This is a genomic window from Amycolatopsis sp. 195334CR (assembly GCF_017309385.1).
Classification (GTDB): domain Bacteria; phylum Actinomycetota; class Actinomycetes; order Mycobacteriales; family Pseudonocardiaceae; genus Amycolatopsis.
Window position 1 is genome coordinate 840955 of the sequence record NZ_JAFJMJ010000001.1, and the last position, 57671, is coordinate 898625.

The 57671-nt window shown below is 68.8% G+C and carries 56 protein-coding genes and 1 pseudogene (2 of these 57 only partly in view); 22 read left to right on the plus strand and 35 right to left on the minus strand.

Features of this window, described 5'->3' with window-relative positions; all coding sequences use genetic code 11:
• Together JYK18_RS04240 and JYK18_RS04245 are read left to right on the plus strand one after the other, a co-directional pair.
• Positions 1–2416: the 3' portion of a hypothetical protein gene (locus tag JYK18_RS04240; RefSeq protein WP_206800856.1), read on the plus strand. It extends 1541 nt beyond the left edge of the window; only the last 2416 of its 3957 coding nucleotides appear in the window; the start codon falls outside the window, past its left edge; the stop codon is at positions 2414–2416.
• Positions 2397–2816, plus strand: a complete 420-nt coding sequence (locus tag JYK18_RS04245; protein WP_206800857.1) for a hypothetical protein — start codon at positions 2397–2399, stop codon at positions 2814–2816. Before JYK18_RS04240 ends, JYK18_RS04245 begins: the two co-directional genes overlap by 20 nt.
• A 13-nt stretch (positions 2817–2829) precedes the next feature.
• On the opposite strand, the gene JYK18_RS04250 is transcribed toward JYK18_RS04245, so the two are convergent.
• Positions 2830–4410, minus strand: a complete 1581-nt coding sequence (locus JYK18_RS04250; protein WP_307795774.1) for a DUF2079 domain-containing protein — start codon at positions 4408–4410, stop codon at positions 2830–2832.
• A 275-nt stretch (positions 4411–4685) separates the two neighbouring features.
• On the opposite strand from JYK18_RS04250, the gene JYK18_RS04255 reads away from it, so the two are divergent.
• The gene (locus JYK18_RS04255; protein WP_206800859.1) at positions 4686–6293 is read left to right on the plus strand and encodes a DUF5722 domain-containing protein; all 1608 of its coding nucleotides are present in this window, start codon (positions 4686–4688) and stop codon (positions 6291–6293) included.
• Positions 6294–6390: 97 nt separating this feature from the next.
• Positions 6391–6501 (plus strand): annotated as a pseudogene (locus JYK18_RS48270) (DegT/DnrJ/EryC1/StrS family aminotransferase); the annotation flags it as partial.
• Between the two features lie 285 nt (positions 6502–6786).
• Here JYK18_RS48270 and JYK18_RS04265 read toward each other — a convergent pair.
• Entirely contained in the window at positions 6787–7065 is a 279-nt protein-coding gene (locus JYK18_RS04265; protein ID WP_206800860.1) for a hypothetical protein, read from the minus strand.
• A 107-nt stretch (positions 7066–7172) separates the two neighbouring features.
• Here JYK18_RS04265 and JYK18_RS04270 point away from each other — a divergent pair, with 107 nt between their 5' ends.
• On the plus strand, positions 7173–7502 hold the full coding sequence (locus tag JYK18_RS04270; RefSeq protein WP_206800861.1) for a hypothetical protein: 330 nt from the start codon (positions 7173–7175) through the stop codon (positions 7500–7502).
• A gap of 724 nt (positions 7503–8226) precedes the next feature.
• Here JYK18_RS04270 and JYK18_RS04275 read toward each other — a convergent pair.
• From JYK18_RS04275 to JYK18_RS04325, 11 genes are all read right to left on the minus strand, one after another.
• Positions 8227–9075 (minus strand): SAM-dependent methyltransferase, encoded by an 849-nt coding sequence (locus tag JYK18_RS04275; protein ID WP_206800862.1) that lies wholly within the window; start codon positions 9073–9075, stop codon positions 8227–8229.
• A 222-nt stretch (positions 9076–9297) separates the two neighbouring features.
• Positions 9298–9702, minus strand: coding sequence for an Lsr2 family protein (locus JYK18_RS04280; RefSeq protein WP_206800863.1), 405 nt, complete (start codon positions 9700–9702; stop codon positions 9298–9300).
• A 205-nt stretch (positions 9703–9907) separates the two neighbouring features.
• A complete protein-coding gene (locus JYK18_RS04285; protein ID WP_206800864.1) occupies positions 9908–11107 on the minus strand; it encodes a site-specific integrase in 1200 nt (399 codons plus the stop codon).
• A gap of 452 nt (positions 11108–11559) precedes the next feature.
• Positions 11560–12396, minus strand: a complete 837-nt coding sequence (locus JYK18_RS04290) for a hypothetical protein (protein WP_206800865.1) — start codon at positions 12394–12396, stop codon at positions 11560–11562.
• Positions 12397–12625: 229 nt separating this feature from the next.
• Positions 12626–13165: a recombinase family protein gene (locus JYK18_RS04295; protein WP_206800866.1), complete on the minus strand. Its 540-nt coding sequence runs from the start codon at positions 13163–13165 to the stop codon at positions 12626–12628.
• Positions 13166–13386: 221 nt separating this feature from the next.
• Positions 13387–13911: a hypothetical protein gene (locus JYK18_RS04300; RefSeq protein ID WP_206800867.1), complete on the minus strand. Its 525-nt coding sequence runs from the start codon at positions 13909–13911 to the stop codon at positions 13387–13389.
• 645 nt (positions 13912–14556) lie between these two features.
• Positions 14557–15165: a DNA cytosine methyltransferase gene (locus JYK18_RS04305; RefSeq protein WP_242578941.1), complete on the minus strand. Its 609-nt coding sequence runs from the start codon at positions 15163–15165 to the stop codon at positions 14557–14559.
• Positions 15162–16058 (minus strand): hypothetical protein, encoded by an 897-nt coding sequence (locus JYK18_RS04310; protein WP_206800868.1) that lies wholly within the window; start codon positions 16056–16058, stop codon positions 15162–15164. Before JYK18_RS04310 ends, JYK18_RS04305 begins: the two co-directional genes overlap by 4 nt.
• Entirely contained in the window at positions 16055–16606 is a 552-nt protein-coding gene (locus JYK18_RS47945; RefSeq protein ID WP_206800869.1) for a VUT family protein, read from the minus strand. Before JYK18_RS47945 ends, JYK18_RS04310 begins: the two co-directional genes overlap by 4 nt.
• Before the next feature lie 181 nt (positions 16607–16787).
• Entirely contained in the window at positions 16788–17870 is a 1083-nt protein-coding gene (locus tag JYK18_RS04320; RefSeq protein WP_206800870.1) for a TRM11 family methyltransferase, read from the minus strand.
• A 68-nt stretch (positions 17871–17938) separates the two neighbouring features.
• Positions 17939–18751, minus strand: a complete 813-nt coding sequence (locus tag JYK18_RS04325) for a hypothetical protein (protein ID WP_307795775.1) — start codon at positions 18749–18751, stop codon at positions 17939–17941.
• Positions 18752–19507: 756 nt separating this feature from the next.
• On the opposite strand from JYK18_RS04325, the gene JYK18_RS04330 reads away from it, so the two are divergent.
• The 12 genes from JYK18_RS04330 (at position 19508) to JYK18_RS04385 (ending at position 36615) form a co-directional block, all read left to right on the plus strand.
• Positions 19508–20533 (plus strand): sigma-70 family RNA polymerase sigma factor, encoded by a 1026-nt coding sequence (locus JYK18_RS04330; RefSeq protein WP_206800871.1) that lies wholly within the window; start codon positions 19508–19510, stop codon positions 20531–20533.
• Between the two features lie 188 nt (positions 20534–20721).
• On the plus strand, positions 20722–21045 hold the full coding sequence (locus JYK18_RS04335; RefSeq protein WP_153036846.1) for a pilin: 324 nt from the start codon (positions 20722–20724) through the stop codon (positions 21043–21045).
• A 150-nt stretch (positions 21046–21195) separates the two neighbouring features.
• The gene (locus tag JYK18_RS04340; protein WP_307795776.1) at positions 21196–23454 is read left to right on the plus strand and encodes a hypothetical protein; all 2259 of its coding nucleotides are present in this window, start codon (positions 21196–21198) and stop codon (positions 23452–23454) included.
• Positions 23455–23467: 13 nt separating this feature from the next.
• Complete coding sequence (locus tag JYK18_RS04345; RefSeq protein ID WP_206800872.1) at positions 23468–24811, plus strand: PrgI family protein; 1344 nt, start codon at positions 23468–23470, stop codon at positions 24809–24811.
• A 4-nt stretch (positions 24812–24815) separates the two neighbouring features.
• Positions 24816–26780: a VirB4 family type IV secretion system protein gene (locus tag JYK18_RS04350; RefSeq protein ID WP_206800873.1), complete on the plus strand. Its 1965-nt coding sequence runs from the start codon at positions 24816–24818 to the stop codon at positions 26778–26780.
• A 67-nt stretch (positions 26781–26847) separates the two neighbouring features.
• Positions 26848–29430, plus strand: a complete 2583-nt coding sequence (locus JYK18_RS04355) for a helicase HerA domain-containing protein (protein ID WP_206800874.1) — start codon at positions 26848–26850, stop codon at positions 29428–29430.
• A 128-nt stretch (positions 29431–29558) separates the two neighbouring features.
• Entirely contained in the window at positions 29559–30647 is a 1089-nt protein-coding gene (locus JYK18_RS04360; RefSeq protein WP_206800875.1) for a replication-relaxation family protein, read from the plus strand.
• 91 nt (positions 30648–30738) lie between these two features.
• Positions 30739–31719, plus strand: a complete 981-nt coding sequence (locus tag JYK18_RS04365) for a C40 family peptidase (RefSeq protein WP_206800876.1) — start codon at positions 30739–30741, stop codon at positions 31717–31719.
• Positions 31720–32014: 295 nt separating this feature from the next.
• Positions 32015–33751, plus strand: coding sequence for a P-loop NTPase fold protein (locus JYK18_RS04370; RefSeq protein ID WP_206800877.1), 1737 nt, complete (start codon positions 32015–32017; stop codon positions 33749–33751).
• A gap of 341 nt (positions 33752–34092) precedes the next feature.
• Positions 34093–34602 (plus strand): hypothetical protein, encoded by a 510-nt coding sequence (locus tag JYK18_RS04375; RefSeq protein WP_206800878.1) that lies wholly within the window; start codon positions 34093–34095, stop codon positions 34600–34602.
• Positions 34599–35867 carry a hypothetical protein gene (locus tag JYK18_RS04380; RefSeq protein WP_206800879.1) on the plus strand — a complete coding sequence of 423 codons (1269 nt, stop codon included), beginning with the start codon at positions 34599–34601 and terminating at the stop codon, positions 35865–35867. The genes JYK18_RS04375 and JYK18_RS04380 overlap by 4 nt, the downstream gene beginning before the upstream one ends.
• The gene (locus tag JYK18_RS04385) at positions 35851–36615 is read left to right on the plus strand and encodes a TatD family hydrolase (protein ID WP_206800880.1); all 765 of its coding nucleotides are present in this window, start codon (positions 35851–35853) and stop codon (positions 36613–36615) included. The genes JYK18_RS04380 and JYK18_RS04385 overlap by 17 nt, the downstream gene beginning before the upstream one ends.
• Positions 36616–36753: 138 nt before the next feature.
• On the opposite strand, the gene JYK18_RS04390 is transcribed toward JYK18_RS04385, so the two are convergent.
• Both JYK18_RS04390 and JYK18_RS04395 read right to left on the minus strand, forming a co-directional pair.
• A complete protein-coding gene (locus JYK18_RS04390) occupies positions 36754–37416 on the minus strand; it encodes a hypothetical protein (RefSeq protein ID WP_206800881.1) in 663 nt (220 codons plus the stop codon).
• Entirely contained in the window at positions 37417–37962 is a 546-nt protein-coding gene (locus JYK18_RS04395) for a hypothetical protein (RefSeq protein WP_206800882.1), read from the minus strand.
• 344 nt (positions 37963–38306) lie between these two features.
• Here JYK18_RS04395 and JYK18_RS04400 point away from each other — a divergent pair, with 344 nt between their 5' ends.
• From JYK18_RS04400 to JYK18_RS04420, 5 genes are all read left to right on the plus strand, one after another.
• Positions 38307–38897 carry a hypothetical protein gene (locus tag JYK18_RS04400; protein WP_206800883.1) on the plus strand — a complete coding sequence of 197 codons (591 nt, stop codon included), beginning with the start codon at positions 38307–38309 and terminating at the stop codon, positions 38895–38897.
• A 6-nt stretch (positions 38898–38903) separates the two neighbouring features.
• Positions 38904–40040: a hypothetical protein gene (locus tag JYK18_RS04405; RefSeq protein ID WP_242578943.1), complete on the plus strand. Its 1137-nt coding sequence runs from the start codon at positions 38904–38906 to the stop codon at positions 40038–40040.
• 185 nt (positions 40041–40225) lie between these two features.
• A complete protein-coding gene (locus tag JYK18_RS04410; RefSeq protein ID WP_206800884.1) occupies positions 40226–40651 on the plus strand; it encodes a hypothetical protein in 426 nt (141 codons plus the stop codon).
• A gap of 270 nt (positions 40652–40921) precedes the next feature.
• The gene (locus JYK18_RS04415) at positions 40922–41887 is read left to right on the plus strand and encodes a hypothetical protein (RefSeq protein ID WP_206800885.1); all 966 of its coding nucleotides are present in this window, start codon (positions 40922–40924) and stop codon (positions 41885–41887) included.
• Positions 41888–42504: 617 nt separating this feature from the next.
• Positions 42505–43074: a hypothetical protein gene (locus JYK18_RS04420; protein ID WP_206800886.1), complete on the plus strand. Its 570-nt coding sequence runs from the start codon at positions 42505–42507 to the stop codon at positions 43072–43074.
• 67 nt (positions 43075–43141) lie between these two features.
• On the opposite strand, the gene JYK18_RS04425 is transcribed toward JYK18_RS04420, so the two are convergent.
• The 20 genes from JYK18_RS04425 to JYK18_RS04520 form a co-directional block, all read right to left on the minus strand.
• Positions 43142–44122, minus strand: coding sequence for a hypothetical protein (locus JYK18_RS04425; RefSeq protein WP_206800887.1), 981 nt, complete (start codon positions 44120–44122; stop codon positions 43142–43144).
• Positions 44122–44667 (minus strand): RNA polymerase sigma factor, encoded by a 546-nt coding sequence (locus JYK18_RS04430; RefSeq protein ID WP_206800888.1) that lies wholly within the window; start codon positions 44665–44667, stop codon positions 44122–44124. Before JYK18_RS04430 ends, JYK18_RS04425 begins: the two co-directional genes overlap by 1 nt.
• 390 nt (positions 44668–45057) lie before the next feature.
• Entirely contained in the window at positions 45058–45822 is a 765-nt protein-coding gene (locus JYK18_RS04435) for a hypothetical protein (RefSeq protein WP_206800889.1), read from the minus strand.
• Entirely contained in the window at positions 45819–46079 is a 261-nt protein-coding gene (locus tag JYK18_RS04440) for a hypothetical protein (protein WP_242578944.1), read from the minus strand. The genes JYK18_RS04435 and JYK18_RS04440 overlap by 4 nt, the downstream gene beginning before the upstream one ends.
• 62 nt (positions 46080–46141) lie before the next feature.
• Entirely contained in the window at positions 46142–46369 is a 228-nt protein-coding gene (locus JYK18_RS46455) for a hypothetical protein (protein WP_242578945.1), read from the minus strand.
• On the minus strand, positions 46366–47337 hold the full coding sequence (locus tag JYK18_RS04450) for a hypothetical protein (RefSeq protein WP_242578946.1): 972 nt from the start codon (positions 47335–47337) through the stop codon (positions 46366–46368). Before JYK18_RS04450 ends, JYK18_RS46455 begins: the two co-directional genes overlap by 4 nt.
• A complete protein-coding gene (locus tag JYK18_RS04455) occupies positions 47334–47825 on the minus strand; it encodes a hypothetical protein (RefSeq protein ID WP_206800892.1) in 492 nt (163 codons plus the stop codon). The genes JYK18_RS04450 and JYK18_RS04455 overlap by 4 nt, the downstream gene beginning before the upstream one ends.
• Positions 47826–47839: 14 nt before the next feature.
• A complete protein-coding gene (locus JYK18_RS04460) occupies positions 47840–48067 on the minus strand; it encodes a hypothetical protein (protein WP_206800893.1) in 228 nt (75 codons plus the stop codon).
• A 254-nt stretch (positions 48068–48321) separates the two neighbouring features.
• Positions 48322–48621, minus strand: coding sequence for a hypothetical protein (locus tag JYK18_RS46460; RefSeq protein ID WP_242578947.1), 300 nt, complete (start codon positions 48619–48621; stop codon positions 48322–48324).
• Entirely contained in the window at positions 48621–49280 is a 660-nt protein-coding gene (locus tag JYK18_RS04470) for a hypothetical protein (protein ID WP_206800894.1), read from the minus strand. The genes JYK18_RS46460 and JYK18_RS04470 overlap by 1 nt, the downstream gene beginning before the upstream one ends.
• Positions 49281–49406: 126 nt before the next feature.
• Positions 49407–50198: a hypothetical protein gene (locus JYK18_RS04475; RefSeq protein WP_206800895.1), complete on the minus strand. Its 792-nt coding sequence runs from the start codon at positions 50196–50198 to the stop codon at positions 49407–49409.
• A gap of 39 nt (positions 50199–50237) precedes the next feature.
• The gene (locus tag JYK18_RS04480) at positions 50238–50717 is read right to left on the minus strand and encodes a hypothetical protein (RefSeq protein ID WP_206800896.1); all 480 of its coding nucleotides are present in this window, start codon (positions 50715–50717) and stop codon (positions 50238–50240) included.
• Positions 50714–51466 carry a hypothetical protein gene (locus JYK18_RS04485; RefSeq protein WP_206800897.1) on the minus strand — a complete coding sequence of 251 codons (753 nt, stop codon included), beginning with the start codon at positions 51464–51466 and terminating at the stop codon, positions 50714–50716. Before JYK18_RS04485 ends, JYK18_RS04480 begins: the two co-directional genes overlap by 4 nt.
• Positions 51467–51509: 43 nt before the next feature.
• Positions 51510–51749, minus strand: coding sequence for a hypothetical protein (locus tag JYK18_RS04490; RefSeq protein ID WP_206800898.1), 240 nt, complete (start codon positions 51747–51749; stop codon positions 51510–51512).
• 123 nt (positions 51750–51872) lie between these two features.
• A complete protein-coding gene (locus tag JYK18_RS04495) occupies positions 51873–52127 on the minus strand; it encodes a hypothetical protein (protein WP_206800899.1) in 255 nt (84 codons plus the stop codon).
• A 75-nt stretch (positions 52128–52202) separates the two neighbouring features.
• The gene (locus tag JYK18_RS04500; protein WP_206800900.1) at positions 52203–53969 is read right to left on the minus strand and encodes a hypothetical protein; all 1767 of its coding nucleotides are present in this window, start codon (positions 53967–53969) and stop codon (positions 52203–52205) included.
• A gap of 49 nt (positions 53970–54018) precedes the next feature.
• Complete coding sequence (locus JYK18_RS04505) at positions 54019–55164, minus strand: AAA family ATPase (protein WP_206800901.1); 1146 nt, start codon at positions 55162–55164, stop codon at positions 54019–54021.
• Positions 55165–55243: 79 nt separating this feature from the next.
• Positions 55244–55567, minus strand: coding sequence for a hypothetical protein (locus JYK18_RS04510; RefSeq protein ID WP_206800902.1), 324 nt, complete (start codon positions 55565–55567; stop codon positions 55244–55246).
• Positions 55568–55600: 33 nt separating this feature from the next.
• Complete coding sequence (locus JYK18_RS04515; protein ID WP_206800903.1) at positions 55601–55765, minus strand: hypothetical protein; 165 nt, start codon at positions 55763–55765, stop codon at positions 55601–55603.
• 947 nt (positions 55766–56712) lie between these two features.
• Positions 56713–57671: the end of a BTAD domain-containing putative transcriptional regulator gene (locus JYK18_RS04520; protein WP_206800904.1), read on the minus strand. It continues 1990 nt past the right edge of the window; the window shows 959 of its 2949 coding nt (coding positions 1991–2949); the start codon falls outside the window, past its right edge — the gene reads right to left on this strand; its stop codon occupies positions 56713–56715.

Here is a 57671-nt window from a genome sequence, read left to right on the forward strand (position 1 = left end):
CATGAACCCGCAACCCACCGACAGCGCGACGGCCAAGGACGAATCGGGCAACATCTTCAAATTCGTCGGCGGCGCGCCGGTCCGGCTCGCCAACTGCAACGTCGGCTGTGGCGCTCCCGTGCTGATCAATGGGTGGAGCGTGGCCAATCTCGAGCACATGAATCCGAAACCTCGCGACGGGGCCACCGCCCACGACGAGACGGGGCACACGTTCAAGTTCGTCGGCGGCGCGCCGATCAAGCTCGCCAACTGCAACGTGGACTGCGGAAGCCCGGTCTCCCTCAACGGCTGGAGCATCGCCAACCTCGAACACATGAATCCGTACCCCACGGACGGTGCGACGGCCAAAGACGAGGCGAACAACATCTTCAAATTCGTCGGCGGAGCACCAGTTCGATTGGCGCGGTGCGACGTCGGGTGCGGAAACCCGGTCCCCATCAACGGATGGAGCATCGCGAACGTCGATCACATGCGACCGTTCCCGATCGATGGCGCAACAGCCAAGGACGAATCGGGCAACATCTTCAAATTCGTCGGCGGCGCGCCCATCCACCTCACGAGTTGCGACGTTGACTGCGGGAATCCCGTGCTCATCACCGGGTGGAGCGTCGCCAACCTGGAACACATGCGCGGCAGGCCCGCGGACGGTGCCACCGCGCGCGACGAGTCCGGCAACGTCTTCAAGTTCGTCGGCGGTGCTCCAATCCGGCTCATGAACTGCCAGGTCGGTTGCGGGATGCCGGTCTTCATCAACGGCGGCAGCGTGGTCAACCTCGACCACATGAACCCCCAGCCCGCCGACGGGTCCACCGCGCGCGACGAGTCCGGCAACATCTTCCGGTTCGCCGGTGGCGCGCCGGTACGCCTCACCACCTGCGCGCCGGTGTGCTCACCATACGTGGACATCAACCGGTGGAGCGTCGACAACCGAGAGCACATGACCGTCGTGCCGCGGGACGGCGCCCTGCTCCGCGCTGTGGAGACCAACGCCGTCTACAAAGTCACCGGCGGGGTCGCCGACAAGTTCGACACCTGCCCCGGCAACTGCCCCGCCGCTGCGGTGATGAACGAGTATTCGCTCTACCACTTCCTCGAAGACGGTTCACGCGTCAAGGACGCGGCGTCGAGTTCCGAGGGTGCCATCGTCGGTGCAGCGCTGGTCCCGTTCCACAGCCAGGCCGAACGCGACGCCGCCGGTTACGGGAACAGACCTCAACTGGTCATCCCCAACCGGCTGTGGACGTCCCTACCCACCACGATCGGCGACGGAACCCGGATCAAGAACGCGGCGGCCACGACCGAGGCCGCCATCGTGGGTGGCGCCCGCATCGACTTCCACTCCCCCGCCGAACGCGACCAGGCCGGCTACGGCACAAAACCGATGGTCGTCATCCCAGAACGGGTGTGGAAGCAGCTACCAACGAAGATCGCGGATGGCACGCGACTGTGGGACGCACTGGGCCTCGGCCAAGCCTCTGTGGTTGGCGGCGCTCGCATCGACTTCGCCAACCAAGCCGAGGTCGACGCCACCGGCTACAACACCAAACCCCTCCAGAAGATCCCCAACCGCGTCTGGAAAGAACTCCCGACCAAGATCGCAGATGGCACTCGTCTGTGGGACGCACTCGACCTAGGCCAGGCAGCTGTGGTCGGCGGTGCCCGGATTGGCTTTGCGAACCAAGCCGAGGTCGATGCCACCGGCTACAACACCAAGCCACTGCAAAAGGTGGCGAACCGGGTTTGGAAGAGCCTACCAACCACCCCGGCTGAAGGAACACGAATCAAGGGCCCCAGCGCGCCCGCGGTGTCCCTGGTCGTCGGCGGGAGGCGGCTGGAGTTCGCTGACGTTGACACCATGATCTTGCTGGAGTGCGGGGGTGCTCCCGTACAGGTCGTGCCCGATCGCACCTACAACGGCCTCCCGCTCGGGATCGATCCGCTGTTCGCCGCAGCGAACCGTGCGGTCGACGTGTCGCGAATCGAACCGGCCCCGTTCTGGCGGAAGAACTGCAAGAAGCTCTACCGAGAAGACGGCCGACCACCGGGAGACATCTTCGCCACCGGTTTCGAACCGCGCGACATCAACGGAACACACAACCTGCATGACTATGTGGGAGCTAACCCGCCCTCTCCGTTCGTGGGCACTAGCTATAGAGACGACATGTGGCAGTACTTCGCAGAGAAGTACCAATATGAGGTGGACGCACCTGGCGGCATCGACATCAACGCCACGCTCGGCCCGCACCCGCTCGATTATGAGAGGGAAGTTGCATTCCCTGGCGGTCTCGATAAACGCTTCATTGTCCGTGGCTGCCCCTACGCAGCTGATGGTAAGATCATTGCTGACAAGTGCGTCAGCAATCCTGGATACGTCCCGTGGCGAGGATCGAGCAGTGGTGCCAGCCCTAGCCCATGAGGTTCTCGCCACGCGCGGAACCGACCGCCGTGTGTGCCGTCTCAGCGTTGACGGTACACACGGCGAGGTCGTTCTGGAGTTCGACGGTCCAACCGGAAACCTCGAGTGCCGCGGATACGACGTCCTAGATGCGCTCGTCAAACTGCGCACGTCGCTCGAAGCACACGGCTGGCTGCTCGCCGTACAGGGGGCCAGGCTCAACGCCCACGCGAGCGGGCTACTGCGGGACTCGACAAATGGCAAGCGCGTCTATCTCATGAGCGAGGAACGTGGCCCGTACCCGGCAGTGGACACGCTCGCGCGCGCGGATCCAGACCAGGTCGCCACGCTCGAGGAGCAAGCCCGCTACATCCGTGCCCTGTTCGCCGCGCCACGGCCTCCAAGAGAAGACGAGCCCTGAAGTCCTCACTATGTCAGCTAGTGGGAAGACTGTAGAACGATCCGTCTCGGCGCACGAGGACCTGCAGGGCCGCAGCTCCAGGTTCAGCAACCGCCCGCCAGCCGACCGGCCCCCCGGCGACACCCGGCGCCTGGACATCGGGGCGCGGCAGGCCGACCACCCCACCGCCGCGCACCGTTCCCGTTGCGTCAACCACCAGCACACACTCAGCCGCCGCGCCCTGGATCGACGCCCAACCCGACAACAATGCCCCACCCGTCACGGGCGTGTCGACGACGCCTTGGCTGGCCTGCGCGGGCACGCCACCCAAATCGATGCTGGATCCGAGTTCGTAGCTCCCACAGCCGAGCGTGAATTCATCGGTGAAGGGATACGCCCCCAACGCCCGTGCGGCTGGCACCACGTCGGGTTGGATCTGCAGCGCCGTCAAGGCTTCGACCGCGTTGACCCGCAGGGCCACGGCAACGACCTCCAGCGGCGCGTAGTTCCGCTCGGCGGCGGCCAGCTTGCCGCCCCCGATAGCATGGGTCGCCAATGCCACCGCAACTGCCCCGACGGCGACATATCGCGCTGGCCAGGCAGGCCGACGCAGCACGAGGATCGCGGCCACAGCGCTCGTGCACAGCGCCGTCACGATTGCGTAACGGCTGATCAGCGCCACGTTCCCTCCAGGAACAGCCGACGTGGTACGTCCGAGTGCCAGCAGCAGGGCCAGCCCCAGCGAGTAGGCCAACAGGCCGATCCATCCAGCGTCGGGCCTGGTCGATTCGGCACTTCCGCCGGCTCGACGGCGGATCGAGGTGCCGATCGCCAGCAGAGCCACAGCCCCCGCAGCACCTCCGGCGATCACGGCGATCTCCGCGACGTCCACGGTCCACAGGCTGCCGAGCGCGGCTCCCACCACCGCCAGCCTGCCGTCGGGATCCAGCGCCGTCGTGGCCAACGATTGCGGCCCCGCAGGTTTGGTCACCCACCAGCTCCCGAGAACAACCACACCAGCGACAAGGAGCCCGACAACGCGCCACGTCCGCTCCCCCGCCAGCCAGCACACCAGCGCGAGCGCCGGCCACACGGGAAACGCCACGCCGAAGCAGGCACAGGCGAGCACCGCGGCAACGCACGCCGACCAGAACCGGCCGCGATGGACGAATAACAGCGCCAGTACGCTCAGTGACAACGCGGGCACCCAGCTCACACCGTTCGTTCCCTGCAACCACAACTCGCCCAGGTGCGAGGACAGGAGCAAGAACGCAAACAACAGCGTCAGACTTGTGCGCTTCACCCTGCCAACGCTCGCGGGCACCATCGCGCGCAACATCAGCACGGTGGCGCAGAGCAGCAGGACTGTAAGGACGGTCAACGCCCGGTTGTCCCCGCCAAGCACCTTCGCATCCAGCCAGAACAACACCGACGGCATCGCGAACGGCTGGTCGAGGTGGTAGCTGAAGAGGGCACCGAACGAGAGCGTCCCATCGTCCGAGGTCGTCTTAGCGAGCACGTGCCAGTAGTCCAGCAAGAAGTGCCCTCGGGAGGCACGGAGGGCTTGCACCGCGGCCAGCGCGATCGGCGCGAGCGCCAGCAGGCCTAATGCCACCGGCACCCAAGACCGGGCGCCCGGGTAAGTACGCCGCCGAGGCACTACCAGCCACGCTGCGCGTCTGGGCGTACGCGCCGCGGCCTGTTCCTGAGAGACCTCCATCGCTGCGGCACCTCACCTGTCCAAGGGGATTCTCCTGCCCGAAGCGTACGCATCCGGAATCCATCGGCTTTCGCGAGGGGCCATCCGAGTGCAAAAGCGACACCAACATTGCTTTCGCCAACTCCGAACCCTAACCTTGTTCGCATACTGGTGGACTTGGGGGAATCGAAATGCCGGTAAAACTTCGCCCGCGTGCCCTGTCTTCATTGACGCGATTTCTGCTGGTGTTCAGCCTCGTAACAGCTGTCTTGACCCAGGTGTGGGTTTCCAGCGCGAGCGGAGAGGCTGCCTCCGCGGCCTATCCGGATAGGTCGGACTACAGAATTAAGTCCATTCAGCCTGATTCCTGGCCCGACAAGGACGAGATTGCGGGCAACAACACTGGCGGAGTGGCACTGAACCTCGTGTGGGCAGAGTGGGAACCCGAACTGCGACTGGCTCCCTGCCCAGCAGGCCAGATCGAGTACGACGGCCACTGCTTCCGAGTGCCGACCGGGCTCGACACCGACATCCGCGAGTGGACCGCGCGCGGCCTCGTCGTCACCGCGGTGATCTTCGGCACACCCCAGTGGGCTCGAGCCGGCAAACCCTGCTCGCCTGTGAGTCCCGGGTACGAATGGTTCTGCACCCCCAACAACCCCGCCGACTTCGGCCGCTTCGCGGGGATGCTCGCAAAGCGGTACAACGGATCATCCGGAAACGGCCGGATCGCCGACATGATCGTCAACAACGAGGTCAACACCAACGCGTGGTTCGACATCGGCTGCGGACAAGGAGTCGCCTGTGACACCCGACGCTGGCTCGACGAGATAGCCGCCAACTACATCGCAGTCTATGACAAGGCCGCAGGCGAACAGCCAACGACGAAAGTTCTCACGTCTTTGGACAATCAGTTCGGCACCGAACTGGAGCGACCGAATGCGCACGACGCCACTCTGTCCGGCATGACAGTTCTTCGCGGCCTGGACGCGAGAATAGGTAGCCGAGAACTCCGTGTCGGATTTCACCCGTATCCACGTGACCTGCGCTCGATTCAGGTCAGCCCGGATGACTACCCCTACGTCACCTACGGCAATCTGGGAGTGCTCGTCGGCTGGCTACGCGTAAATCTTCCCCATCGCGCCACCGCGTGGTCGGATGTGCAGTTGACCGAAAGCGGTTTGAACTCCGCAGCACCATCCACTCCCCAGCAACAAGCCAGCGCGACCTGTTCATCATTCAGGAATGTTCTGGCAACTCCTGGCATCAACAACTACGTCTACCACCGTATGCGCGATCATCCGTCAGAGGTCGGAAGCGGACTTTCTCTCGGGCTCAGGAATACCGACGGCTCAGCCAAACCGAGCTGGGCGACGTGGGCCCTCGCCAACCGCAACGATCTCTCCACTCCACTACTCTCATGCGGCTTTGAGCTACTTCCACACGTGAAACTCGCCTACGGCAACAACCCCACCCGCGGAAGCTGGACCTCAACCAGGGAACTGCCCGCCGGGTTCACCAAGCTGAAGGAATGGAAGCTCCTTCGCCGCCCCTCAGCCGATACGGTTCCCCTCTACGAATGCCGAGTGGGGCAGCACAATCTGGTCAGTCGTGACAGCGGTTGCGAAGACCAATTTCCCCTTGGCCCCCTCGGGCACGCATACCTCAATCCTCGGCCCGGCACCGTCGCACTGTACCGATGCTACGTGCCGACCAACGGCGACCACTTCGTCTCCGACCTCTCCAACTGCGACGGCGCAACCGTGGAAGGGCCGCCTTTGGGCTACGTCGTCAAGTGACCAGGTGCGATCACGGCTTAATCACGACCCAGCAATGCTCTGACTACATGGCCACCGACCGGTACGGACACGGGCCCCCTAGACCGCGGACCTCGAGCACGAACTGGCCGAGTTCCTCAGCGTGCCTGAGGTGGTCCCGGTCGCGACCGGGACCACCTCGTTGCACCTGGCACTGCTGGCCGCCGGTACCGGACCCGGGACGAGGTGAGCGTGCCGTCGCTGATCTTCTGCGCTAGCGTGCAAGCCATCCTCGCCACCGGCGCCCACCAGCGGTTCGTCGAGGTCGCACACAGGGTGCGTCACCATCGACCACATCGCTCCGCCGCGACCCGAGCACCGTGACCGACGCACGCGTCCGTCCACTGTGGATGATTTAGCCCGAAGCCGCCACGGTCAGGGCCAGCGATCCCGCACTACTAAACAACTTCGTCACCGGTCACGTCAACTACTACGTCGCCTACGGCGCGGGCATCATCCTCGCGACCGCGCTCGACTAGATCTGGGTGAGCCGGCCACCGCAGGTGAAATGCTGGTTGCCCCACCACATCCCAGCGGGCGGCGAAGCAACACCCGCGCTACCGCCCGGCTGGTCCAGGATGCACCCGAGAGTGTAAGTGAAGTTGGCACCCGGATCGGCGTAACAACGCCAGTGGTAGGTCGCCGCCTTGAGGTAGATGTCGCGGGACGCGACAATGTAGGTGCCTGCGCCGTCGGGCTGGTGCACGACCTCCCACCGATAGTTCCCGGCCGCGAGATAGATGTCCCTGGTCACCCAGGCCGTAGCGCAATCACATACAGCGCTGGGCTCGGCGACTCTGTCGCAGTGGCGTCGTCACGCAGGAGGCGGCGATACATCAACAGGTCCCTGCCCATGCCCATGTGCGTCCCTATCTGCAGCAGTTCATCCAGCGCGCCTGCGGCTGTGGCTGCGGCGAGTTCTCCGACCGCGACTTCCTGCCCGGACACGACGTCCGCGCCATGCAACAGCGCGTCCGAACCTACTTCGACGGCTCCCCGAAGAAGTTCCTGCGCTGGGTCGACAGCCTGCTTGCCAGTTCGGCAGCCTTCGGCGGCCGCGACAATTGGCCCGGCAACCTCATGCCCGAGCTGTTCAACGAAGACGGCACCACGAAGCAGACACTGCAGCCGCCCCCGCCCGACACGAGCGGCTGGCCCGGCGCCTGGCCCCAATCCGCCACCAGCGACTGACGCTGAGGTGACGCATGAGCACTGACATTCCGATGACGCCTCTCAGACACTGAGCTGCAAGGTTGGTCCTATCGCTGGCACCACGCAGCTAGGCCCGTGGACGCTGGTGCGCCTGCCCTCCAGGGCCGGTGTGGAGGCGAACCTGACGTGGATCACAGGTGACAGGGCAGGCGAAGTCCTGCACGGGCTGCTCGGATACGCCTTGGCGCGCACGTCGGCACGTTCGACCCGATCGTCCAGTACCTCCTTGCGGCCGACGACGCCGCTACCTCGGCCCGGCCCTCGGCCGCGGCGGCGGACCGTCGGCGTACCGCGATCGCGCGGATGCCCGGCCAACTCGCGGCGCTGCTCGCGTCCGAACCGCCGCAGCCGGGTCGCCGAGACCTTAGTGCGTTACTCCGCGGCGATACGGGTAAGCGCTCTGCCGACATGCTCGATGGTCCAGCCGCTCGAGCACATGTCGTCGCGTTGCCACCGCCGCCCAGCACGAGCTCGTTCAAGACCCCGACAACGTGACGACATCGCTAAATGACGCTGACACGCCCTCCGGGCACTGAGACCGAGCGGCGTTCGGCTCCCTCCCACCGGGGTGTTCCTGCGTGATTGCCTTCCGCTCAGGTTGACGAGTTCTCCGTGATGTCGCTGCCATATCGACGCACTTGTGCACTTTTACCTGCTCAGAACGAGAGCGGGCGACCATCGTCAGCGTCAACGTGAGCGCAGGTCAGGGTTTGTAGCCGACGGCGCAGCCGATGAGTTCTTGCTCCGTCGTGAGGGGGCGCGGCGGGGGGCCGTCCGGCCACCACAGGTCGCACGGGACGACGGTGGCGTCCATGCCGGGTTGCGGGGCGATGATCTCCAGCCCCGGCATCATGGACAGGATCTCCGCGCGAGTGCGGAACCAGCCCGACCCCATCGCGCTGTGCGAGAAGATGTCCTCCATGCGGCGAGCGACCTCGCTGAGTTCGGCCCGCTCGGGGTCGTAGAAATGACTGAGTGCGACCCACGAGCCGCTCGGCAGCGGGTCGATGTACTGTCGCATCAGGTCGGCGTAGTCGTCGCCTGGGTAGTGGTGGATCGTGCTGCTGTGAACCAGACCGATCGGCCGGCTGAAGTCGATGTGATTCTGCACGATCGGGTCGTCGTAGACCTGGCCCGGCTCGTAGATGTCGGCCGAGGCGATGTAGGTCTTGCTCTCGTCGGCGAGGAGCGCCTTAGCGTGCGCGAGTACCACCGGGTCGTTGTCGGTGTAGACGACGACCGCATCCGGGTTGGCTCGCTGCACCACCTGATGAACGTTCTCCGCGGTCGGCAGCCCCGAACCGCAGTCGATGTACTGATCGATCCCCTGACCGACCATGCATCGCACAGCCCTGGTCAACCAGTTGCGGTTGGCCCATGCCATGTACCTGATCTCCGGCGCGACCGCCTTCACCTGCCTGATGACCTCACGGTCAATCTCGTAGTTGTCTTTGCCACCCAAGGCGGCGTCGTACACACGCGCGATACTCGCGCGGTTCGGATCCACCCCGACGGGCACGGAGCTGGGCGCCTTCGCATCGGTCGGTGACATGGGCTACCTCGCTGGCCTGGATGTCGTAACGGACTCTGCTTCAACGTAGCGTAGTCAGCCCAGCACCGGCGAGGGTCACAGCGGACGACGCTAGGAGGTTGAGCCGACAGGCTGTCTCCCTCCCGAGGTCGGGCGCGACTCCACCAGGGGCTCGGCGCACGCGCTGCGCTTCGGGCGGAAGGGCCACTCGGGGACCGACGCAGTGCAGGACAGGATCCTGTGCTACTTCGCCGCGACCTTCTTGCGGGCGGCGCGCTTGCGCGGGGCCTTGGCGGCCGCCGGCTTGCGCTGCGCCTCTTCGAAGGCCTCGGTGATCTCGGCCGAGATCCGGCCGCGCTCGGAGACCTGGTAGCCGTTCTCCCTGGCCCACTCGCGGACCTGGCGGGCCCGCTCGCGGTCGGCCCCGCTGGAGGAGGAAGCCGACTCGCCGGTGGCCAGCCGCACCTTGCGGCCGCCGGTGCGCCGACCGGCCGCGACGTAACGCGCGAGCTCGTCGCGGAGGTTGGCGGCGTTGTCGTCGGACAGGTCGATCTCGTAGGACACACCGTCCAAACCGAACGGCACGGTCTGGGTGGCGATCTCGCCGTCGATGTCGTCGATCATCTCGACCAGAACTTTCTGCGCCATGTCGTTCACTTTCTATACGTGGGTATCGCGTGTGTGGATCCCACTATAATCACGATCCGCGATCTACAGTACGCGGACCCATAGTCTTGATGTCCTCGGGCGACACTTCACGTGCTCAGCAAATCGAAAGCATCCAGCTTGACAACGGATGCTTATTGTTACCCTCGAGATCCAGCTAGCTCCTGATCGCGAGGCTGCTTCTGCCCTATGCGGCCGCCGAGCGCCAGTGGGTATGCTCAAGTTCCGTGCTGCTGCCGGCCACGGCCTTCTCCCAGCGAGTCTGGAGGGCGTCGAGCAGTCGCTGTTCCACTGCGACGGCGACATGCGAGTACGTCTCCTGGACCTTGTCTTCTAGGACGTGGCCGAGTCGTAGCGCCTGGGCGATTTCGGGGACGCCGTCGTCGATCATCCACGTTTTGTGACTGTGGCGCAGGCCGTGGAAGGTGAGTCCGGGTTTGATCGCGACGAGTCGGACTTTCGGCTTTTTGACTTGGGCGTTGCCGTCGGCTGCGGGTCGCAGTGCGCGGCGGGCGAAGTTGCTACGCCGGTGCAGCTGGTTACTGGGTGTCACGAATACGTGGTCATGTTTCAGGGTGGCCAGGTGTTGCCGGAGCAAGATGACAAGGAAGGGGGGCAGGGTGATGGTGCGGGCGGATTCCTCAGTTTTGGGCGGGCCGAGATGAAGAGGTCCCTTGTTCGGCTCGTGCAGTGCGCCGTTGTCGGGGTCGATGACGATGAAGCCGGTGTTGTCGTCGAAGAGGTGCACGTTGTGGCGCTGCAGCCCTACGAGTTCTCCCCAGCGCGCTCCGGTCCAGGCCGCGACGAGGATGAGTAACGCGCCGGCTGGGCTGTAGTAGCGGGCGACCTGGTCTGCGATGGCCAGGACTTCGTGGGGTTCTGCCCAGATTTTGCGGGGTGTCCGTTTGTTTCGGCGTCGGCGACCGCGCCTCTTGGCCTGCAGGGGGTTCGCGGCGATGATCTTTTCGAGCGCGGCGTCGGTCAGCATGAGTGACAGGCATTTGATGATGCTGTCCACGGTCGTCTTGGCTAGCTTACCAGCTCGGAGTTTCTTTTCCCATTTACGTATCCCGAGATTGCTCATGTCACTGAAGGGCTCGCTCCCCCACTGTGGGAGGATGTGGCACTTGAGGAAGCTTTGGTAGTTCTCTTCGGTTCGCTGGTCGACGTCGAGCGAGTCGATCCATTCGGGAGCGAACTCGGCGATGGTGACCTGCCCGGCGACCGGGTCGATCCAGCTCCCTCTGCGCTGATCGGTTCCCATGTCTGCGATGTAGGTTTTCGCCGCTTTCTCATCGGGGAATCCTGGAATGGAGCCGATGCTGTCGTCCTCTCGGCGGTACCTCACGCGCCAGGAGAGGTCACCAGTTTGTTCAGCCCAGGGCATCGCTACCTCATTTGTCGTGGTGTGGGGGTACGTCGGCTACTGGACAGCCATTGATGCTCAGTTGCTATGCGGAGGGCCAGCTTTTGTTGGAGGTTTTTGGATTGCCTCGGATCGTCATGGCCGTCTGCGGCGAGTTGCGGTCCGGTGGGCGGTGTGCCGCGTCGGTGGCGGCCGTCGTGTGACCGGTCGCATATTGGAGGAGACGATCGCGCGCAGGTCGTCCTCGGAGAATCGGAGGTGTTTCCCGAGGAGTGTGCACGGGATGGAGCGTGTGCCAGCTTTGCGTCGCAGCCACGCTTCCTTGACCGTCAGCCGCTGTGCGGCTTGCGCAGGTGTGAAGAGCAGCTGGTCGCCGCAGGATTCAGAGGCACAGCGCGCTTGGGCCCGGGCATTGTCTGTGGTTGGATCGGCCGGCGTCGAGAGTGGATGGCATGGCTGGGCCTGGTCGTCAGTCATCGGAGATTCCTTGCCGGTCGGGGACGCTGTTTTCCTGGAGCGGATGGCTCGCCGGAGCGGCAGGAGAACGGGGAACATCCGTCGGGGTCGTCTTCGTCCGCGCCGGGCCGACCGCGGGTGGCCTCAAGGTCGACCTGGTCCAGCGGGAGTAGTGAGCGGTGGATGAAGAAGCGGCCGCGCAACGGCTTGCCACCGGCGTTCGCGCGTGGGCTGCCGTGGCGGATCGCCTTATCGAACTCGATCAAGTCGGCCCACGCCTGCGGATCGGTGTCGCGGATGTAGCGCAGTCGAGAGTTTCCGGAGTAGGGGCAGCCGATACACGAACTTTTCACCACGTCGCCCAGTCCTCGCTCGCGCAGGTAGGTTAGGCAGTCCGAGCGCGACATCCCGAGATCCAGCAATGGGAAGATGTTTCGGGTGTAGTTGACGTCGGAGTCTTTGGCGCGGTGGAATTCGTCGGTGGAGATGCCGATGGCCTGGTCGACGAACACCCCACGTGGCACTCGCACCGGGTGCGGGTAGCCGAGGATCTCGCGGACCGCTTTCTTCAGGGGCCGGATTTTATAGTCGCCAGTGCATTGGCGGCGTGCCATTCCCCTTGAGCCGTCGGGGTTTTTGACGAAAAACGGCATGGTCACGAAGCGCGCGTTGGGGTTCAGGGTGTCGTGGCGGATGTTGCCGCCTGACACCGTCAGCACCGGGATCCCTGCTTGCGCGCCGAGCCGGCGGGCGGTGTCGAGTTGCGCGTAGACCTGCTTGGGTTCCCAGCCTGTGTCGGCGAACAAGGCCGCGTCGAAACGCGGGATCCGTCCTTCGCAGGCGAGCAGGAGCACGGCCAGGCTTTGCACTCCGGCGCCCAGGCTCAGGTAGCGCCCGCGCGGCTGGCCCGGGTAGCGCTCGGGACGTGGTCGGCTGGCGCGTCGGCCAGCGGAGCGGGGTGGGCGAGTCGAGGGGTGGAGCCGGGAGGCGCTGCGCGTGAGGGCCGACGCACGGGGCGTCCGTGTCTGGCCGGGGCGTGCCGGGCCGGGTCGGGTGGTGGTCATGGTGTGCTCCCAGGAGTGGTCAAGCGGGGAGGTCGTGTGGCTGGGCGAGCAGGCGGTGCCGCAGGGCGCGGCGGGTGTCGGTGGTGGGGTTCTGTGCGGCCCAGAACAGGGCAGTGGTGATCAGGGCGCGGTGGGCTGGCTGGTCGGAGAGCACCCACTGCTCGGCCGGGCGGAGGCGGTTGTTCTCGTCGCGGGTGCGCAGTGCCTGGTAGCCGGTGTATTTGAGGTTGGTCAGGATTCTGGTGACGGCCGCGGCGTGCCAGGTGCCGCTGGTGCCCGGTGGCGGGTAGCGGTCGGGATTCTTGTTGAGCCGCTGGGTGATCTGGTCGATGTCGAGCCCGGTGACCGCGCGCCAGTAGAAGATGTGCTGCACGACCGGTGCGCTCAGTGGGTCGGGGGTGAGCCGGGTCCGGGGCCTGCCGCTGCCCGAGGGGATGCTGGCGACGTCCATGGTGCGGTAGCCGTAGGGCGGGCGGTGCACGTTCCAGCCTTGGCGGACCAGCGCGGCGGTGGCCTCGCTTGCGGTGCCTAGGACGGGACGTTCCGCAGTGATGTCCACCTCGGCCGGAGTTCCTCGAAGTGGGCGCTCGGGCGGTGCGGGTATGTCGCGTGGGGCGCCGCGGCTGTGCCACGTGCGCAGCCAGCGTCGAAGCTGGTGCAGGACTCGGTTCGGCCGGGTTGTGGGCATGGCGGTGCCTGCTTTCGGTGCGAGTGCGGTGGAAGGGGCGAGGCACCCTGGCTTCGGGGTGGCTGGTTGCCGAGGTGTCTCGCCGAGTGGGCTCAGCGAGTCGTCGGGCGCGTGGGTGCTGAGCGGGCGGGGCGTGTCCGGGTCGAGGACCGGGCGGCGGGCCGGGCCTTCGTTGCCGGACGCCGGGGCCGCCCCGTGCTGGTCGTGTGTTCGCGCCGAGCCTGGGTGGCGGTGCGACGCTGCCGGTGGTTCGGCGGGTCGGTCTGGCGGCAACCGAGCGGGGTGTGGGCGAGTGCGGCCAGGTCGTCGAGCAGTAGCGTCACGGCGTAGCGGGCTTGCGCCGGCATGACTCCGTTGCCCAGTGCCCGGAGTTGCGCGGTGCGGGGCAGGTCGAGGTGTGCGGCGGTGACCCAGCCCGGGGGCAGGCCCATCAGCCACTCGACGAAGGGCGGCGCGAGCACGGGGCGCCCGTGCCGCCCGGGCTGGGTGGGGTACGGCGCGGGGCGGCCGGTGATGAGTTCCCAGCGGTGTACGGCGGCGGCGTACTCGCCCCAGTCCACCGGACCGGGTTCAGCGCGTGCGGCGCGGCGGGCGCGAGGTGCGCGTGCGGTTGCCACGGTCACTCACCTCCGTCCGAACGCGGGCCTTCGGCTTCGGTGTGGGCGTGGTGACGGCGATGACGACCGAGGGCAGCATCAGATCGCCCTTCGAGCCGCGCTGCGCCGGGCACCCCTTGGTGCCGTCGGTCGCCCGTGGGGTCGGCAGGAGTCGTGGAGTGTCCATTGGAGACGTGCCTCCTTGTCGTGGGGCAGCGGAGATTCCGGTGGAGGAACCGTCGTGCGCGGTCGGTGTCGGCAGCAGCGCCCCACGCGCCCGGGGAGAGGCAGCTGCGAATCCCCGATTTCGGGATGTGCGTTGCCGCGCACCACGTTTCCGTCGCCGGTGACGGTGGCGTGCTCAGCGCGCGGGCGCGGTCGGGAAGAGACGGTCCGCCGTCGTGGGTGTCGTGGGTGCAGTTCTTCGCGTCCGCGGCCGTCGGTGTCGGCAACAGCCGTACCGAGTCGGTCAGCGTCACGCAGCCGGTCGGGATCGGGCGGCCCGGCTTGGTCACGGTCTGGATCGCCGCCGAGCGTGAGTCCGCCGCTGTCGGGGTCGGCAGTAGTTGCGGCGGCCTGATGACGGAGTCGACCGCGTCGTTGAGGTTGACTTGGTGTCCGCCCGCGCGCCGCCGTGCTGGATCGACGGGGCCGCGTGGTTCGCCGTCACGGGCCTGCGGGGTGGGCATCATCCGCATCCCATCCCGGGGTGGGGATGGCACACAGGAACACGCGTTCGCGGCGGTGGGCGGCGCCGATGTCGGCGGCACGTACGCAACGCCAGACCGCGTCATACCCCGCTTCGGCCAGCCCGCCGAGTACGCGGTCGAGGCCGCCGCCCCGCCATCGGAGGGCGGCGACATTCTCCACGATGACGAGGCGCGGTCGTAGTACGCGAATGGCGTCCAGGATGTTGGTCCACAGTCCACTGCGAGCGCCTTTCTCGATACCCGCGCGCCGACCGGCGGCGGAAATGTCCTGACAGGGAAAGCCCGCCGTGAGCACCTCGACCGGTGCGACCGTGGCGAAGTCGACCGCGCGCAGATCGCCCAGGTTCGGCACGCCGGGCAGGCGCGCGGCGAGAACGCGCGCGGCGTGCGGGTCGACTTCGCTGTACCAGGCGATCCGGCCGCCGAGCACGGCCGCGACGCCGAGGTCGAGGCCGCCCGCCCCGGTACGCAGCGACCCGATCACCGGTCCCTCGGTCGCGACGAACCGCAGATCGTCGCGTGTCCCCGCGCCAGGTGCCCGGACGGCAGAGTCAGCTGCGTTCATCGCCGCACCACCTTGCGCTGCGCAGGACGGTTCCGGTGCGCGGGCACGCGCGTGTCCGTGCGGTGCGGCGAGGGTCGCGACCCGCCCGGCTGGGACCGGCCCGGACCGGGTGAGCAGCGTCGTGGCGTGTCCGGCCGGGTGTGGTCGTGGCGTGGCGCGCTGTTCAGGGTTCGCTGGAGTCGGTGGTGCCAGGCCAGGGCGTAGGTCAGGCAGTTGGCCTCAGTTCGATGGCTCGGCGTGCAGCCGGGCTGGTACCGGCCACTGAAGCTCCACGCGGCGGAGTCGCTGGACTGGATCACCTCGCCGTAGCGGGCCAGCCCGATGGTCTTGACGCCGAAGCAGTGCAGCCGCAGGCCCCGTGCGTGCAGGGATCGCACAATGCGCTCGACCTGGCCGCTGTGCTGGCGCCGGCACACCGAGCCGACACCGACCAGCGGGAGTGCGGCCAGGTCGACTCCGTGGCGTTCGTAGGAGTCCGCGCAGCGCAGATAGTCCGCGACCTGGTCGCCTTGGACGATCGGGATGATCGGCAGCTCCGGTGCCAGTTCGCGCAACTGGAGGTAGTTGCGCACGGTGCGCTGCAGGTGGGTGCGCAGGCTCAGCCCGGTGCGGGCCCGCACGTGGGCCTCGACCATCCAGTCCTGCGGCGCGGCCCACGCCAACCTGCCGATCTCGGCGGCGTAGCGGCCTACCGCGGTGGCGTAGGTGCGGGCATCGGTGCGCCAGCGGCCGTGCAGTGACAGCTCGGTGAAGCCTCCGGAGTCCAAGGCCCATTCCCCCGACGCGCGTGGCAGGGTGCGGCGCCCGGCCAGGCGCCGGTGCGAGACCAGCAGCGGCACACCGAGGTCACGGGCGAGCCAGGCGGGCTGGTGGGTGCCCAGGTAGAACTTCACGACGGCACCTCCCGCCGCCGTGACCACACCGCCACTACCGCGAGTACCAGCGCGGTGGTCAGGGCTTTGCCCGTGAGCTGTCCCGGCAGCAGCGCTAGGGACCCGAAGGCCCAGGGCACGAACACGAGGGTGTCCGCGACCGCTCCGGCGAGGTTCGATCCCGCGAGCGCGGCCAGCGTCCCGTGCGGGCGCCACCGGCGATACAGCCACGAGTCAGCGAGCTCGGCGAGGAGGAACGCCGCAGCGCTCGCTATCGCGATGCGCGGTGCAGCCACCGCCGCCGAGAGCACGGTCCCGGCGGCGATCGCCGTGAGCACACCGCACGCGCCGAACGCCTCGTGCAGGGCATCGCGGAGGGTGAAGACCAGCCCGGCCAGGCAGGCGCCCGCGGGGATGGCCAGTCCGCCGAGCGTGAGCACGTGGTGCGTGCTGGCCCAGTTCGTCCCGGCCACCACCGCCAGGTAGCCCCCGGCCGCGCCCCATCCTGCCGCGAGAGCGGCCCCGCTGGCGCACGACCGGCCTCGCGGGCGCCCCGCCTGGGCAGGCACCGGGCCCGCTGCTTGGGATGACGCGGTCACGGCCGCTCACCGCCCGGCCACTCCGGCGCTGGCGGCTGCGGAGCCGCCGGCTCAGGCGCTGGGCAGCGGTGCAGCGCAGCAGCACGGCGGGCTGCTGCGGGCCACCGGAAGCGGGCTGTCCAGCCGCAGTCGCGGCACCGCGTGCGGGCGCTCATGACCGGCCGCCGGGCACGGGCACGGGCGCGGCAGGGGCGAGGGGGCGGCGCAGCACGATGACGTCTTCGTGCGCGATCAGATGCAGCGGCAGGCCCTGCTCGCGTTGTTTGCGGATGAAGTCGCGCTGGAAGAACGAGCCGCGGGCGACGAGGTCGGTGTCGGCGACGCGGGCCAGCAAAGCGACGCACCGCTCCACCGGCACCAGGCCGGCCGCCTGGCCGCAGGCGATGATCTGCGAGGGGAGATCAATGAGCTCGGAGTGCTCGCGCCAGGGCCGGACGGTGATCGCGATGTGCCCGCCGGGGCGCAGCACGGCCGCGCAGCCGGTCAGGATGCGGGTGAAGCCGGACAGCAGCCGGTGGTGGCCGACGTTGGCGAGGTTGCCGCGGTCCAGAGTGGAGCCGTAGCGGTGGTGGTACTTGTGGACCTTGCCGTCGTCGGAGTCGGTGGTGGCGGTGGCGACCTGTCCGTGGGTGGAGGGCCCATACGGCGGGGAGGTGACGATCAGCGCGGCCTGTCCCCGGTACTTCTCGGGCAGCAGGAACGGCAGCTGCCGGGCGTCGCCGTGGACGATCTCGCCGTCGTGGTCGTGGCCGCGGCGCCGCGCCAGGTCGAGGTTGGCTTGGCTCACCGCGATCCAGTGCCATTCGTACTCCACGCCGACCGCGCGGCGCCCGGCGTCGATCGCCTCCACCAGCGTGGTGCCCGATCCGGCCATCGGGTCGAAGACGAGGTCGCCGGGCCGGGTGTAGTGGCGGATGGCGTGCGCGGCCACGGCCGGGAGCATCTTGGCCGGGTGCGCGGTCGAGGCGGACACGTAACGGCCCTTGCGCTGGGCGGCCGGGGAGGTCTGCGCGGTCGCCCACACCGACAACGGCAACTCGCCGGCATCGGTCACACCGGGCACGGTGGCGGGCCCGGCCGGGTCGTGTCCGTCCCGGGTGCCCGGCGGCGCGGTGCCGGTGTCGAGGGCGTCGATGAGTGCCCGCGAGATCGGCACGGTCGGGTCCTCGGGCCCGTGTGCGGCCGGGCGGGACGCGCTCATGTCGGTCGAGGCTGGGAGGTGCTGTTCGGACATGCGCGTGCTGCCTTTCGCAGGTGCGGAAACGGCCGGGGAAGGCCCGCTCGGGCGGAGCGGGGGCGCCATCACTGGTCACCTCCAGCGCTGGGCGCGTCGCCGTGCCTGGCGGTCACCGGACCGGCCCCGGGCAGCGGCGCGCCGGGGTCGGACGGTTGCGCGAACGCGAGGACATCGCCGTGCGCGCGCAGGTGCGGCGCGGGTAGTCCGCTCACCGTCGCGCGGTGCTGGGCGCGGTCGTATTCAGCGGCCACCGCTGTGTTCGGCGCGGCCCGCAGGCGCCCTTTCTCCACCGGGGTGTGCAGGGTGACGATGTGCTGCAGATAGAGCAGGTCGGCGTGCTGGGCGGCGGCCACTATCGCACCGGTCGGGTCGGCCAGCCGCCCCCGGGTCGAGTCGCTGTGCGTGTACACGGCGAGGATTCCGCCGTGGCGCAGGCGGGCCGCTGCCAGGAGCGCGAGCCGATCCAGCGGCGCCGCCGTGGCGGCGTGGGCGGGCAGGGACACGAGAACCAGATCCGCCCGCGCGCTGCGCTCGGACTCCGGCGCTTCCGCGCGGCCGAGGACACCGGTGCGCGCCGGTGCCGAGGGCGCTGCGGCGAGGACCGCGGATGGGTCGCTCGTGTCGGTGACGAGGTCGGCCCAGAACGGTCGTGACGATGTGGCGGCGCCGTCGGCGCGGGTGTCGACGGTGAGCGTGTCGGCGGTGCGATCGAGCGCGCGCACCGCCGACCGCGCGGCAACCCTCGGCGCCTCGCCGATCCTCGTGGCCCCGTCGGCGCCCCGGGTAGTGACGGTGGTCGGCGCGGGGTCGATGTCGATCAGAACGACGTGCGCACCGGGGTCGGTGAACGCCGCCGTGATGGCCTCCACGATCGGCACCGGCCACGCCGCGTGGGCGTCGATCGGCTCGGGCCCGCACGTCCACACAGTCGCCGGAGTCGGCGCGCTCGGTGAGGTCGTCGAGCGCCGGCGCGACGGTGCTGTCGTGCTGTCGGGGCGCGAGGTCGCTGCGGTGCCGCGGGCACCCGTTGCGGCGGTGCGAGTGCGGGCTCCCGGGTAGGGAGCGCGGTCGCCGCCGCGGCGGGCGCGCGGCGGGCGAGTCGAGTCCGCCCGGCGGCCGGGGCGGCCAGCCGGGGATTGCGGGCGTTGGGACATCGGGACCTCCGAGCACGAGTTGCCGGCACGTGTCCGGCGTGTGGCGCTGTCACCCCCTAACTCCGCGAAAAACGTCACTTTTGGACATGTGGTATCGAAAATTTTCAAACTAGTTTCAGGAGCACGCTCCGATAGTCGCCAGATAAACCAGACGCGCCGGTTCTTTTGATTTCATCTCGATTTACCGCCGCGTCCCTGACGGACCGATCGAGCGTCGAGAGCTTGAGGCGCCTTCGCGCACGCAGTGCGGCAGCCACGTTCGCCGTGCAGCTCACAGCCATATTCCCCGACCACGGGCCGGGCGATCAACCGTCGGCTCTCGCACCGGAGCCACGTCGAGCATCTCGCACTTCTCCGTACGCGCGAGGCGCTTGTGAGGCGGTTTTGAGGCGTCCATGAAGCGGTTTTGATGCGGTTTTGAGGCGCCGACCATGGCTTTCTGCAGACCGCTCTGATTCCGCCTTTTCGGGAGTGGTCGATATGGATTCATCGTTACCGAAGGTCGAGCCCGAACCGGGTTCGTTCTCTGTCCGTCGCGGCCGTGGCCGGGCCGGGTATGGCGGGGTGTTCGATGCCGCCGCCAGCAGCTTCGAGTGGCTGGTGACCGGCCCGCGTCCGGTCTGTGTGGACGGTGCTGAGATCGCGGGCCTGCCCGCCCGGCCGGTGCCGCTGGACGAGCTGGGTGGGTTGCTGCTGGCCGAGGACTGCACGCAAGCCGTGCGGGACGCGGTGTGGGCCTATCTGATCACCCGGGCGCGGGCCGAGCGCGGCACCTGGACGGTGGCGTGTGTCGGGCTGGCGCTGCCGGTGCTGCTGTCGGTCGCGGCGGCGTTGACCCACCGGTTCCGCGGCGACAAGCACGACATCCACGCCGAAGTCCTGACCGGGTTCCTGCAGTGGCTGGGCGAGGTCGATCTCGATGAGCCGGCGATCCTGGCGCGGCTTCGGTGGGCAGCTTTCCGCTGTGGCTATCTCGCGTTGCGAGAAGCTCTCGACGGCCCGCTGCTGACCGAGGAGCTGGACGAGATCGCGGCGAAAACCGCGCGTTTCCGGTCGGCACCGCCGCAGCGGCTGGGCGGGCATCCCGAGGTCCTGCTGATGGCCGCCGCCCGTGACGGGGTCATCACCACCGAGGAAGCCGCACTGATCGTGGACACCCGTTTCGGCGAGGTGCCGATCGACGCCGCCGCGGCGCCCCTCGGCCGCGGGGAGTGGGCGATCCGCAAGGTCCGCAGCCGCGCCGAACACCGCCTCATCGACGACCTGACCGCACACCAGGACACCCCCGCGGTGACGTTGTTCCGCGCCCGCCAGGCACGGCGACTCGCCGCCACCGGGCTCCGTGGTGTCCCGGGCATCCTCGAGGTGCCCGCGACGCGCTCGAGTGCGCGCTCGGGCACCGCCACGCGCGCACCCCACCCGCCTGCGGCCCCTCGTTCCCGCGCCTTCCGCATCGGTTCCGGCGCACTCACAGGGACCAGCCGGGAGGCCGGCTCATGCGGCTGACACCACGCCAACCCCTCCGCCATCGGCCACGCCGCGCCGCCTCCCTCCGCCCGGCAACCCCGGCCACCACCGCGCGCCCCGGCGGGGCGCCTCCACCGGCGCTGCCCGCCCCGCACACGGCAACCCGCTGCGCCGGTGACGCCCCCACGCGGGTCCGGCCCCGGCACCGTGTGCACTGCCGCCGGCTCGTGCTGCTGGTCGGGTGGCTGCTCGCCGCCGGTGTGGTGCTGACGTCCTCGGCCGCGCGCGCGGACACCATCCAGATCGTCGCGCTCGCCCAGACCATCGACGAGGTCCTGTCCAACATCCGCAACTGGATCATGGGCATCCTCGCCGGGGTCGCCGTCGTGTTCCTCACCATCGGCGGGCTGCGCTACCTCATGGCCTCCGGTGACCCCGGCGAGATCGAGAAAGCCAAGGGCGCGTTCAAGGCCGCCGGCATCGGCTTCGGGCTCGCCGCGCTCGCCCCGCTCGTGGTCGAGATCCTCAAGGGCATCGTGGGCGGGGTGTAAGCCATGACCGCACAGCGCTACACACCCTCACCCCGGCCACGACACCCAGTCCGGCGCCGACCGGCGACGCCGATCGTGCGCCCCGCCCGAGCCGGCGGGTCCGTCCTCGCCGCCGACGCAAAGACTGGCTCCGGGTGCGGAGAGCGGGCCGTGACCGGTCCGCCGACCGGCCCCGTTCAGCCCCGTCGCGCACGCGGCGGCTGGGGACGCTGGCTGGCTCCGCTGCGGTGGGCACGAGCGCTCGCGGTGCTGGTGCCGATGCTGGCGGTCCTCGCCGGAATCACACTGACCGCCTCGGCCACGGGCGACCCGGCGCCCGTGGCAGCGGCGGCGCCGCTGGCGCAACCGCCGGTGCTGCCAGTACCGCCGGTCGACGATCCCTCGTGCCCGCCCGGCTCGGTCGTGCCCGGCTGCCTGCCACCCGTCTCAGCGTCGCCCTCACCCCCGCCGTCGCCGTTGCCACCGATCACCGAGGTTCCGGCGCCGGACCCGTCGCAGTGCTTCCCCGGCTCGGTGCTGCCCGGCTGCCCGCCACCCGGCGGACCGCCGCCACCGGCATGCGAGGGGCCGAACTGCATCCCGCAACCCGTGCCTCCTGGCGGGCCGCTGCCCGGTACCCCGCCAGTGCCGGGCAGCGGCGGAGGCGATGAGTCCGAGTGCGGGATTCTCGATCCGATCGCCTGTGTCACCGACGGGATCGAGGCGTTCTTCCGTGGTCTGGTGTCCGAGGCGCTCAACCCGCTGCTGGAGTTGCTCGGCACCACGCTGCTGACCACCCCGGAACCGCAGTCGCTGCCCGCGGTCGGGCAGTTGTGGACCGAGTCGTGGCAGCTGATGGTGGCCGTCTACGCGATCCTGATCGCGATCGCCGGGATCGTGCTCATGGGCTACCAGACCCTGCAGAGCCGCTACAGCGTCAAAGAACTCGCACCCCGGATCGTGGTCGGATTCCTGGCCGGGACGCTGTCGCAGTTCGTCGCGGTCACCGGGATCCGCCTCGCCAACGCCCTCGCCGCCGCGGTGATGGGCGACGGTCTCGATCCCGCCACTGCGGGCAAGGCTATGACCGAGATGTTCACCGGCTCGATCGGCGGCGGCGAGGGCTGGCTGTTCCTCATCGCCGTGGCGCTCGTGGTGATGATCCTGGTCCTGCTCGTCACCTACGTCGTGCGGATCTTCCTGACCATCGCGCTGATCGCCGCCGCGCCGCTCGCGCTGATGTGGCACGCACTCCCGCATACCGAGGGCGTCGCCACCGCGTGGTGGAAAGGGTTCGGCGGCCTCCTGCTGATCCAGGTCGGGCAGTCACTGACCCTGGTCGTCGCGCTGCGCGTGGTCGTCACCCCCGGCGGGATCTCGCTGTTCGGGCCGACCCCATCGGGGCTGGTGTACCTGCTGCTGTGCCTGGCCCTGCTCTGGATCTTGATCAAGATCCCGGTCTGGTGCCTGTCCCCGCTGCGCGGCGGCGGACGCCGGTCGCTGCTGGGCTCGGTGGTACGCGGCATCCTCGCCTACAAGACCATGGGCCTGCTCGGCGGCGCCGGTGCCCTGGCCGGCGGCAAACGCGGCAGCCGGCGCAGTCCCCGCTCGAGTAGCCAAGCCCCTTCGGCGGATCCGCCGTCGACTCGCACGGGCCAGTTCATGATGCCGATGCGGGTTCGTCGCACACGCCCGGGGCCGCGCCGTTCTCCGCGCCTGGGCGAGCTGCCGGGCAGCGGCACCGGGGCAGGACACAAGCCCGGGCCGGGGCAGCTGTCGCTGTTCACTACCAGCGGGTCCGGCGACGAGCAGACAGTCTCGGCGAACCCGCGCGCGCTCCCTCTGGACCCGCTACCGGGTGCGCTGCCGCGTGATCAGCTTGGATTGCCGATCACCACCCGCCGAGATCCCGACCGGGTCGGGCGCCGCTCGCTTGCCGACGACCTCGCCGCACGCGGCGCCGGGATGCCACCGCCCGTGCCACAGTCCGGGTTGTTCACCGCGGACGGGCGGATCAACCGCAACGCGCGCCCGCCCGCGCACCTGCCCCGCGCGCTGATCGCCCCAGGCGCGGGCATGCTGCCGATCCACCTGCGTCCCGCACCACCGCGCACGCCTCGCCGGACGCTGGCCGACGACCTCGCCGGCCCCGCGCCGGCCAGTCCCCGGCAGATCGGGCCTGGGTTGCTCACCCCGTCCGGCCGGATCAACCGCGCGGCCCGCGCCGCCCGCCGCCGGGCGCGGGATGCCTACACCGGCAACCGGGCGCTCGCCTCCGGCCAGTACCCGCTGCCGCTCGGAGTCCGCCGCCAGCCCAAGACCCCACCTGCCAGTGGCGCGAGCGCGTCACCGACGCCGAAGCGGCGCGCCGGAACGCAACTGGCCCTGCCGTTGGACCTGCCCGCCCGCCGGGCCCCGAAGACGAAGTGAGGACCGACTCGCCATGACTTCTCCCGTGCGTGTGCCCGCCGATGTCGACCGCCCCGATCGGGTGCTCGGGCCGTTGACCGCCCGGCAACTCGCGATCCTCGGTGTCGCCGGCGTGCTGCTCTACGGCCTGTACTCGGTGACCCGCGCGTTCGTGCCACTGCCGGTGTTCCTCCTCGTCGCGGTGCCGGTCGGGATCACGGTCACCGTGCTGGCGCTCGGGCAGCGTGACGGGCTGCCCCTGGACCGCCTCGCGCTCGCCGCGATCCGCCAGCACCTCTCGCCGCGGCACCGGGTCGCCGCACCCGAAGGCGTGCGCGCGGCCCCGGCCTGGTTGACCGCCCAGCACGCCGACCACCCGACGCGACATCGCCGCGGACGGCACCCGGCAGCGGGGGCCGAGCCGGTATCACCGGCACCGCTGGAACTGCCCGCCACCGGTGTGGCCGACACCGGCGCGCAGGCCGGGGTCGTCGACCTCGGCGCCGACGGGCTCGCCGTCATCGCCGTCTGTTCGACGGTGAACTTCAGCCTGCGCACGCCCGGGGAGCAGGAGGCGCTCGTCGCGTCCTTCGCGCGCTACCTGCACTCCCTGACCGCGCCGGTGCAGATCCTGGTGCGGGCCGAACGCCTCGACCTCGCACCGCAGATCGCCGAACTGCGGGCGCGCGCCGGCGGGCTGCCCCACCCCGCGTTGGAGGCCGCCGCGCGGGACCACGCGGACTACCTCGTCGAGCTCACCGCGCACGCGGACCTGCTGCGCCGCCAAGTCCTGTTGATCCTGCGCGAACCGTTGCGCACCAGCCCAGCCCCCACTGCTGTGGCTGGCGTGCTGCCGTGGCGACGCCACCGCCGACACAACGAGCCGGTGGTGGATGACGGGGTACGACAGGCGGCCGAACAGCGGCTGGTGCGCCGCCTCGGCGAAGCCATCGAACTGCTCACCCCCGCCGGGATCGTGGCCTCCCCGCTCGACGCCGCCGCCGCGACCGGCGTGCTGGCGGCGGCCTGCAACCCCGACACCTTCTTGCCGCCCTCGGCGGCGCTGGCCGGGGCGGACGAGGTCGTCACCTCCACCGCCACCTTCACCGACCTCTACGGCACCGACGACCCCGCCGAGGCCGACTTCGCAACGGCATCGCGTCCGGACCGCGCAGTGCGCACACCCGGCGCACCGTCATCCGCGCGCCGCGCTCCGGCGACACGCCCGTCCCGCACGTCGGCTCGCGGCCCCGCGCCTGCACGCCCCGAGCCGGCACGCCCTGAGCCGTCGCGCGCCGGCCGCTCGCCAGCGTCGTCGGGGCCGTGGCTGCCCGAGGACGAGGACTGGGACTACGACGACGAGATCGAAAGCAGGTAGACCCATGACACGCACCAAAATTCGCCGTTCGGCGACCCAGTTCGGGTCGGCGGGCGCGTTCACCCCGGATGCGCTGTCGGTGTCGGCCCGGCACCTGGAAGTCGGCAACGAGTTCGTCGCCTCCTTCGGGGTCACCGGCTATCCACAGGAGGTCTACCCCGGGTGGCTCGCGCCGCTGCTGACCTACCCCGCGCGCCTGGACGTCTCGGTCCATGTCCAGCCCGTCGACCCGGCCACCGCGGCCAGTGGCCTGCGCAAGCAACGCGCCAAACTCGAATCGTCCCGGCGGCACAACGCCCGCCACGACCGGCTCGACGACCCCGAGGTCGATGCCGCCGCCGAGGACGCCGCCGACCTCTCGCGGCGCATCGCCCGCGGCGACGGGAAACTCTTCAAGTTCGGGCTGTACCTGACGGTGCACGCCCCGGACGAGACGTCCCTCGCCGAGGAAGTCTCGTCGCTGCGGTCGCTGTGCGCGTCGCTGCTGCTGGACGCGAAACCCGCCACGTATCGGGCGTTGCAGGGCTGGGTGACGACCCTGCCGCTCGGGCTGGACCCGCTCGGCCTGAAGAGGACGTTCGACACCGCCGCGGTCAGCGCGGCGTATCCGTTCACCTCACCGGACCTGCCCCCGACTGACCCGACCACCTCCGCCCCATCCGGCGTGCTCTACGGCTACAACATCGGCAGCTCCGGGCTCGTGCACTGGGACCGGTTCGCCTGCGACAACTACAACTCCGTCGTCCTCGGGCGCTCCGGCGCGGGCAAGTCCTACTTCGTCAAACTCGAGACCCTGCGCAGCCTCTACCGCTCCCTCGGCGACGACGAGAGCGGCTGGGCCGGCGATGGGGTGCAGGCGTTCGTCGTCGATCCCGAGGACGAATACGCCCGGCTGGCCTCCCAGGTCGGCGGCACCTACGTCCACCTCGGCGCGAACGGGGTACGGCTCAACCCGTTCGACCTGCCCGTGCACACCGACGCACGCGGGCGGCGCACCGCGCCACAGGACGCGCTCCGGCGGCGCAGCCTGTTCCTGCACACCGTCCTCGCGGTGCTCTTCGGCGCGGAGATCATCGCCGCCGAGCGCGCGGTGCTCGACACCGCGATCACCGCCACCTACCACCGCGCCGGGATCACCGACGACGCCCGCACCTGGACGCGTCCCGCGCCGCTGCTGCGCGACCTGCGCGACGTACTCGTCACCGCCGGCGACCGCGGCGGCACAGTGGCCGCCGACCTCGCCGCCCGGCTGCACCCCTTCGTCGACGGCAGCTTCGCCGACCTCTTCGACGGGCCCACCACCGCCACCCCGGACGGACACCTCGTCGTGTTCTCCCTCCGGGACCTGCCCGACGAGCTGCGCGCGATCGGCACCCTGCTGGTGCTCGACGCGGTCTGGCGCCGCGTGTCGAACCCGGCCTACCGCCGTCCCCGGCTGGTCGTGGTCGACGAAGCATGGCTGCTGATGCAGCAACCCGAAGGCGCGAAGTTCCTCTTCCGCATGGCCAAAGCAGCCCGCAAACACTGGTGCGGGCTCACGGTCGCGACCCAGGACACCGCCGACGTGCTCAGCAGCGACCTCGGCAAAGCCATCGTGTCCAACGCCGCCACCCAAGTGCTGCTACGCCAAGCGCCCCAGGCCATCGACGAGATCGCCGAGACCTTCGACCTCTCCGCCGGCGAGCGGCAATTCCTGCTCTCGGCTGACCGTGGCCAGGGACTTCTCAGCTCCGGGACCCAGCGGGTGGCGTTTCAGTCACTGGCCTCCGTCACAGAGAACTTCCTGGTCACCACGGACCCCGCCGAACTGGCCCGGTTCGCCGACGAGGAGCCCGACGCCACCGACAGCGGCCTCGCCGACGCCTACATCGACCTCGGGCGAGCCGACACCACTGCCCCGGGCGCCGACGCGGAACTCGACGGTGACGGGTTCGACGACGCCGGACAGGTCGACCTCGATCCCGCGTGACCCGGCCCGAATCCGCGCTCGACGCTTCCTTGCCTCGCAACAAGTCTTCCCGGAAGGGAGTTCCTCTATGTCGCCGCGCGCCGCAGCGTCGCCGGTGTTGCAGAACTGGGTGGGTGACTACCTACGCGACCCCGGCGGCAGCACCGCCGCCCTGCTCGCCGCCGTAGGCGACTGGGCCCTGGTGTGGGGGCCGGTCGTCGTCCCGGCCCTGGCCATGACGGTGGCGGGCGGGATCGCCGCGCGCCGCTGGTGGCGCGCCCGTCGCCACCGCGCGCTGCAGGCCGATGCTCGCCAGATCACCGTGCTCGCCCCGCCCACCGTCGATCCCGCCGGCGGAGCCGCGGTCTGGTCCAACCTCGTCGGACTCCTGCGCCCCGCCTGGCGACGTCTCTGGACCGGGCAACCCCACCTAGCGATGGAGTACGTGTTCGGCGAGCACGGCGTCACCGTCCAGTTGTGGGTCCCCGGCGTCATCCCGCCCTCGCTGGTGGAACGCGCGGTCGAAGCCGCCTGGCCCGGCTCCCACACCCGCACCAACCCGGCCACATCCCCGTTCCCGGACCTGGGAGCCGGGCGGCGGCGGATCACCGTCGGCGGGCAACTGCGCCTCGCCCGCTCCGAAGCCCTCCCGATCCGCACCAGCTTCGACGCCGACCCGATCCGCGGGCTACTCGGCGCCCCGGTCGGGCTCGGCCGCGACGAACGCGCCTGCGTGCAGATCCTCGCCCGCCCCGTCACCGGCCGCCGCGTCGCCCAAGCCCGCCGCGCCGCCCGCCGCGTGCACCACGGCACCTCAGGACGCGTCGGCGGCCGGATTCTCGACGCGATCACCCCCGGCGCGAACGCCACCCGCCCAGGACGGACTCCGGACTCGCGCCGGATCAGTCAGGACCCGCAGCTGTCGCTGGAATATTCGGCGCAGAACAAGGCGATCGTGGGCAAGCAGCGCGGCTCGCAGTACGAGACCGTCGTGCGCTACGCCGTCGCCACCGATCTCCTCGCTGAGGCCGACGACGAACTGGCGCGTCAGGCCCGCGACACCGCGCGCGGGCGGGCGCACGCGCTGGCCGCCGCGTTCGCCGCCTACACCGACCACAACCACTACACCCGCACCCGCCTGCACCACCCAGCCCGCGCGCTCGCCGCACGTCGCCTCGACCGCGGCGACCTGCTCTCGGTTCCCGAGCTCGCGGCGATCGCACACCTGCCCACCGACGCCGAGATCCCCGGCGTCGAACGCGCCGGCGCCAAAGCCGTCGCCCCGCCGCCCGGAATCGCCACGCCAGGGCCGGAAGTCAAACCGCTCGGGCGGTCCGATACCGGGCACGCCCGCCCCGTCGGGCTGCGGGTCGCGGACGCGCGCCATCACTTGCACGTGCTGGGCGCCACCGGCTCCGGCAAATCCACGTTGCTGGGCAACATGATCCTCGACGACGCCGAGCACCATCGCGGCCTCGTCCTGATCGACCCGAAAGGCGATCTGGTCACCGACGTCCTCAACCGGCTCCCCCGCAGCGCCGCGGAGCGGGTGGTGCTCTTCGACGCCGACTCCCTGCACCGCCCACCCGTCCTCAACCCCCTCGAAGGCGGCGAAACCGACCGTGAAGTCGACAACCTGGTCAGCGTGTTCCGGCGGGTGTATTCGGCGTTCTGGGGGCCGCGCACCGACGACCTCATGCGCGCCGCCTGCCTGACCCTGCGCGCACAGGAAAGCGTGCCCACGCTGGCCGACCTGCCGAAGCTCTTGTCCAGCGAGGCGTTCCGCTCCCGCATCACCGCCGGGCTGACCGACCCGGTGCTGACCGGCTTCTGGGAGTGGTACGACGAACTCACCGACAGCTCCCGCTCCCAGGTGATCTCACCACTGATGAACAAACTGCGCGCGTTCCTGCTACGCCCCTTCGTGAAAGAAGCCATCGCCGGAGGACGCTCCACAGTGGACATGTCCCAGGTACTCGACGAAGGCGGGATCTGCCTGGTCCGCATCCCCAAGGGCTCACTCGGAGAGGAAACAACCCGGCTGGTCGGATCGCTGGTCGTAGCCCGCACGTGGCAGGCCACCACCGCCCGCGCCCGCGTCCCGCAACGCCTGCGCCCCGACGCCAGCCTCATCGTCGACGAGTGCCACAACTTCCTGAACTTGCCCTACCCGCTGGAGGACATGCTCGCCGAAGCCCGCGGATTCCGCGTCTCGATGACACTGGCGCACCAGCACCTCGGACAGCTGACGCGCGAGCTGAAGGAAGGCATCTCCACCAACGCCCGCTCGAAGATCTTCTTCTCCGCCAGCCCGGAAGACGCCCGCGAACTCGCCCGCCACACCGCACCCCGGCTCTCCGACCACGACCTGTCCCACCTCGGCGTCTACCACACCGCCACCCGGCTGGTCGTACGCGGCGAGGAAACCGAGCCGTTCACCATGACCACCACCCCGCTGCCCGACCCGACCCCCGGACGGGCACGGGAAATCCGCTCGATGCTGCGGGCCCGGCACCGCACGCACAGCGCAGCGACCGACGACGGCGGCACGGCAGCTCGCTCCGACGCTCCTGCCACCGCCACTACGGCAACAGCGCGCCCCGCCCCGGCCGGGCGCCGGGTTCCGCCGACCCGGCCGCCCAAGACCGACCCACGCCGCACCCGCCCCTGAGCACCACGCGACACCCGCATTGCGCCGCACCAGCACGACACCGCCGAAACCACCGAACCCGAACGCGCAGAGTTCGGCCCGCCCACAACACGTGTCCACACCCTGTTGACAAACCGAGGAGCGCGCTCGTGATCACCACGACCACCCGCCAGCACAACCTGCGCAGCCATCTACCCGGCCGCCACACCGCCCGCGCCGCCAGTTCGGTCGAACACCAGGCCATGCTCGCCTCCCGCCTCACCACCCGCGACAAGTGGCTGCTGGCCTTGCTGCACGAACACCGGGTCCTGACCACACCCCAGATCCAGGACGCCGCCTTCCCCTCGGGCCGCTCGGCCCGCCAGCGCGTGCTCGATCTCTACCTCTGGCGCGCTGTCTCGAGGTTCCAGCCGTTTCGGCAGCTCGGTTCCGCGCCGATGCACTACGTTCTCGGCCCCGCCGGGGCCGCGGTGCTCGCCGCCGAACACGGCCTGGAGGTCCGCGACCTCGGCTACCGGCACGACCGCGCCATGGCCATCGCCCACAACCAGCGCCTCGCCCACACCGTCGGCGTCAACGACGTCTTCACCTCGCTGATCGCCCGCGCCCGCCACAGTACCGGCGAGGCGATGGTGGCCTGGTGGTCGGAAGCGCGCTGCGCCCGGCATTTCGGTGACCTCGTCATTCCCGACGGCTACGGCCGCTGGCGCACCCGCCACCGCGGCGGGGGCGCGCGGGAGGTGGAGTGGTTCCTCGAGTTCGACACCGGAACCGAGTCCCTGACCAAAGTCGGCCGCAAGCTGGCCGGCTACGCGCGGCTGGCCGAGTCCACCGGGATCGCCACGCCGGTGCTGGTGTGGCTGCCCACCACCCGCCGCGAAGCCGGAGCCCGCACCGCTCTGGCCCGCGTGCACGCCGGACTCGACGACCCTCGTGCGGTGCCGGTGGCCACCGCCGCGGCCGAGCTGCTCGACCCCGCCGCCCCGCACCCGAGCCCGGCCGAGGCGGTGTGGCTGCCGCTGACCTCGGCACGCGCCGACCGCGCCGGCCCGCGGTACAGCCTCGCCGACCTCGCCGACGCCTGGCCCGGCCTGGCACCGCCAGCCGGCGGCGGCGAGGACGGTGACGGCGAGACCGATGCCGGCGAGGCCGCGGTGGCCTCGCCGTATCGGCTGCCACCACCGAGTCCGATCCCGCCGCGGGCCACCCCGAACCGGGATGTTCGCGGCGAGCGCTGACACCACGGTTCTTCACGGTCCGTGTCCAGGAGGTTTCCGTGCTTGCGCGCTCGGGCGCCGTCCGTCACCGCGAAAGGGGAGCGATCTCACCATGGGCACCAAACTCGGGGCCGGTGCCGCCGCCCTGGTCCTCGCCGTCCCGCTACTCATCGCCGCCGGGCTCGCCGGCGTCGTCACCTCGCTGTTCGGCGGTAGCGGTTCGGCGAGTTCGCTGATCTGCACGCCCGAGGGCATACCGACCGGTACGGTGCCGGGCCTGACCGACGAGCAGATGGGCAACGCCGCCACCATCGTCGCGGTCGGCAAGCAGATGGGCGTGCCCGAACCGGGTTGGGTAGTCGCGATCGCCGCCGCGCTACAGGAAGCCGGTCTGCGCAACCTGCACCACGGTGACCGGGACTCGCTCGGGTTGTTCCAGCAGCGGCCCTCGATGGGCTGGGGTACCCCGCAGCAGATCACCACACCGACCTACGCGGCAACAAAGTTCTTCGAACACCTCACCGCCACACCGAACTGGCAGACGATGAGCGTCAACGACGCCGCCCAAGCCGTGCAGGGCTCGGGATTCCCGAACGCCTACGCCCAGCACGAGGACACCGCACGCCTCATCGTCTCCGCCGTGTCCGGCGTGCACTGTCAGCCCAGCCCCGTGATGGCCGGAACCGGGGACTGCACCACCATCCACGCACCCACCGCCGCCGCGATGACCGCGATCAACTACGCCTGCGGACAACGGGGACTGCCCTACGTCTGGGGCGGGAACGGGCCCGACGGCGGCCACGCCGGTTTCGACTGCTCCGCCCTGACCAAGGCCGCCTACGGCGCGGCGGGAATCACCCTGCCCCGCACCGCCCACACCCAGTTCCACGCCGGGCCACGGGTGCCCGACGGCCAGCCGCTGCTCCCCGGCGACCTCGTCTACTACGGCCCCACATCCAAAATCCGGCACGTCGGCCTCTACCTCGGCAACGGCAAAATGATCAACGCCCCCACCTTCGGCCAGCCCGTGCAAATCGACAACTACCGGCACACCGGCGACGACTACGCAGGCGCGACCCGTCCGAGTGCTTGAAGCACGCTACCTCCGACTTTACCGCCCGAGTCACCCGCTGACCGCCGCCCGCGAGAGCCGGATAATGCCACACATCTGGGATATTTAGATTCCATCAGCCCGTGGCATTCGACGCGATGTTGCTGGCCCGGAGCCGTTCAATAGTTGTCGCTGACTTCTTTCCGCAGAGACGATGGGTTGCTGCTGCACCATCATGTGGGCGTGTCGCACTGACTCCGAGTCCTACGTGACTGTCATGCTCAGGAGACGAGGGGTGACCGAGTCTATGCCGGTCACCGAGGATCATGGAGGTGCCGTGACGACCAGCCTGAACCCGGCCGGGATGGCCCTGTGGGATGACAACCCGTCGGCTGTCGACCTGCTGGGCTTCGACACGGTGGTCGCGGCCGTTGAAGGCGCCTTGGCGGTTGAGGGCCTGGACCCGCTCACCATCGGTATCCATGCGCCTTGGGGCGGCGGGAAAACATCAGTGCTTGGGATGGTTGAAGAACGCCTCAAGGACCATCCAGGCTACGTAATCGTCCGTACGGACCCGTGGGAGTATGACGACCATGATGATGTTCGTGGCACCCTAATCGCCGAAGTCCTGCATGAGCTAGAGAAGAAGTTTAAAGCAGACGGCCAGGTCAAGGAGAAGGTAAAGGACCTGGTCGAGCGCATTAGCTGGTCACGGGTTGCGAAGGCTGTCACTAAGGGCGCCATCTCGATGACGTGGAGCCCGGGCGAGATCGTGGAGATTGTCAAAGCTTTCAAGCCCAAGGACCGTGAAACGCCAGAATCGATGTCGGGCTTTCGACCGGCGTTCGCGAAGTTCCTTGAAGAAAACCTTCCGCAGGTTAAGCGTGTGATTGTCCTCGTCGATGATCTCGACCGTTGCCTGCCCGATGCCGCGATGGCGACGCTCGAAGCCATCAAGCTGTTTCTGTCGGTGCCCAAGATGACCTTCGTCTTGGCGGCCGACCAGGAGATGGTCCGAGACGCCATCGCTGCGAGCCTCGACGCCAGCGGTCGGAGCGAGATCTTCGCGAATCGATACCTCGAAAAGATCGTCCAACTGCCGATCTCTCTGGCGCGGCTGACGGCGGACGAAACCTCAAACTACGTCGCCTTGCTCCTGGCATCAGGTTCCAGCCCTAACAAGGAGGCCTACACCAGCTTGGTGCAGCACTGCCGCGCACGCAGGCAGGCAGGTCAAACACCGCTCCTGGCAGACCTTGACCGGCTGGCTTGGCGACCGGATGAATCCCTGCTCAAGCTGGCTGATCAAATCGCCACCGGACTGTCGTCCGACAAGGCCAGCAACCCGCGGCACGTGAAGCGCTTCCTCAACGCATTCGGTGTCCGGACCCAGATCGCCAAGACGCACGGGCTGACAATCGCGCCGGCCGTGCTGGCCAAGCTCTACCTCCTCGAAGATCGGTTCCTCAACGAGTTTGAACACTTGGTGAGCCTGTCCGAGGCAGAGCGCCGGGAGCTGCTCGCGGAATGGGAGAAGTGGGGTCGCGGGGAAACCGACGACGTGCCGGGCAAGGTCAGTGAGGAGACGCGGGACTGGGCTGCGGTCGAGCCGTGGTTGGCCACGGAGCCACTCGCGCAGTACCTCACTCTTGCCGCATCGCTCACCAGCCTGGTCGCCGGCGCCAACCTGACCGACGAGCAGGCGCAGCTGGTGGCTGACCTGTCCTCGCCGACGGAGACTATCCGGACCGACGCATTGGGCCGCATCAAGGTTAAGGCGCTCGCTGAGCAGCGTGCCGTCGTCGTCGGGCTATTCGGCCGCGTACGCAAGCTCGATACCATCGTGGACCTTGTCAGCTCGCTAGTGGAGATGGCCAAGGCTCGACCAGAACTGGCGGATGAGATCGCCGATGGTATCCGGCAGAGCTGCTGGCAGAGGCTCGAAATGGCCAGCGCCCTCGAATTGGCCGAGAGCACCGTACCCGTCCTGAGTGGTCTCGCCGACCTACTCGAAACCGACGAAACCGCCGATCCCGCCGCTCGTGAGGCCGTCCGAATGGCAAGGGGCCAATAATGGGTACCTCCGGATCGTACGGCGGCAGCGGCTCCACGAACTGGCAGAACGCCCGCCAGGGATTTGACGGTCTGGGCGGCGGAGGCGACGGTTCTGGAACCGATGCGCCGCCACCGCCTTCTGGCAACCAACAGCCGGACCCAGACGCCGCAGCAGCAGCCGTCGCAGCCGCGATTGCCGCGGCACTGCTTGCCGAAGACTCACAAGCGCGACGACCCGCCAGTTCGGTTCCACTGTCGACGTTGCTGCCACGAGGTCGTGGTGGCGGCGGTAGCGGGGGCGGAGGTACAACAGGCCGGAGCGGCACGTCGGGCCGAGCGGGAGGCAGATCGCGCCGGCAGATGATGTCCGGCGCTCGTCGCGGGGGTGCCGCGCTCGGTGGTGCGTACGCGCTTCGCAATGGTGATGCCGCCGGTCTCCGCGAACTGGGGCTCGATCTGGGCGAACTATCGCAGCTGTCGCCTCGTGTTCAGCTGGCCAAGATCATCGACGCCACGATCGGAGAGGCCGGTCACCCCGACGACTATGCCCTCAAGCGGGCCACCATCGAGCATCTCAAGTCCGTGCTACTTGCCGACACACCCCCACCGCCCGAGGTCAGCATCCGCAACTTCGTCGCCGAATGGATCTTTCAGCAGAGCCTGGTTGAGCTCCAAGCCGCGCGAGCCACCCGCGGCCGCACCCAACAGCAGGTCGACAGCGCCGAACGCCAACTTCGTGATTGGCTGAAGCGGCGCGTGCAGCGCATCGCGGTGTCGACGCAGGACCGACCATCAGTGCAGAACCTGGCCGACATCACAGCCAAAATCACCGGTGAAGCGCTGCGACTGATCAAAGCGGGTACGTCATGAGCCAGTTTGAACTCCTGCCCTCCGATGCCAGCCAATTCGATCCGGGCGCACGACCCCTGCACTGGAGCCGTACGAACAGGGGGACGGGCTCAGTCAGCGGCAACCTCGACTGGACCCTCACCCGGCTGGCAACGCCGCATCCCGTCGCAGCCGACCTGCTACGCATATGCGCCGGCGCCTACCTCGCGGACCGGCTGACCAGCCGAGGCCAGGCGTTCACCCGCACGATTGAGCTAACCGTACATGTGACCGAGACGACGACCTGGACCGCCGACGCCGTCGAACAGGTCGCGGACCTCCTGTGGTGGCTGACGGCCGACGACTGGACCATCCGGGTCGTACCCACCGAGCCAAGCGAAGCTTCCGAGCTTCCTGCCCAGCCGCCGATCGATGAGGTGGCTCTACTCAGCGGCGGTCTCGACTCCCTGTGTGGCGCCGTGGATCAGCTCAACGACGGAACCAGCCGCCTCCTTCTGAGCCACGCGGACGGCACAACGGCCATTCAACACGCCCAGCGCCAGATCCGCGACTGGATTACCGAACGCGCTACCAACCCGCCAGAGTTCCTGACCATCACATTCGCGCAGACCGGCGCGAAGGCGGAATCGTCAAGTCGGAGCCGGAGTCTGCTGTTCGCCGCCCTGGCAACCGCCGCCGCGACCGCCCGTGGCGCCAGCCGTGTGGTGGTGCCCGAGAACGGCTACACCAGCATCAATCCTCCACTCACAACCGCCCGAGGCGGTGCATTGTCAACGCGCTCAACGCATCCGACCACCTTCGCTCGCATCAACCGCCTTCTAACCACGCTCGGCATCGGCGTCGCCATCGACGACCCCTACCTTGGGCTCGCCAAAGGCGAACTCGTAGCCCAAGCAGCGGCACACGTAGATCCGGCGGCGTTTGCCCAAGTCGTCGCCACCTCGCTGTCCTGCGGCAAGCTGGACGGGACGTACTACAAGGGCGGCAACCCCAACTACAGCTGCGGTCTGTGCGTTCCGTGCATCGTCCGAAGGGCCTCAATATCCGCGGCAGGCCTCGACGATCACACGCCCTACCTAGTTGACACACTGCCAGCTGCGTCCCGCCCACGGCTAATCACCAATCGCTCCGACGATATCCAGGCGATCCAGGAGGCACTCCGCCGGGGCATCTCCGAAGATGAACTACTGGCCTGCGGCCCCTGGCCGGACGACTTTGACCTCGACGCCGCCGTAGCCCTGTGTGCACGCGGCCTGCAGGAGATTGCGCGTGTCCCTCTACCCTGACCTGCCCCGCCTCGACTGCCACGCCCACATCGCTCCCGACGTCACCACCGAGCAGGTCCGGCGACTCGGCGACTGCGTAGTTTTCGCCGTCTCCCGCACCCTAGATGAGGGTTACGCTGCCCTGCGGCGGCGCAACGACGATCGCCTGATCTGGGGCTGGGGTGCCCATCCAGCGGTGCCCGAGGCGCTCGACACTTTCACTCCGGAACGGGCAGCCACACTGACAGGCAGACTGCCGCTCGTCGGCGAGATCGGTCTTGATCGCCGCGGTTCGAAAGAACGGCAGACCGAGGTATTCGCCGCCGCCCTGCAGGCGGCGCAGGGACAGCCGGTCCTGATCTCGGTCCATAGCACCGGTCGCACGGCCGCCGTGATCGACACGGTTCGCGCCCACCCTCATCCCGGTCTCGTCCTGCACTGGTTCCTTGGCACCCCCACGGAAGTGGCCGCCGCCGCCGCCGCTGGTTGCTATTTCTCGGTCAACGCGGCGATGCCTATCGATGTCCTGCGCCGCATCCCGCAGGACCGGATGCTGCCAGAGACAGACTTCCCGGCCGGTCGTCGCACCGGTGGCGGTCGAATGCCAGGCGACACCGAGCAAGTCGAGGTCAAGGTGGCTGACCTACTCAGCATGACGCCCTCGCACGTACGTCAGATCTTCTGGAAGAACTTGCGTGACATCTCAGTCGCAAGTGGAGCGTTGGAGCGCTATCCCGAGCTAGTCGCCGACATACTCCTAACTCTCTAAGGTCAACACTACGAACAGTTCGAATACCGCCGCTCCGCCAGCGAGCTAACAACTATTACATTTCCGGGGCAGATGTGCGCATTTTCCGAGCACAAATGGAACATCGCGCGATGCATTTGCTCAGGCGATGCGGAAGGATCACTGAAGGTCCGATACAGTGTTTGCGGGAGGTTGACGCTGCAGGTCATCTCGCAGCAGCGCGCGGGTGATCTGGCAGACAAGTACGCGCGCGTCGTCCCTGTCGGCGAACAGGGCTCCGCTATCAAGGAGTTCTCGCAGTGTGGCGGGGTCGTCGACGTGGTCCGGCCGATGTGAAGGTTGCGCCGCGACCGGTAGGCCGCAGTCGTCGAGAGCCACCGACCACGGCTCATGACTGTAGACAACCACCGCAGGACGGGCTAGAAGATGAAAGACCTCGGTCACCACGGACGTGTGATCGGCGCTCGGAGACAGGTAATCCTCGCGGCGGATACGTACCAGGGCGACAACTCCGTTCGAGTCACCCCTCCGCACCAGCACCACGTCGTCAACCGGGTCTACGACCGGGTAGTCGAAAGGGATGGCCGTGACAAGTTTTAGCAGATCGTCGTGCACGTCGCCGAGTTCGTAACCGCGCCACCGGGGTTCGTATGACAACAGCGGCCTGACTCCCATCCAATAGGTCACGGAGAGCGCTCCGTACACCAGGTAATCGTCGCTCTCGATTCGCCAGGATTCGCCGATAACGGCCGCGACGAACAGCACGTGCAGCAGGCACACCGCCGCATCAAGAAGGTGACGCACTATGCGCAGGAGCCGCATTCAGCCCGCCGACTTCCCGGATCCAGAAACCATGAGCGCTTCATGGCCGCGAGCGCTGCCACGCCAGTGAGGCACGTCGCCGGCCTCAAGCACATCAGTGTGCAATCCCATGATCGCCGCAGCGGTCGGCGCGAGTAGACGGGGCCAGTCCGTGCCCACTCCAGACCACAGGCCCACGCGCCGCCATCGCCCGCGATAAGCCAGTAGCATCTGGACATCGATCTGCTCGTCGAACTCGCGACCCGGTGACGGGCGGTCCGGTACTGTCAGGACAACGACCAGATCACCGTCGTGAGACTCGTCGGTCTTCGACCCTGTGGCCAGCCACGTTCCCGCCATGCGCACGACGTCACCCCCAAGGTCGACGTTCGGCTGTGTGGCGATGTCCACCTCGGTCACGAGCATGGCCCGCACGTCCGCCGGGAGACGCATCGGTGGTGCAGCGGCGCCGGACACCAGGTCGACGTGGTTGCCCTGCCGGGAATCTTCTGAGTCACCGATCGGTGCGGGCGACGTGACGCGGCCGTGATCAGCAAATCCGTCCATGGGGTAGCTCCTCAAGTTTCCAGGGAATCCGTTGTTGGACAAAACATGGACGCTCCGTAAACGGGAAATGTCAAGCCATCTCCGTATTATTTCTCGATTCATACCTCCAGGCTCGATCCCGGGCCTCCGCCACAGGCGGGTTCGGCGGCAACTGCGGACGCCACACGGCTCGCGCGCTAAGTCAACAGCGATGTCTCGTGTGGATAGTCGACGTGGTCCAGGGGAGCCACCACGCGGATCGAGGCAAAACCTGTGCCAGGCTTGACATTTCGGCACAGACGGAGCGTCCCTGGACGTGTCACAGCGCGGGTCGCGCACCACGTTGCCGAAGGGATTTATCTCGTATGGACGGAGCGGGCGCTGCCGCGCCCGGATTGGCCGCGGCACTTCCGGTGTTGCCGGAGGGCGAGGTGTGGGTGGCGATGCCGTACAAACCGGCATTCCCCGGCATCGTCCCCGTCGATGAGACACCGCTGGGTGTCATCACGGACCAGGCTCACTTCCCAGTACTTCGCGACCCGAGCAGTGAGGTCGAGATCGGGCTGCGGTGCCGACCCGCCGTCGCGCGCTGGATCGGGATCCACCTGGAGGCGTTCTACGGCACCGACCAGTACCGCGTCACCTGGCGCGGGAAATCGCTGGAGATCTACGAGGACCCGGAGGGCGAGTCACGGGATGCCCAGCCGCGCGTGGTCCGCTCTGGGGACGACGGCCGCTACGAGATTCGTGACCTGTGGTACCCCGTGGCCCCAGCAGCGGTCGCCGAGCTGGGGCAACGGCACCCTGACGCGCTTGCCGCGCTGACGGGCGACGACGCCCCGGCACCGGTGTCGCACATGCTGGCGTACCTGACCGATCATCCCGGCGCCCCCTCGACGATGGGCCGGAACATCGAGGCTGCGCTGGCGAGGCTCGCCGCCGACCTGGGGCGGTGACCGTCGATGGTGGCCGTCACGGCGCGCGACGTGCCCGAGATCCGGGCCCGGATGACCGAATGGGCCCGGGATCCCGGAGTGGACGGGGCGGGCAACTGGTTCCGGTTCTTCGTCGGTCCCCGGCCCGAGGACTCGGCGAGAGAGCCCGCGTTCCCGCCCCTGGACGATGTCGGTGCGACGATTGCGGACACGCTCGCCACCCAGCTGCCCGCCGCCGAGCTGTTCTACGTCTCCGCCGACCTGACCGACCTCGCCAGCCACGCCGCCACCACCCTGGTCGACTACCGCCTTCATCCCGAAGACCTGCCCGCCCCCGTGGGGTTCATGGTCTACGAGCATCCGCCCGTCGCGGGGACCGCCTCAGCGCGGCACGACGCGGTCTCGCTGGTCTCGTGGGGTCCTGGGCGTGGCGGCCTCTGGGTGCAGAGCTGGGGGACCGTGCCCGACCCGGAGCCCGCAGCGGTTGAGGTGGGACGCAGGCTCGCTCGCCTGCCTCGCGACTATGCCCTGTCGCGACTGCGGAAGGCCGCCGCGCTGAACCTGCCACTGCCCGCCCCGGGCAACAAGCCCGCCAGTCACGAGGCGGCGGCCGACATTGGCGCCCGGCACATCCTGGCCACGTTCCTGCGCAACGCCGAACGCGCACCGATTCCGCCGTCGTTCGTGCCGCCCCACGGCTACGAATGGTGCGGCCTCACGCCCATGCTGTTCACCGATATCACGGGCTGGCCCAGCGCGCTGGCCGAAGGAACCTCCGCCGCCGATATCGCCGCCCAGATCGCCCTGCAGCGCACCGTTCTCGCCACGTGGTTGCTGATGGGCCAGACCCTCGTGCGCTCTGAACGCACCATCGCGCCCCGCCCCGCTCGCCGACGCATCGAGCGCTACGACCCCGCCCTCAACTCAGACGTCCGCATGGTCGACCTCCGGCGCGCCCGCACCGCACCCGCCGACCGCCACAGCGACGCCTTCGGCAAAGGCACCCGCGAATACCGTCACAGCTGGATCGTTCGCGGCCACTGGCGCAACCAGTACTACCGCAGCCGAGGTGACCACCGCCCCATCTGGATCGCCGACCACCTCGCCGGCCCGGAAGACAAACCCCTCATCGGCGGTGAACGCGTCAACGTCCTGCGCCGCTGACCCCGGACACAGCCACCACCCACTGCCCAGCCCCGCGGGCGGCGAGCTGGCTGCGACCTGTCCACCCCGAGACGTCCTGCAGTCGCAGGCGGCCTGCAAGAACAAAGGAAAGGAACAACCACATGACCACAACGACAAACGTCTACACCTCAGTCAAGGACGTAGTGCCCGCTCCGGTGGCAGTCGTGGGCGACTTCTACGACGACACCGCCGACCTGTCACTTCGCGACATCGCCACCCGCATCCGCGAGGACATCATCACCGTCCAGAACGACGACCTGATCCACGCCGACGCGAACTTCACGGTCACGATCGACGAAACCAGCCCCCAAAGCCAGATTCACATCACCATCTCCGGCCTACCCCACAGTGATCACGGCACCGCCGACACACCGAGCAGGGACATCACCCGGGCTGCCTTCACCTCGGTGTTCGTGCTCGCCAGCCACTACAACCGCTTCACCAGCAGCCCCTACCAGCTGCGCTACCTCGTGGTCATCCGAGCCGTCCACGACAACGGCACCGTCTACGCCGAAGGCGTCGGCGCCATCGGACTCTGGGGCGAGCTGCCTCAGCCCGAGCCCGCGGAAACGCCTCTCCACGACGGGTAACGAGCATTCGAGGCGAGAACAGGGCCATTACGGGGTGCAGCAGCCACAGGCCGCACCCCGTAGCCGCTTTCGGCAAACAACGTCGTCGCACACGCCCCATGCCGTCTAAGTCCACATGAGACACACGTCTTGTTTGACGGATCGCTTGACAATGTGGCGGTGACGAAGCGTCCATAGACGTGTAGCCCGAACAACCGGATGCGCACCGGCGGGCAGCGCCCCGGCCGGGGCATGACCTTCCCTCTCCGTACCAACACTTTGGAGTTCGTCATGTCCCGTAGGAACCACAAGAACCGCACCGCCACCGGCACGGAAAACCGCCACCTGCACGCTGTGGCCGATGATCCCGGCCAGCAGGACACGCAGACCACGGAGGACAAGGTCCGCGCCGCACTGGCCACCACTCCCGACTCCACAACTGCCGCGCTGGCGACGGCCGCCGGAGTCGGCCGATCGACCGCAGCGAAGATCCTGGCCCGATGGGGGCGCGACGGCACCGCCATCCGCACCGCAGGAGACGGTCCGCGCAATCCCGACACTTGGACGCTCGCGCCCTCAAACCGCGACGCAGCCGCGCCCGACACCGAGGATGCGCAACTGGACACGACCGCGACGCCCAGCACCGATAGCCCGACCGAAAACACCAGTGACACCGACGACGACACGACCCAAGACCCTGTGGACGCCGAGGATGCCCTCACCGGACTCGACAACGCGACCGCTGAGGACACCGCCGCCGTGCACGAAGTCACCGCAGGTTCGGACGCCACCGCCTCCGAACCCGACGGCACCGCCACCGACACGGCCGACGAGGCCGCCACGTCTTCGAATATCGACCCCGAAACCGACGACACCACCCAGCCGCCCGAGACCGCACTGGTGGATCCGGCCGACAGCGTGGCCGAGAACGAGACCGAACCGTCTCCGGCAGAACCGCCTGCGGTCACCGACACCGACACCAGCCGTGCAGACAAGGACCGACTGCCCAAGGGCGGGCTGCGCGCGTTGGTGGAGGAATACTTGACCAATCACGCTGGCAAGAGCTTCGGGCCAGCCGAGATCGGCAAGGACCTCAGCCGCTCGGGCGGCGCGGTCAACAACGCCCTGGAGAAACTCGTCACCGATGGGTACGCGATCAAAACCTGCGAGGCACCGAAACGCTTCTCGATCAACCCGGACAAGACCGACGTCCCGAGGATGGCCAAGGACGCCGCCGAACCCGCGCTGGAATCCTGACGCCCGCCCAACTCATCCGCGCGCAGGACCGCCGCCATCGATCTGCAGGCACGGTCCTGCGCGCGGCTTCTCCTGACACCGGCCCCGCACATTCGAGTCGGACGAAACCGCCATCCCCCGTCAACCCCCTCCGCTGCCACAGTGGCGGGCAATACCGCGCGGCATCGTCGAGCAGCCGTCCGACACCAGAGCGCCCGACTCGCGCGCCGGGCCGCACCAACCCGGCGGCCCGGCGCGCGCAACCCTCCGCCCCTGGCCAGCGCCCCTCCGGCCATGACCGGGCAAGCAACAGGCTGGACCAGACAGGCGCCTTCATACGCCACACGCTTTGCCCTTGCTACCTGTGGCCTTCCATCACGGCGCAGCCACCCTCTTCCGTCAAGTCGAACACCTGATCGTAACCCTTGCCGTTCCTATTACCACTGAATGAAAGATCCAATCGACCATTAGGAGGCATCTATGGAACACGGGGAACGATGATGCAAGGTTTAACCTGTTCGGACGCAGCGGTTCCTTGATCACGTGTTGTAGCTTGACGAAGCCCGCACAGCGCGGAAATCACCTCGACGCGGAACGTGTAATTACCGCGCCGATCCAAATATTTCAGGAGGAGTTCGATGAAGCACGCCCGGAGAAGGCTTTCGTCCATGTTCGCGACAGCACTGCTCCTTCCCGCGATCGGAGTGTCGACGGCCGCCGCAGCTGAATCCAGCTCAGCAAAGCAGGAGGATACCTACTGCGCGATGGTCGTCGGCAAAGCAGGGCCCGGCGGCACACCCTCGCCAGTTCTCGCACAAGAGTGCTCCGCTTTGTCCCTGGACGACGCTGACACAAAACTGAGATCCAAGGTCAGCCAAGGCACCACGAGAGCGACAAACGCGGAACTGGCCAACATCCTCATGTACTGGTACGAGCACACCGACTTCAATAACAATAACACGGTACCGGGGCGCATAACGTCCATCTACGGTGGAGATGGCCCCTGCGACGCAGCAGGGTATCGCATCGAGCCGACCTCATGGTGGAAGGCCAACCTTTCCTCGATCATCGGGCAAAGCAACTGCAGCTTCGCCCGCCTGACCAATATCGCCCTGACCAGCACCAGCGAACAGGCGATCTGGGGAGGCACCGGCAAGTACCTGGGCCAATACCACGACAACGTCGGCATTAGCCAGCCGCACGCCTGACCCGAGCGGGCAGCCTGCCCCTGAACAGCTGGGTTCCCCCGAGGTAGACCCCACGGAACCCAGCTGTTCAGGGTCGAGCGTCCAGGTTCGCGACAAGGCCGTTGACGTCCCACAGCAGGTAACCGATGGTCGCCGGCACCGGCACCTCGGTGCCGAGAATTTCACTGTTAGCCGTCGTGGCGACGAACTCTGTCGCCAACAGCTGCCCGGTTTCCGGAGCGATCAGCAGGTAGTTCCGACTATCCGGGAAGCCGTTCCCCGGCTGGTGCGAGACGGCCGAGACGGCGACAGCCGCCCGGCCACGACGATCAGTGGTCTGCCCTTCGACCGTGAGCCCGGGCTGCTCGGCGAGCACGTCCAGGAAGGCCGCGGCGGTCGCTGGCGCGTGCAACTGAGCACCCCAGCGCAACGTCGCCTCCATCCACCACGCCGCAGGCTGCCCCTGCCCTTCTTTCCTGAACCCTGCGACCAGTGCCTGCTGGTCGGCCCCCGGGAGCTGGCTCTGCCCGACCAGCGGGCGCTCCATCGGCGGCGGCCCCTCCCCTTCCGGGCTTTGCATCTCCCGCCCGGTGCCATCAGCGGCCAGCCACGTCTGAATCCGACGCTCGTAGAGCTGACTACCCAGGTCCTGACCGTTAGTGTCGATTTTCGTGGCGAAGATCCACTGGCTACGTTCGGAAAAGAACACCTCACCAGATCCGGACGGGCCAGCTTGCCGCCGCGCTCGAGAAGCGAGATCGCGGAGCAGCGGTCCGGGATCCGAAGCCACCGCCGCGGGCGAGAACTGCAGCAGCGGCGGAGTGGATGTGGTGTGTCCAGGGCTGTTGAGAACTCGGCCGACCGCTAACGTTCCGGCGGCTACGGCAACCACGGCAGCGCCCGCGGTGAGCAGGACACGACGACGCCCCGGCGTCTTCTGGACAGCAACCCCTAGGTCAGCGCCTTGATTGTCGTCTCGCCAACTCGGCCGTTCTGAGGGAACTCGAACATCGTCGGACAACGCCTGAGCCGACAACCGGTCCATCGCCTCGGTGACACGTGCCCTCATTACACAACCTTCCCGTTGATCGGAGCCTTCGTGGCGCCGCCCGCACTGGGCGTCGCGTCCAGGCGAGCGAGCGTGTCGGTAAACCGCCGGCGCGCCCGATGCAGCCGGACCGCGAACGCCGCAGCCGAACAACCGCTGACCTGCGCCGCCTCTCGAGTGGTCAAGCCGTCCCATTGAGCCAGCACGAGCGCTTCCCGGTCCTTCTCGGCGATCTCAGACAGAGCAGCCAGGACGGTCATCCGCTCCACCACAGCAGCCCCGACATCGCCGAGCGCGGCCATGGCCGACAGCCGCGTCAGCTCAGCGGTAAGAGCATCCTGGTAGCGCCCGCGGCGGCGTTGCTCCGCCAGCACATGCCGTGTCGTCACCAGCAACCAGGGAAGTACGCCATCTTCGGGAACTTCATCGCGCTTTCGCCAGGCGACCAGGAACGCCTCGTCTACCGCTTCGTGAGCCACGTCGGATGAGGCGCGATGCAGGGCATACCTCACCACCCGGGGATGCAACTCAGCGTAGAGCCGGGTAAAGCTCTCCTTGTCGATCACCGTCCGCCTTCCTGCCCTCATCCCATCCTGCTCAGTACTGACATGGGAACAGCCGATATTTACCGTCTTCCCAGAGAATTTTCTCCACGTCGCGTCTTGCCTGGTCAGAACGACCAAACCAGCCAAGTATTCGCATTTGCGAATGCGATGCGGTCAAGTTACGGCTTACCGCGTGTCCCACAAACAGGCAAAGAGATAGTGACTGTCGTCCGGGGTGAGCATCGTCGACCTGCCTCCAGTCGCAGGCCGAACCACTACCAGACACGGCCCTCCGGTTCCCTGGCGTGGTAGAGGCCCCGGCGCGTGGAAAGGCTCACGTCGAACTGCTCGACCGAACCCCGATTGTCCAAGCCCACGGTGTGCTGCGGGGTTAGTCATCCTCCAGTTCGCTCACGTGATCGCCACCTGAAACGCCCACTCGCCGCCCTCGATCCGGTAGTTCCCGTCCGGGTCGGGGTTGATGCGCCAGGGCAGGTAGGCGTCGCGGGAGCGCAGGTGCTGGTGGACGTGGATGAGGGTGTCGCGGTCGAAGTACACCAGCGGGTGCTCGTCGGGGGCGGTGTCGTGGTTCGTGGTGCACCACACGGCTACGGCTTCGGCGATCTCGGGCCGGAACACCGGGACCCACGGCTGCCCGCGTGAGGTGTCGATCCGGGCGGGAAACCCGCTCACGGGCAGGTTGGCGGGGTCGCAGGTGACCACGGTTTCGCCAGGGCGCGGGTAGTGCCGTTCGGGGTCTCGTAGCACGGCGAGCTGGCGGGAGAACCGGTCGCGGGTGCGGGTCGGGGCGGAGAGGTACCAGCGGCCGAGCTCGCCGAGCGGGTAGCGGCCGTCCTCGCTGAGGGTGATCTCGTGGCGGTGGTGGGGGGCGTCTCCGGTGATCACCACGAGGAGGTCGTCTTCGAAGCGGGCCAGCGGGTACCAGTCCGGGTCGACCGGGTAGACCAGGTTGAGCCACTCGCACACCGCTTCGGCGACCTCGCGGCGCATCCGGGGCCGCACCCACAGGCCGTGGTGGCGGCGGGGTTCGACGACGGCGGGGAAGCTGATCTGGTGCGGCGCGGCGTGGGTGGCGGGCACGAGTTCGATCCAGTACTCGCCGGCGGCGAGGTCGAGCGCCGCGGGCGAGGCGGCGTCGAGGGTTGTGGTGGTCATGGTGAGTCTCCTTCCGGTGCTGGAGCAGTGGGTGAGGTGGGCTCGGTGCGGATCCAGCGGCGCGCGGCGGGATCCCAGGTGGCGTGGGTGTAGAGGCGGTTGAGGTCGGGCAGGCCGGGCCCGTACAGCCAGCCGAACTCGGCGCATTCGGCTTCGCCGGGCCAGTGCCCGGTCCAGATGTCCTGCGGGCATCGGCACGAGTCGCCGTGGCCGCTGCGCTGCAGGCCGGTCGCCAGACACCGGGCGACATCGCACACTCCGGTGTGCTTCTCGCCGACGCGGGCCTCGCAGGTGGGACAACACGGTTGCGGCAGGCAGCTCATGGCCTGGTCCCGGTGGTGGTGTGGCGGTCGCGGAGGAACTCGGTCCACCCGCTGGCCTCGGAGCCGACGTGGGTGGTGTGCAGGCGCACGTCGCTGGCGAGCAGTTGGCGGTGGGCCAGCACCATCTCGGTTCCGGCGGTGATGGCTTCGGCCAGGCGCAGGTGCAGGTGCGCCCAGTCGAGGCAGCGCTGGTATTCGTCCTGATTGACCGGGCGGGTGCTCAACGTTGAGTGAATCGCGCGAGCGCGGGCGAATAGGGCCTCGGCGGCGGCGCAGTGCCCGGCGGCGCTGCGCGGCTCGTTCGCCGTCGCCGTGGCTGGGGCGGTGGGTGCGGTGTCCGGGGACATGTGTCGGTCTCCTTCAGGTGTGCGGTAGTGGGCGGGTGGTGAGCACCGTGCGGGTGCGGGGATCGGCCAGCAGCGGGTGCGTGGTGGGGCGCTGGTCGTCGGCGATGAGCACGCGCACGCCGAAGCGCGGTTGGCCCGCCGGCGGGGTCGGTCCAGCCGTAGAGGGCGGGCAGCGCCAACAGGGCGTGCACGGTCTCCTCGCCGGCGAGATCGCCGTCGCGGTAGCCGAAGACCTCGATCTCCAGCTCGGCGGCCGCGTCGTCGGTGGTGACGGCGTAGCGCAGGTGTGGTGGCAGCGGGCCCCGGAGCGCGTCGAGGGCGCTGGGAGTACCGGGTTCCGCTGGCGCGGTCAGGTCGGCCAGGATCCGCAGGGCGAGCTGGTAGAGGTCGTGGCGGTGGGTCGCGCCGAGCAGCGGGCCGTAGCGGCGGGCGGTGGTGTCGGCGGCTGCGATCCCGGTATAACCGCACGTCGCGCGCCCGGGCGGGAACACCAGCGGCTGGTCACCCGGTCCGGGCGGCACGTCGACGCCCGCGCGCGCCGACCAGCGCTCTCCCCGCTGGGCGGTCCACACCGCGCCCTCGTCGAAGGCGTGGACGTAGTCGGTGCCGTGGCTGGTGGGCCACAGCCACGGCCACTGGCCGCCGTGTCCCCGGGCGACCTCGCCGGCCTGCTCCGCCTCGGCCATCTGGAGGAAGACGGTGACGAGGCAGGCGAAGGCGCCCGCGGACCAGGCTCGCGTGATCTCGTCGAGCCAGCGGCTGTCCGGGGTGCCGAGCCGGACCGAGCCGAGCCACTCCGCGCCCGGGCCGCGCCCGAGGTAGAAGTCGTGCGTCGTACCGCTCATCGGGTATCACCGCCGATGGCAGGCAGGTCGGCGGGTGTGTCCCGCATCAGAGGCATCGGCACCGACGGTGGCGCGGCCGGATCACGCAGCCACGCGGCCAGGTCGGGCGGTCCGAGCGGGTCGTCCTCGCTGTCGGGAAACCAGGGGTTGCGCGGGTCGAGGCGGTGCCAGCGGACACCACCTCCCACGGTGGCGAACACCGCCGCGTCCTCGGGATCGAAGGTGATGATCCAGCTGCTGGCGTGACTGGAGTACCAGGGCCAGGGCCAGCCGAGTTCGGGCCGGTACCCGTGGCCCAGGCATTCGTCCTCCCACACGATGAGGGCGTCGGCGATCGCCGCGCGGAAGGTGCCTTCCTCGGTCGCGGTCAGCGCGAGCCGTACGGGTGGGACGGCGAGAAAGTTCTCGGGGTAGCACTCCCCGCGCAGGGAGCCGATCCATTCGGCGTGTTCGCCACGTCCGAGGTAGAAGTCGGTGTAGCTCGACATGATCCACTGCCTCCTTACCGTGGTGGCCCGTAGGGATTCCAGTGGGGTGATGGCGGCACGCAGGCGTACGGGTCGGGCGGCGGGCACGGCGGATACGGCGGCGCCTGGCCGTAGTGGTTGTCGGCAAGGTCGCGTTCGTTGGCGCGGCCGAGGAGGTAGGCCAGCACGATCACCGGGGTCCACGGTCCCGGCAGCAGTACGGCCAGCACCGTCCACACGAGACGCTTCTTCCTGTCCTGCATCGCGGTCAGCTCCTTTCCAAGCGGGTGCGGCAGCGAGATAGGTGGCAAGCCGGGGTGGCGGGGTCACGGCTCTCGCCACAGCAGGCGCGCGTAGTCGGTGGGTGGTGTACTGGGCGGGCGGTGCACCGGGAGCGGAACTGCTGGCGGTGCACCGGGATCGCGAAGCCACGCCGCGAAGTCGGGTGGGCCGCATCGCAACGGCGGGCGCGGGTGGTCGGGGTCGAGGCGGTGCCAGTGCTCGCCGCCGCCCGCTGTCATGTGCACCCCGCCGCCGGGCGGCCGAGGAAGGTGATGATCCAGTCGTTGCAGTGGCTGGTGTCCCATGGCCAGGGCCATCCGTGGCGTGGTTCGTGGGCGGCTCCGAGTCCCCGGACCGCCCACATCATCAGCAAGTCCTGCACCGCCACGTAGTAGCGCGACGGGGCGATCGCGGTGAGCGCTTCGCGACCGTGGAAATCTTTGAGGAGGTTGTCCGGGTGACAGGCGAACTGCAGCGAGCCGATCCACTGTGCCCGGGCGCCTTCGCCAGCGTAGAAGTCCGTGCGTGTGCTCATCACTGGCCTCCCGCGACACTCGGGGTGTTGGCGGTCCGGGCAAGGTAGCCTCGCAGCGCCTGGGATAGTTCTCGTGCGCAGGCCACGGCGTCGCGGCTGGGCACGGAGAACGACAGTGGAATCCACGCGTCGTCGACCTCGCTCCGGGCGTCACGGATCCGCGTGGCGGCCTCGCGTTGGAGGGCGCGGGCGGCCTCGCGTCGCTCGGCGATCAGCTCGGCGTGCCGCCTGCGTTCGAGCGCGCGATCGATCTCGGCGAGGTAATCGGGCACGAAGGTGTCGCGGATGTAGGCGGCGACCTCGTCGGGCGGCGTGTGCAGCGCGAACCCGGGATGGGGGTGGGCGGTTTCGTCCGGCCAGCGGCAATACCCCACTGCTGGGCCCCGTGGCCGGAGCGGGTCGAGCCGGTACCCCCACTTGCGGCCCGGCCATATCCGCAGGCCGAACTCGATCCCCCGCTGCGGGCAGCGCAGGACGACCAGCCAGTACACCGACCAGTAGGTGGCCTCCCAGGTGTCGGGCAGCGCGGCGACGATCTCGCGAGCCACGGCGTCGAAACGCCGGTACTTCGGAGAATTCCGCAGTGCGCGCGGCATCTGCTCGCTCGGTTCGCTGCTGCACCGTGTCTCGGCATGCGTGGTGGTGCTGTTTGTGGCCATGGTGGATTCAGCTCCTCATGTCGGTGGTGGCTGTGAAGGCAGGTGGTGGGGTGGCCGGGGTCGTGCTGGAACGGTGGAGGTGGTGCGTCCGGGTCGCCGTGGTCGGCGTGGCGTGCGGGTGCCTCATCACCACCCCGAGGGCTCGGGCGGCGCCGTCTGCATGCGGGGTGCGTTGGCGAGTTCGGTGCGCAGGTCGGCCAGGAGGCGGTGGTCGCTGCTGCGGCGCCAGAGGTGCCAGCCGTTGACCGGGGTCCGAGTCAGCCGGGTCGCGAGCGCGGACACGGTGAACACGCCCTCCCCCACGGCGGCGGTGCTGTCGGGCAGCAGGGTGCCGCCCGCGACCACCATGGCGGTGTGCCCGTCGAATTCGACCTGTTCGCCGATGCCGATGAGTCCGGCGGTGATCAGCGCCCGCAGCGCGTCCGGGCTCATGCGATCGTGTCCGTGGTGGCGGCAGCGGGACTCGTGCAGCGCCCTGTCGGCTTGGCTGCGCAGGTACAGGCTCACGCCGAAGGCCAGTTCCCGGGGCCAGTGCCCGGGGATCGGGGTCACCTGGTGGGCGGGGCGCCATTCGCCGTGGGAGGCGAGCAGGAGTTCGGTGTGGCTGCGGTCGCCGTGGGCAGGCGGGTGCAGCCGCAGCACGACGTCGCCCCGGTGTACCTCGGGTGCTGGCTCGTGGTTGAGCCACACCCCCGCGAGCAGGTCGGTCGGTTTGGCGTGCGCGGCGGCGGTGTCGCCGTGGCTGGCCAAGGCGGCGGACGCGTCGCGGGTGCGCCCGGCGATCATGAGCAGCCCCCATGCCCCGGGCGGCATGGTCGTGGATGCGCTCTCGGCCGAACTGGGGAGCAACCGCACCGCGTTCGGAGGTAAGGGCGGGTCGGCGGTGGCTGCGGCGCTGTCTGTATCGGTGTTGTTCATGGCTAGCGTTTCCTTCCTGTGCGGGCGTGGTCGGCGGGGTCAGGAGTCCTCAGAGCCCGGGCAGCCGGGCTTGTGCCCGATGTCGGATCCGAGTTCGAACGGCATGGGCACGTGCTGACCGCCGCTGCGGGCGTCGAGGAAACGGCCGAGCGTGGCGAGGTCGGTGGCCTCGGCCCGCGGCACCTCGCCGGCGCAATCCGGGCACGGGGCGAGCACGCGCAGGTCGTCCACCGTGCCGCCGAAGGAGGTGAACCGGTACTCGGCGCCGTCGTCGGTGATGGTCACGCGATACCAGCGCCACCCGCCGTGTTCGCGGTCGGGATCGTCGGTGACCGTCACCGCTGCGGGTGCGATTCCGAACACCTCGGTCACGTCCCGGACCAGTCGACGGCGGGTGATGGCGCGCTGGACGTCGCACGGGCGACGATCGAACGCGGGATCCTGACGGCGGGCCCGGTCGTAGCTGTCGGCCGCGCGGGCGGCGAGGGTGCCGCTGCCGGGGTTGGTGGTGGCGTTCATCGGTGGCACTCCGTCGCGTGGTTGTCGTCGACTGGTGCGGTGAGGGCACGGGCGAGAGCGGGTGTGCAGGCGATCGCGTCGTCGAGTGGCATGACCAAGTCGATGCGCACGAGGTCGTCGGCCGCCTGGTAGTGAACAGTCACGGGCTGCTGGCAGCGCGCGCGTTCGCTTGCGGTCGCGGAGAACTCGCGGTGCAGCCGTTCGGCGACCTGGGCGCGGGCGACCCGCCTCCGGGCCTCGGCTTGGTCGCACTCTCGTTTGGCGGCTTCCGCGCGCGCGAGGGCGTGGTGGTAACGAGGGAGGAAATCCTCGTGGATGTAGGTGGCGACCTCGGCGGCAGGGGTCCCGACGGCGAAGCCGGGATGGGCGTTTTTGTCGTCTTCGCGTGGCCACACGAAGTGGTTCACGAGCTCGCGTGGCACGGCGCACGGTACGAGGCGAAAGCCCCACGTGCGGTGTCCCCACGGGCACAAAGCGATGCGGGCTCCGGTACTCAGGCACTCAATATCGGCGGCGTCGTCCGGCCCGCAACCACGGCCGATCGTCCACTGGCCCGGCAGGGCGGTGGCGATGTGGACTGCGGCGAGAGCCACTCGGTCGAACTTGGTGATGCGCGGCGGCGGTGCGCTCGATGTGGCGGTGTGTCCGGGCGGCGTGGTCGCAGGTGCGTTCTCGGCAGGGTCGGGGTGGAACCGCACCGCGTTCGGGGGCAGCGGCGGGTCGGCGGTGACTGTGGTGGTGTCGTTCATGGCGGTGCCTCTTTTCGTTGCTGTGGCTGGGTGTGGTTGTTTGTTAGGCGAGCCACGGCTCGTCGGTGCGGTTGCGGAATTGAGCGGGTGGGATGCCGTTGGTGAGGTGGCCGGACGCGCACCGCACCTTGAAATGCACCCCGCTGGATACGAGTTCGCCCGTCTCGACGGTGTTCTCGGGGGTCGGGCACCGAGACAGTGAGCACGCCCAGGTGATGTCCTTGAAGAACTCCTGGTATTTCCTGGCCGAGTCGGGAGCGTTGTCGCGGAAGAAGAACTGCATCGGATTGCCTTCCTGGCCGTTGGGCTGCGGTCAACCGCCCAGCGGGGACGGTCACCCAGGTGGGCCCGGTCGCGGTGGTCGCCTTGCGGTGCCGGGAACAGCGACCACCACGATGGGGCGCGGTTAGGCCTCGTCGTCGCGTGCGGCCGCGTCCACGAGGTCGGTCAGTGTGGTGACGAGTGCCGTGAGGTCGCGCGCGGCCCAGTCCAGTGCGGTGATGGCGTCACGGCCAGCGCTCACACCTTGGCCCTTGGCGAACAGGTTGAGGTTCTGCTCGGCGTCGTCGAGGACCTCATGGAGTTCCTCCAGGGTGCCTAGTTGTTCGTCGAGGTCGATGTCGGCGGCAGAGGTGGTTGACTGGGCGGGCGTGGTAGCCATTGGTTCGTCCTTTCCGTTGTGGTGTCGGTTCCTTGTGGTCACCCGGGGGCGGGGCGGGCCCGCCCCCGGATGGGTTCAGCGGGTGGCTCGCAGGGCGGCCGTGGCGGCCTGCCCAATGGCGCGGGCGGTGGCGGCCGGGTCGGTCAGGGTGTGCACGGTGGCGCCGTTCATGGGTTTGGTGCCCCTCTTGTCGGGTGCCAGCCACAGCACCGCGCACCCGCTCTCGCGCAACCGGTCGAGCATTTTCTGGCCTGGTATCCGGGTGGTGTCCTCGAATTGGCCGTCGGAGATGATCACCAGCAGTCGCGCGGCGGTTGGGCGGGACAGGTCGAGGGCACCGTCGAGGGCGTTGATCGCGGTGTCGATGACGTGCCCGCACATGGCGGTGCCGAATTCGGTCACCTTCGGGGGTGTGACGCCGGGGCGGGTGATCGCGGTGACGATGCCCGCGCCGAAGGTCACGGTCGCGGTGGTGGTGGGCACGGTGGTGTAGCGGGCGGCGTGGGCGAGGATCCAGGCCGCCGAGGCCACGGGAGCGGTGAAGGCCTTCATGGAATCGGTGACGTCACAGATGATGCCGAGCCGTAGTGGCGGGGCTGGCACGACATTGCGGGTGGTGCGGGTGAAGGGTTCGGCGGTGGGGATCGCGCCCGCCGCGCGCTGGGCGTCGACGGTCATCGCGCCGCGCATCCGCAACCGCCCCGGGGGCACTGCCGAGCGGGTTTTGGTGGCGGTGCGGTCGCGGTGTCCGGCGGTGGTCAGCGCGCGGGCGAGGTGCCGCGCGGCGCTGTGTTCGGTCGCGTTCGGCGCGCGGGTGCCGAGGATGTGGCGGGCGGTCGGGTTGTACCCGGTGCCCGTACCGCTGAAGACCTCCTTCGCGGAGTCCTGTGCCCGTTGGCGTGCTTTGTCGTCGGCGGCACGCGCGTCCATGGCTTGGGTGATGGGGTCGGTGGGCGCGGGTTCGGCGACGATCGCGCTACCGATCGCGCCGACGGCGTTGGTGATCGCGTTCGCCAGCGGCGACCGCGACGGCATCTTGTTCCCCGCCCCGTTCTGGTTCGTGGCGTTGGGGTCGGGGGTGTCGGGTGGTTCGTCCGGGTCGGTGCCGATCGCTTCGCACCATTGGCGCCCGAGGTCGATCATGCGCTGGGCGTCGTCGTCGGCGGTGCGGTGCGCGGCGCGCCAGATTCGGCGCAGTGTCGCGAGTGTGTCGGTGCCGAGAATGTCGCGCACCACGCGCTCGACGCGGGCGACTTCGCTGCGGTTGAGGATGCCGCCGTCCACTCGTGCCAGCACCAGCGCGGCACTGCGGGCGGCGTCCTGGGGGGTCATCCGCGGTGCTGCGGTGGGGTCGTTGGCGCGGGTATCGGCGAGGATGAGGTTGGTGGTGCTGGCGCGCAGCCAGTATCGGTCACCCGGGCGGCGGCGCACCTGTGCCGCTTCCATGCGGGACTCTTCCAGCAGGTCCGCCGCCGCGACCGCGCCCGGGGGCGCGCCTTGGGGTGCCTGCCACACGGAGTGTTTGGCGTGGCCGCATTCGTGGGTCAGCAGTCCCCATGCGGTGCGGTAGCGCTTGCGGTCCCCGACCCGGTGCGGGGCGACCGTGGCGGGGTCGACCCCGGTGTCGAGGTGGACGCCGTCGACCTCGATGGTGGACTTGTCGGGGAAGTAGCAGGCCGGGGACCCGTGGCCAGCGCCCGGGGCGACCGTGACGACCAGGTTGTCACAGTCGGCGATGGCGGGTGTCTCGTCGCCGAATGCGGCGGACAGGGCAAGCCATCCGGGAGTGGTCGGGAAAATCGCGGTGGGAGCGGCGGTGGCTGCGGCTACGTGAATGCTCATGGCCTGTGTCCTTTCCGGACGGTCGCGCGGGCGGTACGGTGGTCGTGGGCTAGGCGAACTGTGACCCCAGCGACAACGGGGCGACATTCGCGCCGAACACGTTGCACACGGCTTCGGCGACCACGGCCCGGTCCTCTTCGGGTGCGATGCCGACCAGGTTCCCGGCGGCCGCGAGGGTGCCCAGCACGTCGGCTATCCGGTTGAACGCGATCAGTTCCCGCAGCTGCGGCGCCCAACCGATCTCGCCCTTGCCCTGCCGTTGGGCCAGATTCCGCGCCACGCGCACCGCTTTCGGGTCGATGTTGAGCTGGGTGGCGAGGTCGTAGTCGGTCGACACGTGGATCTGCGCGGAGAACCGTGACGAGAGCGCGTCGGTGAGCACCGCGCCGTGCACCCCGGGGTTGTGTCCGGCCACGACGTAGAACCCGGGGGCGGCGTCGACCACCTCGTTTTTATGGGTTTTGATCAGGATCTGGCGGCGTCCGTCCATCGCGGGATAGACCACCGCGAGCACGGTCGGCGGTATGAGCGTGGCGTCATCGATGAACAGTGCGCGCCCCTCACGCATCGCGGTCACCAGCGGCCCGTAGGTGAATTCGTAACGCCCGTCCGGGGTTTGGGTGTAGGAGCCGACGAAATCGTCGGTGACGGTGTCGGAATCCCCTTGCAGGGTCACGATGTCCGGGAACGCGGCTTCCACCACCGACGTTTTCCCGGTGCCGGGCGGGCCGTACATGAGCGCGGACACCCCCGCGTCCCGTAACCGCCGTAGCGCGGTCACATCGGACAGTCCGGACAGTTTGCGCGGGTGGTACATCTGCCCGTTCGGGCGGCGTACGGGACCGGTCACCAGCGCGGGCGGGGCGGGCGGGGCGGCGGGTGTGGTGCCGCGCGGGGCGACCGTGGTGACTGTGGCGGCGTCGGCGGTTGTGTCGGTCGCACGGTAGGTGACCGGGTTGACGCCGACTTTTTTGGCTTCCCCGCGCGCTTCCAGTGTGGCCAGCGCGTTGCCGACCGCGCCGGACGATTTCCCGCCGAGTTTGGCCGCGATGGTGCCGGGGGTGAGTGCGGCGGTGGGGTCGTGGGCGAGTTGTTCGGCCACCATGCGGCGAAGTTCGCCGTTGCGCAGTCGGTGTGCCGCGCCCGGGGCGGCGGGCGTGCTGCCCGTGGCCGGAATCGTGACTGGCGTGGTCATGGTGTCGGGTCCTTTCGCGTGGTTCGGTCGGCGGGGCGGGGACCGGGGGGTGCGGTCGGTTTTCTTGCGGTGGCGTGGTTTAGCTGCGGCCGAACCCGTTGGTCAGTGCGTGGACCGCGTGGTATTCGTCGTGGGCGTCGTAGTGCTTCCCGTCGGGGGTCACCACCCGCCAGCGGTCACCGCGCACGGGGTCGGCGGGGTAGTAGCTTCCGGCGAACGTGCCGTCGGCGCGGGTGACCGTGCCGTACAACATTTGTTGCGCGTCGGCGGGGTCGATCACCACACCCGTGACGGTGCAACCGTTTTCCACGGATTGCCGCACCACGATGTCGGGCAGTGGCGCGGGGTCGGCGGCGGGGTCGACCACGTACACGGCGCGGGTGTCGGTGGCGTTGTGGTTCATGGCGTGCCCTTTCGGCGGCTGGGTGGTTGCGGGTCAGTGGGTGGCGGCGGGTTCGGTTTCGGTGGCGTCGGCGTTGCGCTGGTGGGTTTCGGCGGCGTAGTCGGCGGCGTCGGGGGTGGCGTGTTCTTCGACCCACCCGCAGTAGCAAAACGCGGTGGCGGTGCCGTCGGCGTTGGTGGTGGTGTCGGCGTAGCACATAGCGATCCCCGTTCGTGAATTGGTGTTTCCGGCTTCCCGGTGGAACTGATTCGCACCCGGGGCGGTAGTTGGTTTTTGGTTTCGCTTCCGGTTTTCCCGGTGACACAACAAACGTAACCCGACCCCCGGGCGCCGCGCAATAGTTTTCCGGGGTGAATTTCGGGAAATTTTGGCCGCATTTTCAGTGCAGCTGCCACAATTCCGCGCGGAATTTTTGTGCAGGTCAGGCAATTGCAGGCCGACCAGAAATGGGGGCGCCGGTCACGTATCGAACCGCGGATAGACGTAGTTGTTTTTATTAACTTGAATGAAAGACCGGAATAGGGGGAGGTGAGTTGAGATGCCGTGGTGAGCCGTGGTGAAACGATGACGGGGCCGCGTGACATCGGCGCCGGGCCTGATGTGTTCACCTGCTTGGTGTCACGCGAGTCTGGGATACCGGTGGATCCCCTTGCAGGGGGTGTGACCTGCGGAGATGGCGGACACGGGGGGATCCACCTTAGGTGGATACCGGAGGACGAGGCTGATAGGCCGGGTCGGCGGCCCCGCGGTTGGCAGTCACCGTCCGCGTCTCCGAGGTGCGCGAGCCCGGCAGCGGGTAGCGACATGGAGGCGCGAGGTGGACCGCCCGGAATACCGTTCTCGATTCGACCATGGCAGTCACTACGGTCGCCGGAGACTGTCTTCGCGGTGCGTGGATGTCGCGCCCAGCACTCGGCACGAAACGTCTTCGGCATTGTCTCGGAATACGAGAACACGTCCACAGATGTCTTTTTCTTCGACCTCGACAGTTGCACTACCACGGTCGACGCTAGCATCGACGCGCACGAGTTAGCGGCCCAGAATCGAGGTATTTCACTGTTCCGCACAAATGCCTCGACGGCACGAGAATCGCACCTCGATCGCCGTGCCCGGCATGCGCGTCCGGGAACCCTCGATGCGTCCATTCATGGCGCCGTGGTTCGGGAGAATTCGTCGACCGGGATCCCGGTGTCGCGGGCGCGCAGCCGCTGGGCGAGGTCGATGGTGTCCGCGGTGGGTGTGGTGTCGACTTCGGTCAGGCGGGTGCGCAGGAGGGTCAGGGTGCGGGAGATGGCGTCGTGCCGGCCGAGTGTGTGTTGCAGGCGCATGATGTCGCGGTAGAGCAGCTCGTTGTGCGGGTCGAACGCGCGCGCGGTTTCCAGCAGATCCAGGGTGTAGTCCGGGTCGGCCTCGACGCGGGCGCGGGCGAGCGCGGCCACGGCGTCGAGGGCGTCGCGGCGGGTCGCTTCCCGGGCGGCGACGAGCCACTCGGCGTCCAGGCCCTCGGCCAGGGGGCCGCCGTAGTGCGCCACGATCGCCTCGTAGGCGTCGGTGCGCTGCACGGGCGCGATTGTGGCGCGTCGGCGGGTGACCGCGTCGGCGAAGGCCCAATAGTCCACCTCCACCACGGCCGGGTCGAGCCGGTACTGGCCGTGCTCGGCCAGCACGAGCTCGCCGACGGCACCGCCGGTCGCGTGATCAAGGGCGCGGCGGATCCGGGACAGGACGGTGCGCAGCACGCTGGCGGGATTGCGGGGCGGTTCGTCGGGCCACAGGGCGTCCACAATCGCGTTCCGCGACACCCCGCTGGGATGCACGGCGAGAAACACCAACAGTTCGACCGGGCGGCTGCTCAGTGCGCCGGACAGATCGCGCGGTTCGATCTCGGGGCGTGCCGGGTTGGGTCGCCAGTGCAGGGCCGGGGCGCCGAAGACCGTCAGCGCCAGCGGCACCGGTATCCCCGGGGCCGTGTTCGCCCCTCCTGGGCGCGGCGGGCCGCCAGGGTCACTGTGCCCGGCTGGTTCCGGTGCCGGGGCTTCCGCCGTGATCTCCAGGCGATCCGGGCCGCCTCCGGTGTTCTCATGCGAGGGCGGGGCGGCTGCGT

Bases quoted from the DNA above. Each gene is read 5' to 3' on its own strand.
- JYK18_RS04255 (WP_206800859.1), top strand. From the start codon at position 4,686: ATGCCGGTAAAACTTCGCCCGCGTGCCCTGTCTTCATTGACGCGATTT.
- JYK18_RS04275 (WP_206800862.1), bottom strand. From the start codon at position 9,075: ATGTCACCGACCGATGCGAAGGCGCCCAGCTCCGTGCCCGTCGGGGTG.
- JYK18_RS04280 (WP_206800863.1), bottom strand. From the start codon at position 9,702: ATGGCGCAGAAAGTTCTGGTCGAGATGATCGACGACATCGACGGCGAG.
- JYK18_RS04285 (WP_206800864.1), bottom strand. From the start codon at position 11,107: ATGCCCTGGGCTGAACAAACTGGTGACCTCTCCTGGCGCGTGAGGTAC.
- JYK18_RS04305 (WP_242578941.1), bottom strand. From the start codon at position 15,165: ATGAACGCAGCTGACTCTGCCGTCCGGGCACCTGGCGCGGGGACACGC.
- JYK18_RS04320 (WP_206800870.1), bottom strand. From the start codon at position 17,870: ATGTCCGAACAGCACCTCCCAGCCTCGACCGACATGAGCGCGTCCCGC.
- JYK18_RS04330 (WP_206800871.1), top strand. From the start codon at position 19,508: ATGGATTCATCGTTACCGAAGGTCGAGCCCGAACCGGGTTCGTTCTCT.
- JYK18_RS04345 (WP_206800872.1), top strand. From the start codon at position 23,468: ATGACTTCTCCCGTGCGTGTGCCCGCCGATGTCGACCGCCCCGATCGG.
- JYK18_RS04350 (WP_206800873.1), top strand. From the start codon at position 24,816: ATGACACGCACCAAAATTCGCCGTTCGGCGACCCAGTTCGGGTCGGCG.
- JYK18_RS04355 (WP_206800874.1), top strand. From the start codon at position 26,848: ATGTCGCCGCGCGCCGCAGCGTCGCCGGTGTTGCAGAACTGGGTGGGT.
- JYK18_RS04365 (WP_206800876.1), top strand. From the start codon at position 30,739: ATGGGCACCAAACTCGGGGCCGGTGCCGCCGCCCTGGTCCTCGCCGTC.
- JYK18_RS04375 (WP_206800878.1), top strand. From the start codon at position 34,093: ATGATGTCCGGCGCTCGTCGCGGGGGTGCCGCGCTCGGTGGTGCGTAC.
- JYK18_RS04380 (WP_206800879.1), top strand. From the start codon at position 34,599: ATGAGCCAGTTTGAACTCCTGCCCTCCGATGCCAGCCAATTCGATCCG.
- JYK18_RS04390 (WP_206800881.1), bottom strand. From the start codon at position 37,416: ATGCGGCTCCTGCGCATAGTGCGTCACCTTCTTGATGCGGCGGTGTGC.
- JYK18_RS04395 (WP_206800882.1), bottom strand. From the start codon at position 37,962: ATGGACGGATTTGCTGATCACGGCCGCGTCACGTCGCCCGCACCGATC.
- JYK18_RS04400 (WP_206800883.1), top strand. From the start codon at position 38,307: ATGGACGGAGCGGGCGCTGCCGCGCCCGGATTGGCCGCGGCACTTCCG.
- JYK18_RS04405 (WP_242578943.1), top strand. From the start codon at position 38,904: ATGGTGGCCGTCACGGCGCGCGACGTGCCCGAGATCCGGGCCCGGATG.
- JYK18_RS04415 (WP_206800885.1), top strand. From the start codon at position 40,922: ATGTCCCGTAGGAACCACAAGAACCGCACCGCCACCGGCACGGAAAAC.
- JYK18_RS04420 (WP_206800886.1), top strand. From the start codon at position 42,505: ATGAAGCACGCCCGGAGAAGGCTTTCGTCCATGTTCGCGACAGCACTG.
- JYK18_RS04425 (WP_206800887.1), bottom strand. From the start codon at position 44,122: ATGAGGGCACGTGTCACCGAGGCGATGGACCGGTTGTCGGCTCAGGCG.
- JYK18_RS04435 (WP_206800889.1), bottom strand. From the start codon at position 45,822: ATGACCACCACAACCCTCGACGCCGCCTCGCCCGCGGCGCTCGACCTC.
- JYK18_RS04450 (WP_242578946.1), bottom strand. From the start codon at position 47,337: ATGAGCGGTACGACGCACGACTTCTACCTCGGGCGCGGCCCGGGCGCG.
- JYK18_RS04455 (WP_206800892.1), bottom strand. From the start codon at position 47,825: ATGTCGAGCTACACCGACTTCTACCTCGGACGTGGCGAACACGCCGAA.
- JYK18_RS04460 (WP_206800893.1), bottom strand. From the start codon at position 48,067: ATGCAGGACAGGAAGAAGCGTCTCGTGTGGACGGTGCTGGCCGTACTG.
- JYK18_RS46460 (WP_242578947.1), bottom strand. From the start codon at position 48,621: ATGAGCACACGCACGGACTTCTACGCTGGCGAAGGCGCCCGGGCACAG.
- JYK18_RS04470 (WP_206800894.1), bottom strand. From the start codon at position 49,280: ATGGCCACAAACAGCACCACCACGCATGCCGAGACACGGTGCAGCAGC.
- JYK18_RS04475 (WP_206800895.1), bottom strand. From the start codon at position 50,198: ATGAACAACACCGATACAGACAGCGCCGCAGCCACCGCCGACCCGCCC.
- JYK18_RS04480 (WP_206800896.1), bottom strand. From the start codon at position 50,717: ATGAACGCCACCACCAACCCCGGCAGCGGCACCCTCGCCGCCCGCGCG.
- JYK18_RS04485 (WP_206800897.1), bottom strand. From the start codon at position 51,466: ATGAACGACACCACCACAGTCACCGCCGACCCGCCGCTGCCCCCGAAC.
- JYK18_RS04490 (WP_206800898.1), bottom strand. From the start codon at position 51,749: ATGCAGTTCTTCTTCCGCGACAACGCTCCCGACTCGGCCAGGAAATAC.
- JYK18_RS04495 (WP_206800899.1), bottom strand. From the start codon at position 52,127: ATGGCTACCACGCCCGCCCAGTCAACCACCTCTGCCGCCGACATCGAC.
- JYK18_RS04500 (WP_206800900.1), bottom strand. From the start codon at position 53,969: ATGAGCATTCACGTAGCCGCAGCCACCGCCGCTCCCACCGCGATTTTC.
- JYK18_RS04505 (WP_206800901.1), bottom strand. From the start codon at position 55,164: ATGACCACGCCAGTCACGATTCCGGCCACGGGCAGCACGCCCGCCGCC.
- JYK18_RS04510 (WP_206800902.1), bottom strand. From the start codon at position 55,567: ATGAACCACAACGCCACCGACACCCGCGCCGTGTACGTGGTCGACCCC.
- JYK18_RS04515 (WP_206800903.1), bottom strand. From the start codon at position 55,765: ATGTGCTACGCCGACACCACCACCAACGCCGACGGCACCGCCACCGCG.